We start from the raw sequence: 57,671 nt of genomic DNA, 5'->3' as shown, positions 1-57,671 counted from the left end.
CAGCCCCGGCCTGCGGGGCCGTACCCTACACGTATTCGGGGAACAGGTCGCACAGCCCGTCCGCCGTGGCGGGGCAGCGGCCGCGTTCGGTAATCAGCCCGGTCACAAGGCGCGCGGGGGTGACGTCAAACGCCGGGTTGGCGGCGGCACTCCCATCGGGCACGAGCTGCACGCTGGTCACGCGGCCTGCGTCATCCCGGCCCTGTATGTGGGTGACCTCGCGCCCGCTGCGCTCCTCGATGGGGATTTCCTTCACGCCATCACTGATGGTCCAGTCGATGGTGGTCGACGGCAGCGCCACCCAGAAGGGCACGCCATTGTCGTGCGCCGCCAGCGCCTTGAGGTAGGTGCCGATCTTGTTGGCGACATCCCCCGTGCGGGTCACGCGGTCGGTGCCCACGATCACCATGTCCACCTGGCCATGCTGCATCAGGTGCCCGCCGGCATTGTCGGCAATGACCGTATGCTTCACGCCGTGGCGGCCCAGTTCCCATGCGGTCAGTGACGCGCCCTGGTTGCGCGGGCGGGTTTCATCCACCCACACATGCACGTCAATGCCTCGGTCATGCGCCATGTAGATCGGCGCAAGCGCGGTGCCCCAGTCCACGGTCGCGATCCAGCCCGCGTTGCAGTGGGTCATGATGTTGACCGGCCCGGGACGGCGGGCGGCGATTTCCGCGATCAGTTCAAGGCCCTGCCGGCCGATGGCCTCGTTCTGGATCACGTCCTCATCACAGATGCGCCCGGCTTCGTCATACGCCGCCGCCACGCGGTGCGCGACAGCCGTGGTGCGCAGGCGCGTCAGCATGCGCCGGATCGCCCAGCCAAGGTTGACGGCCGTGGGCCGTGTGGCCGCAAGCAAGGCCGCGTCACGTTCCATGGCTTCATCGCTGCTGTCATGCCGCAGGGCCAGCGCCAGGCCGTACGCCGCGACCGCACCAATCAGCGGCGCGCCACGCACCTGCATGGTGCGGATGGCATGCGCCACCTGGTCGCGTTCGGTCAGGCGCAGGATATCAAGCGACCACGGCAGGCGGGTCTGGTCAAAGATATGGACCGACCAGCCATCATCCGCGTCCACCCATACGCTGCGATAAGAGACGTTATCAATTTTCATATAATACTTGCCGCCATCGAAAAACCAGAACACACAAAAGGGAGCGTAGGGAAACATCCGGCAGGCCGTTATTCAAGCCCCGATCTGCCATACGCCTTTATTCCGGCAGGTCTGGCCCCTTGCCGCGCCTTTCCATCATACAACCGGATCAGGGATACCTCCACAGACTTGCCGCCATTGCGGTACACCCCTTATCCTGCGCGTCAGTGTTCTCAGGGCGGGGTGAAAGTCCCTACCGGCGGTAACAGGCGCACGGCCTGAAGCCCGCGAGCGCCTGGCATGCCTTATGCCACCGGGGTCAGCAGATCTGGTGAGAAACCAGAGCCGACGGTTACAGTCCGGATAAAAGAGAACTGGCGGTCGCACGGCCCGAATGGGCGGTCCGTGCGCGCCCGTTATCGCCTTGGATGACCACCGAGTCCACCAAGGAAGACATGACGCATGCCATCACCACACGAAAACCATACCACGGCGCCGGCCCCATCACCGCAGAACATTTATGACGATCCGCGTTTTTTTGAAGGGTACCGCACCCTTCGTGAAAATGACACGGGACTGAACGGTGCACTGGAAATCCCGGCCATGCGCCGCCTGCTGCCCGACCTGCGCGGCAAGGCCGTACTCGACCTGGGATGCGGGTTTGGCGATTTTGCCCGCTACGCCCGCGCACAGGGTGCGGAGCAGGTTATCGCGCTGGATGTATCGGCAAACATGATCGACGCCGCACGCGCGCTGACAGATGATCCGGCCATTACCTACCGACACGCTTCCATCGAGGACTGTACTACGGCACCGGCGGCCTTCGACCTTACGGTTTCGTCCCTTGCCCTGCACTACATCGCGGATTACCCGGCTGTGGTGCAGCGCGTTTTCGATAGTTTGAAACCCGGTGGCACCTTCGTTTTTTCTGTCGAGCATCCGGTCCAGACCGCCCACCCCGTGGGGTGGGTCCGTGATGCGGATGGCAACAGGCTGCACTGGCCACTCGACCACTACCAGCAGCAGGGCGCGCGCAGCACGTCATGGTTTGTCGATGGGATGATCAAATACCACCGCACGATGGAAACCTACGTCAACACGCTTCTCGACCGTGGCTTCCAACTCCGCCATCTGGCAGAACCCTGCCCGCCTGCCGAAGTGCTGCAGGCGCGACCTGACCTGGAGGATACAGTACGGCGGCCGCCCATGCTTATTCTTGTGGCAACGAAACCAGCCAAGAGAAAATAACAGGAATGTCCAGGAGCCGCATTTTTTAAGAAAGTCGGCGTTCTTTCGAAGCTTTTTGCAAAAAGCTTCACCAAAAACTTTTTTTCGCTTCAAAACAGCACTGCCCCGCCATGCGGCATGCATGGCGGGGCAGATGACTTCCGCACTCAGGCAGTTCAGCCCTGCGGCCCGTCCGACAGCGGCAGACGGGTCAGGATCGTGGTCAGGCGCTGGGCAAAGCCGGTCGGGTCCTTCGGGCTTTCGCCATCCTGGATGCGGGCCATGTCCATAAGCGTCAGGGCAATGTCCTGCACCGGGTCGCCATTCCTCACCCGGGTGGCAAGGTCCGCGATCAACGGATGCGCCGGGTTGACCTGCAGCACGGGCGCGGTATCGGGCACCTGCTGGCCGCTGCGCTTCATCAGGCGCAACATCTGCAGGTCCGGGCCGGATTCGGGGGCCGCCAGCACCACGGCGCTGTTGACCAGGCGGTTGGTGCCCTTCACATCCGATACCGCGTCACCCAGCGCCTCCTTCAGCGCGGGGATGACGACCTCCAGCGCGTCCTTTTCAGCCTGCGTTTCCTCCGGCGCTCCGAACTTTTCCAGATCGGTGTGGAACTGGCTGATATTGCGCAGCGGCGTGTCCTTGTACACACCCAGACGTTCGGGCCAGAAGGAATCCACCGGGTCGGACAGCAGCAGCACCTCGATCCCGCGCGCGCGGAAACCTTCAAGCTGCGGCGAGGATGGCAGCATTTCCGTGCGGTCGCCGGTCAGGTAGTAGATGGCTTCCTGCTCGGGCTTCCTGCGTTCCAGATAGGCATCCAGCGTGGTCCAGCCGTCCTGCGTGCTGGAACGGAAACGTGCGATGGTGGCCAGTTCCGTACGGTGCTCGCCGTCGTCCCAGATGCCTTCCTTGAAGGTCGGGCCGAAATTGTCCCAGAACTTCTCGAAATCCGCCTCGTCCTTGGAACGGGTCTTGAGTTCGGAGATCACGCGATTGGTCACGGCCTTGCGGATGCGCGCCAGCACGGGTGTGGCCTGCAGCATTTCACGCGATACGTTCAGCGGCAGGTCTTCGGTATCCACCACGCCGGTGACAAAGCGCAGCCATGGCGGCAGCAGCCCCGCGTCATCGGTAATGAACATGCGGCGTACATGCAGGCGGATCTGGCTTTCACGCACCGGCTCGGCGAATTCGAACGGCTTGCTGCCCGGAATGAACAGCAGGGCGGAGAATTCCATCGTCCCTTCGGCATGCCAGTGCAGCGTGGCCCATGGCGTGTCGAAGTTGTGGCTGACGTGGCGATAGAACTCGTTCAGCTGTTCCGCGTCAATCTCGCCACGCGGCTTGCGCCACAGCGCCGTGCCCTTGTTGGCCGACGTTTCCGCGCCATCGTCCTTGACGATGGTGATGGGCCACGAGATGTGGTCCGCCCATTTGCGCACGATGCTTTCAAGCTGCCATGAATCAAGGAAGTCATTCGCATCTTCCTTGATATGCATGATGATGTCGGTGCCGGCCCTGTCACGGGTCGCCGGGCTGATCGTGTAGTTGCCCTTGCCGGTGGAGGACCAGCACCAGGCCTCATCACTGCCCGCGCGGCGCGAGATCACGTCCACCCGGTCCGCCACCATGAAGGCGGCATAGAAGCCAACGCCGAACTGCCCGATCAGGCTGGGCTTGTCCTCGGGCCTGGCGTTGGCCAGTTCCTCGCCAAAGGCGCGGGTGCCGGAACGCGCGATGGTGCCTAGGTTGCGGGCCAGTTCTTCCTTGCTCATGCCCGCGCCATCGTCGCTTATGGTCAGCAGGCGGGCATCCTTGTCGGGGTTGATGCGGATCTTCGCGTCATCGGGCAGCGCGCGCGCACCGTCGGTCAGCGCCTCGAAACGGCGCTTGTCGGTCGCGTCCGCCGCGTTGGCGACGAGTTCGCGCAGGAAGATCTCGCGTTCGGAATAAAGCGCATGCACCACAAGGTCGAGCAGGCGGCCGACCTCGGCGCTGAATTCATGCTGTTCGCCCGCAGCTTCGGGCGGGGTTGTCGTTGTGTTTTCCGTCATGGCCGGTCCTTCATGTCTATGAAAATGCCGTCTGGTTTCAATTTGTAATGGATATGGAAATCTTCGCGGCGTTTTCAATGGCCTGCGTGCAGGGATACTTCGAGACCGTTTCGGAATTCCGCCTGTAAAAAGCCATTTGAGAAACCAGCCCGGGAAACATCCTGTAACCAGGGAAAGTTTTTGGTGGAGCTTTCTTCAAAAAGCTTCGAGAAATGCCGCCTTTTTAAAGAAAAGCGGCACCCAAAGACTTTTCCGATTTTCAATCGAAATCCGTCGGCAGGGCCGGATCGCGGACATGGTCGAACATGCGCGCGATCTGATGGGGCAGGACGCGGCCCATGGACAGGTCAGCAGGGATTTCATCAGGGCCGAACCAGCCGATTTCGGATGTCTCGACACTGGTCTGCGCCTGCCCGCCGGTCAGTTCGCATATGAAATACAGCGTATGGCATGAAAACGGCGCGGATGGGTGGCCCTGCCGGTCACGGTCCCATACGGCGGCAAGCCGGATCACACGGACATCATAGCCGCTTTCCTCACGCACTTCCTTGACCGTGTTTTCCACCGGGGTAAGATTCACATCCGCCCAGCCACCGGGCAGGGTCCAGCGGTCGTGGTCCAGCACCTCGCGCACCAGCAGGATCCGCTGGCGGTCATCAAACACGGCGGCCCGCACCACGATTTTCGGCGTGGCATAGCCGTCCTGCTGGCTGAACAGGTCCAGCACGCGGTCCGTGTCGGCATTGCTGCCCGCGGCCATCATGTCGGCTGCGATCCGCCTTATGCTTTCATAGCGTTCACGATCGAACGGGCTTTCGGCATAGGCCAGGCCGCTCTGGGCCAGTGCCTGCAGGTCGCGCGCCCAGGCCAGCCATTGCGGGGTTATCATGCATTTTCTCCTTCGGGTGACCAGCCGGGCGGGGCCAGTTCAAACTGGCTGAAAACAAAAGCAGGCGCGACCTGACAGCCCATAAGGCTCCATGCCCCCTGGCTAGCTGCGGCCTGCCAGGCACCCGGTGGCACCACCGCCTGCAACACCTGCCCCTGCGTGGGCAGCGGCCCCAGCACGATCTGCTCAACAGGCGCGCCCTGCCCCGCCGCGATTTCAAGCAGCATTGGGCTGCCACCCTGCCAGCACCAGATTTCCGCTGCATCAACCCGGTGCCAGTGCGAACGTTCCCCTTCCGCCAGCAGGAACGTGATGGTCGAGACCGCGCCACGCGGGCCATCAGCGGGCGTGTCACGCCAGATCTCACGGTAGCTCCCGCCTTCGGGGTGGGGTTGCAGGCCAAGCGCCTGCCGCACATTCCGTGCGGGCGTACTGGGATCACGCAGGTCGATCATGGTGAATTCTCTTGCTCCGGTCATGTGGCCATGCACCGCAGTAACGCCACCGCCCCCAGGCCGCAATGCAAGGCTAGTGCGCGTAATCCGCATCCACCGCCGGCATGAAGGCAAGGGTCTGGTCCGTATAGGTCTCCACCACCTCGCTGAAAGGCCGGCCATGCGTGTCGCGCAGCACCGCGCGCTGGCGCACGATAGCGGCTGGCGGCGTAATCATCCCCCCAGCGCCCTGCCCGCCACCCGGCCATGGAGACCACAACCGCGCGAATTCCAGCCGGTCGCGCGAAAAATGCAAGGGTGCCACCACATGCCCGAAGGCGGCATCGGTTCCGTCCAGCGCTGCATTCATCTGCGCCGTCAGCCGGTCGGGCACGTACCAGTTATCGGCAACCGACAGCACATGCGTCCCGCAGACAAGCTGCACCTGCCGGTGCCGGATGGGCTGCGTGGCGCTGGCCCCCAGATCGGCCCGCACACGTCCGGGCACGGGATCGGCGGGTGGCAGTGTCATCTTGCGCGCCACCACGACCGGCCTGTCGGCCATGTGGTGGGTGGCGCACCAGGCCTCCAGCGCCAGTGTCGCGCTGGGATGGGTCAGCAGGGTGATTTCCAGTTCCTGAACCACCAGCAGCACACGGGCGCGATCAAGCGGGGTATCGGGCAGCCCTGCCGCCAGACAGGGACCAAAGGCCGGCAGCATGCCCGCCCCCAGCACCCCCATGGCCAGCAGGGCGCCCTTCACCAGGTACCTCAGGGTGCCAGCGTGCGGCCAGACAGATGCACGCTCACCTGCTGGCTGTCATCCACGGCCGAATGACCCAGCCACACCCGGAACCGGCCCGAAGGAATGTCCCAGCGGTCATGCCTGCCATCAAAATGGGCCAGCAGGCGCGGATCGACCCGCACCGTGACCTGGCGGCTTTCACCCGGTGCCAGGCTGACGCGCTGCCAGCCCGCCAGCCTGCGTGCGCCGCCATCGGGCAGCCCGACATAGACCTGCGGCACATCCACGCCCGCACGCATGCCGGTATTGCGCACATTGAACGTCACCGTCAGCTGCTTGTGGTGAGACCCCGCCACCAGCCCGTCGGTTGTGAAAGTGGTGTAGGTCAGGCCATAACCGAACGGATAGAGCGGCTTGAGGTGATTGCGGTCGAACCAGCGGTAACCGACATCGCTGCCGTCGTCATAAACCAGTTCCTGATCGGTGTGGAACTGCATCTCGAACACGTTGTTGGCGTTCACGCCCGCGATATCGGGATGGGCCAGCTGGGATTCAGCCTGCGGGAAGGTCATGGTCAGGTGGCCCGAGGGCGCGACCTTGCCAAACAGCAGCCGGGCGATGGCGGTCCCGCCGCCGGAACCGGGGAACCATGCCTCCAGCACGCCGGCCACACTGCTGTTCCACGGCATCAGCACCGGGTCGCCGGTTTCCATCACCACGACGGTGCGCGGGTTGGCGGCGGCGACGGCGGCGATCAGCGCATCGGCATTGGCGTCAAGGTGCATGTTCGGCGCGTCCATCCCCTCGAAGGTGAACTGCGTGGCATACACGACGGCCACATCGGCCGCGCGCGCGGCCCGGACGGCGGCTGCGATATTCGTGCCCGGATCATAGGTGATATGGGCGGCCGGGGCTTCGGCCCGCATGGCCCTGAGTGGTGAGGACGGGAAATAGACCGGATCGCCCGGCCAGTCCTTCTTGCCCGGTCCCTTGACCACCTCGCCCCCGATGGGATCGACCTGGCTGGACCCGCCGCCCGAAATCACGCCCACATCCGCATGGCCACCAATGACCGCAATACGCGCGGTGGGGGCAAGCGGCAGGATATTGCCCGCGTTGCGCAGCAGGACCGCGCCCTCCTCCTCGTCACGCTGGGCGACCAGGGTATCGGTCACCACATCCAGCGGCGCGCGCTGCGGCGGATGGTCAACCAGCCCCTGCGCGAACAGGGAGCGGACGATACGCTGCGCCATGTCGTCAATGCGCGACTGCGGCACGCGGCCGGCCTTTACATCCGCCGCCAGCAGCGTGCGGAAATAGGGCCGCGCATCGGCGTGGTCGCCTGCGGATTCCTGGTCCAGCCCGGCCAGCGCCGCCCGGGCGGAGGAATGGGTCGCCCCCCAGTCGGACATGACGAAGCCGGGATAATGCCAGTCCTGCTTCAGCGTCCTTGTCAGCAGGTACGGGCTTTCGCACGCATACAGGTCATTGACGCGGTTATACGCACACATGATGGAACCGGGGTGCCCCGTCTCGATCGCGATCTCGAACCCCAGCAGGTCGCTTTCACGCATTGCGACGGGATCGATATCGGCGCTCATGGTCATGCGCGATGTCTCGATATCGTTCATCGCGTAATGCTTGAGGGTGGAGATCACATGCTGTGACTGCACGCCCGCAATGGTGCTGCCCACCATGCGGCCGGTCTGCAGCGGGTCTTCGCCCGCATATTCGAAATTGCGGCCGCCGCGCGGGTCACGGGTCAGGTCCGCCCCGCCGCCCAGCAGGATGTTGAACCCTTTCTGCCAGGCCTCGCGGCCAATCATGGCGCCTGCCTCGCGCGCCATGTCCATGTCCCACGAACTGGCGGTGGCCAGGCCCGATGGCAGGGAAACCGCCGCACCATCCTTGCGGATATGGGCCGGGTTGCGCACGCCAAGCCCTGCATCCGAAATCTGCAGGTCAGGCAGGCCCGAACCCGTGGGCGCGCGCAGGTAGGCTGCCGAACCCAAGCCGCCCGGCGGGGCGACACTGCTGTTGAACCCGCCGCCATCCACGCTGAACAGCAGGGACATCTTGTCTTCCAGGCTCATATGCGCGAGCACCTGCCGCGCCCTCTCATCCGCCGGGTCGCTCGCGCCATGGGCGGCATGGGCACGGGCGGGGCCATGCGCCACCACCAGGCCGCATGCCACGGCAGACAGCAGGAATAACTTGCGGGACAGTTTCATGCGGCAGGCTCCTCCATGACGACAGGGGCAGCAGAGGCGCGGGCCAGACGGCCCGTCCACCTGCTGCGGCAATATTACTGGAACACTCCACCCCCAATCCGCATGATCTAGCGCAAGGCTGGACTGGAAACGGGCGCGACAGGTGTAAAAAAACCCCGTCCGCGGGCCATATGCATGCCTGCGGACGGGGTTTTCAGCAACAGCGCGGCCGGGGCGACCCGGATCAGTTGCTGTTGCTGCGGGTGCGCATGTACAGGATGATGGTCTGGGTCGGGACGGAATTCAGGTCTTCCGCGTCAACGTCACGGCTGACGACGTAATCACCGAACGCACCGGGCTGCGACGTGATCCAGCGGCCGTACAGCCCCTCCAGCACCGGGGCCAGCCAGGTGCCCGACGGCTCGCCCGCGCTGCCGACCTGCGGCAGGTCTTCATGCACGATGCGCATGGCCTGTTCTTCCGCCAGCAGCTCCAGCTTCACATAGCCCCAGTTGATCATGCCCAGCAGGGCATTCAGTTCGATCTGCAGCTGGTGAATGGTGTTGCACAGGGGCGGCTGCAGGCGACCAGCCATTCCGCGGCCGACCTCCCGCAACAGGTCATTCCTGACCTCGATCCCGGCCTGATCGTCAATTTCCCATGACAGGGCCTGCAAGAAAAGCGAGAAGTCCGGTTTTGCGTTGAAAGTTGTCATTACTGGTCCATAATAAGATAGTGTGCGGAAATCATGGCGCCGCTTTCAGTCCAGTTACCGGCCTTCTGCCAGCGCCCCGACAGATCAAGACGAAGATTGTGGGTAAATCGATACCCTACCCTAGCATTGAAGCCACCCGTAAGACTAGCAATACTATCCCCGGGATAATAGGCGCTGTTGACCGTTTCCTGCGAGAGATAGTCAGCGCTTGTCGCATTTTCCACGTAGTTGTTGGCCACATACTGCGCGCCCGACTGCAGCAGCGAAGACGTGGGGAAGAACGGCGACGAATGCTCGTGGAAAACCTGGTAGCCCACGGAGGCGTTCACGTCCCAGTCAAGACGCTTGTGCTGACCGGCATAACGGATCGGAACGGTGGCTGCGTAATAGGACTGTGGCGAGAAGTAGCCGCCCTGCCCATAGGTATAGAAATCCTGGTTGTTGGCATAACCGAAATAGGTCAGGCTGACACCGATCCGCACCAGCATGTTGGCATTATGCCATACCAGCGTATTGACGCCGATACCGGCTTCACGCTCGCTGTTGCGCCGTACGTTCTTGCCGGTCTGGATCGCATAGCCACCACCACCATACAGGATGGTGTTGCCCAGCGTTGCCTCGACCTGCCCATGGAAATGGTTGGTGACGACGCCGCCCCATTCCTGGCTCCACTGTGACGCCAGTTCCTTGCCGTACAGGCTGCGGGCATAGCGCCCGATGGCGGAATAGTAGTTCGGGTCACGCATCCCGCCATAGGACAGGACGCTGTTGGTGATCGAACGCCGTTCCGCACTGACACGGAATGTGACCGGACCGACACGCGGCGAGAACTCGACCCCGCCCAGCACATTGGTGATGGGGAAGCCGATCGGGGACGCCCCGACATCCGCACGCACCCAGCTATTGCCGAACTGGACATCCGGCGCAAAACCGGCTTCGCCTTCTCCGCCCCGTATATCCTGGGTCTTGTAGCGGGTGGTGGAATTCTGGTTCTGCCGGTTCATGTAACTGGCGTACTGGTTCCACGCCTTCACCGCCATGTCGGTGCCGAAGCGGGGAACGTCATAGACCGAACCGCTGTCCAGGTCACCCGACCAGATCATGGTTGGCGTGAGCGAGAAGGTCAGGCTGGACTCACCCGCCTGAAGTGGCAGGCGGCCGACAATGGGGATATTGGCTTCCGTCAGGCGGCCCATGCCGTGTTCGCCCGAACGCGACCGGAACCCGAGGCCACCGTCAATGGACGGGGCAAGGTTTTCACGCAGCGTATTGATCTGCCCGGAAATAGAGGACAGCATCTGGTCCGATGCCTCGGGCGAGGTCGCTTCCATGCTGTAGGACCCGCCGGTAACCGGCGCGCCCAGTTCCGTCTGCCGCCCGTATCCATGATGGCGGAAGGGATTGCTGGACGGGGGCGCAAGCGCGTCTTCCGCCGCACCGGCGCCCGCCGCCATGTGGGATCCCTCGACCTGCTGGAGGCGAAGGTCATAGGCCCGGCGCAGGTCCGCAATGGTGCGGTGGCCATGCCCGTCGGCCTGATCGGCCACGGCCATGCCCAGCCACGCACGGGCATCCATCGGGCTTTCCTGCACGCCATCCATCGCAAGACGGGTCGCCAGGCTCTTGCGGCCGCTATTGACCGCGGCCTGCACCGCGGCCTGGCGGGCATCAAGGTCCTGCGGGTTGTGACGCAGCACCGCAAGGTCGATTTCCAGCGCCTTGCTCGCCTTGCCTTCACCATTGTACAGCCGGGCCAGCGCGAGCTTGGGCGAGGTCGCCTCCGGGTCGGCCCGTAGCGCCGGGGCCAGATGGTCGTAGGCCTGCGCCTGGTCGCCACGCTGGTTCAGCAGGTCGGACTGGGCCACGGAAATCCCCATGCGAAGCTGCTGCAGGGTCTGCTGCTGTTCAGGCGGCAGCGCATTGCCCGTCCCGTTCCCGCTGCCATCGCCCAGGGGCGCAAGCAGGCGGGCGGCGGCGACCGGGTTGCTGATCTTCATGTATTCGGTGGCGTAGGCCAGACGCTGGTCGGTCGACAGGTCGATCGTGCGGGTCGAGGCGATGCGCAGCGCCATGCGGGCATGGAGCATATCGCCACGCTGGCGGAACAGATCGGCCACGGCCACGCCACGCGCGCCCGTCGGGTCCGGCGGGGACAGCGCTTCCCGGATCAGCGGCACCGGGTTCGCCACCATGGACAGGCGGCTGGCCAGATCTTCCTTGATCTGCATTTCCTCGGCAATGGAACGGATGGCCGGGGAATAGTCCTCGGGCGACAGGCCAGACAGCAGGCGGCGGGTCGCCGCGTCGTTGCCAGCGCCATAGGTATACAGGATGCCTGCCTGCCGGTCCTGCGCCGTGACCGGGTTGGCCAGGATCGGCTGCATGACGCGACCGGCTTCCGCCACGTCGCCTTGCTGCTGCAGGGCGTTGGCGAGGTTGATGCGCACCCACGGGTCGCGCGGCGCCTGTGCCATGGCTTCACGCAGGATGGAAACCTTGCGTGCCGAATCCGACGTGTGCGCGGCCGCGGCCATCAGGCCCGTCACCTCGATCTCGCCTACCTGTTCGGCGTATTGCGGCCCGACGCGTGAAAGCAGCTGGCGGGCTTCCGCCGTATTGCCCTGCGCCATGTCCACCCGTGCCAGTCCCATCAGGGCCAGCGGGCTGTTGGGGTCACGCGCCAGGACGGAACGGTACGACTGCTCGGCCGCATCAATCTGTCCGGTCGTGCGCTCCAGGTCCGCCAGCATCAGGGTAGCCCCTGTGAACTGCCCCGGCTGGCGCGCCAGCGATGTCAGGCGCAGCTTGGCCTCGGTATATTCATGTGCCGCGATCATCTGGCGCACGGCGGCATAGTCACCACTGATTTCCATACCCGCCAGCGCGGGCCGCCAGCGATCGGCCGTCTTGGGATCGGCTGCCATCGCCTCCTGGAAATAACGCCGTGCTTCCGCCGCGTCGCCCTGGCGCATGCTGACCAGCCCCATGCCGCCCAGCGAATCCGCATCATGCGAATTGATCTGCAATGCGGACTGGAAGGACTGCTCGGCGGCGGAAAGACGCCCGGCGTTCAACTGCTGGTAACCCGCCTGACGCGCAAGGCCCGCCTTGTCCGGCGGACCGCCGGGCGGATGAAGCATGTGTTCCTTCAGCGCCGCGTCATCGGGATGGGCCGCCAGCCACTGCTGCATGAGCGGCTGCGTCTCCGGCGTGACCGGAAGCCAGCCCAGTGTCTGTCGATAGGACTGGGTCGCGGCCGCGGCTTCAACCGGGGCCTGGCTGCGGAAGCCCTGAAGGTCCTTCAGTCGCGCCAGACCCTCCATACGGGTCGCGGTATTATAGGTCAGTGCCTGCGCGAAAGCGAGCTGGGCGCGGTAATCCTGCGGATTGGCCGACACGACGCTGGCCAGCCCTGCCCGCGCCTGATCCCAGTCGGCCGGCACGCCGGCCATTGTCTGGTAATATTCCACCGCCAGCGAATGGGGCGGTTTTCCACCATTGAACAGCTTCTGGTACCCGGCCACGGCCTGCGCGTTATGGCCTGATGCCGCAAGCGAACGTACCTGCGACAGGTCGGAAGTGGCAATGGAACGCTCATGCAGCAGGTCGGTCAGGCTGTTCGCCGCCGCACTGTCCGGTGCGACCTGCTGCAGGTGACGCAGGGTGTCAGCCGCGGCTTCACGGTTGCCGATGGCCGTCTGGTATTCGCCCTGGACTTCCAGCACGTCGGGCGAGTCGGGCGCGATCCGCTGCGCGTTCTGCAATGCCTGCCGGGCATTGTCATACTGCTGCTGCTGCAACCAGAAGCGCGCCTGCTGCAGCAGGATCTGCCGTGGCGCGGCAGCGCCACCAGTGGCCTGCGCGCCCGTCATGGCCGTTGACGCCTGTTGCGCGCGGGCGACCGGCACGGCCACCATCACGCCCATGCAACTGCTGGCAAGAAGCCCGGCAGAAAGTGAAAAGACGTATCGCCTGTTCATGATCACGATTTCTGCCTTTCTTCCTGCAGCTGCCGGCGACGGTACATCGCGTGGCGGAACAGTGCACGCACCAGAACAGCCACGACCAGCAGACAGCCGAACAGGCCAACCACGACCACACGGATCGGATGATTATGCATGTACCAGTCAGGCATGAGCCACATCGGCAGCGTGCCAACCGTATAGAGCGGTGAACTGCGGTAGGATGTCAGGTCGTCGCCATGCGCCAGCACCAGGTCACCCTGCACCTTTGCCTGGTTCTTACGCTGTCCGAGTATCTGGACCAGGTTATCCAGCCCCTGCCCGTCACCCGACAGCAGGGCCAGCACCGTGCGGCCGGACGCCAGCGGCGATTCCGCCTCCACCATCGCGCCCACGCCACCGGTCAGGGCGGTTTCGACCTCGGTCGGATGGGTGTTGCTCAGGACCGACATCGGGTCCTGGAAGATGTTCCACACCCCGCTGAGTGTGGAACGCAGCCCCATGTGCAGCCGCCCGTCCGAAATCTGGTAGGCCGAGTTGGCCAGCAGCGAGGAAACTTCGCCGCTGTTCGACAGGGTGGACAGGACGATCAGGTTCCGGTCCGCCACATCGCTTACATGATCGGCCGAAACGATATCGACACCCGATACGGGATACCAGGTCGTCGCCCCCATGAACCCCATGAGGTCAAGATAGGCGCTGACCACCGTGCCATTGGGATGATCCGGCAACACCACGGCCGAACGCGACAGGTCGGCATAGGTGGTGAACGGATAGCCCGCGCTGGCCATGTAGGCGAGGTTGGGCATGCGCGTGATGTGGTAGGAGTTGGACAGGTCGATGGTTGAATCCGGGTCAACCGACATGTGGATCAGGCTTGGCCCGGGGCGGCAGCCCGGCTCCGTCAGCGGCGCCGCATCAAAATAGAACTGCAACTGATCCTGGCCGAACACCATCCACGGCGGAATGGTCAGCGTATGCTGTTCCACGCCCGCGTTCTGGGTGCCCACGCCAACACGGCGCAGCAGCTGGTCGACTGCCGAACTCTGCTCGCGCAGCGAATAGGATTGCAGGTAGGTATTGTTGATGCCGACATCCAGATGCGAACGCGCCACATCCAGGATCGGGCCATCCGGCGCACGGAAGCGCACGTTCAGCTTGTACGGCCGGTCACGCCACGTATACAGGTCGGGGGATACACGGAAGGGAACCGACAGGACGCCCGGCGTATAGCCTTCCCCCTGCAATGCGCTGACAGGCACCAGCTCGCCCAGCCGGACCGGGCGGGTGGTGGGTATGAAGGACGGCGCATCATTCGCGGCGCGGGGGGCCACGTCAATCGGCGCCACGTCCATGCGGCTGGCGACCGGCAGGGCGCTGGAACCAAAGCCGACCCCCTTGCTTGCGGTAATGACTTCATCGCGGTCACGCCCCGTCACCAGCAGCAGCGTGCCGTTGGGGTCGGAGGGATTGGCGACTTCCATCAGGGTCGGCCCGCTGATCGAAGGCCGCCCCAGCGCGGAAGGCAGTTCGTCCGCCACACCGACCACAATGGCGTTGCCGGTCTGGGGAATGGTGGAAAATACGGGGAAATTGACGCCACGGTAATCGGTCTGCTGCCCGAACCACGACGCAATGATGCCGGATGCCTTGAGCACTTCGGGATCAAATGTCTGTGCAAGGACAAACGGAATGACCACTTTCTGCCTTACAGTCTTGTCAAAGAAAGGCTGCGGCAGCCGGGCCAGCTGGCGCCGGGGGGGGAGCGGAATGGTCGTGATCTGCAGCTGCGAATGTTCGGACACGCTGGCCCACTGCAGCCCGTTGGACGGGTCCGTGCACCCTTTCGACCCAGCGGCAAAACTGAAATTCAGGCGGTTGCCGCTGACAAAGAAAATGGGATTGACATCAAACGACAGCGGGCCAAACGCAGGGTGCGACGGATCGGGGCGCAGCGTGCCGATATACTGTTCATTCAGTGTGATCGTAACCGCACTGTTGTCGGGCTGGAGGTTGGGCGACATCGCGCCCGACACCACCAGGCGGGCCGACGTCACCAACTGGTCCGCCGGGATACCGAACTGCAGGCCCTGCAGGGGCGCCGAGCCGCGCATGGTCAGCGCGCTTTCCGCACCCAGTTCCTTCAGGGAATAGGTATGAACGGTCGCGACATCGGAACCGGCACCTGCCGCATTTTCGGCATTGTCCAGTATCGCATCCGCGTTATTGGCCGCATCCGCCGCCGGGGTGGCGGCGGCGGTCGCACCTGGGGCCGCATTGTTTCCCGCCTGCGCCTGGGGCTGCGCCGCAGGGGCGGAGGCCGGCAGGGGCGGCAGGTCATTGCCCGTAGGCTGGGGGGCTGGCGCCTTGGATGCAATCGGGGCAGCCTGCGCTCCCGTTGCAAAGACCAGTAGCGCGATCAGGGACACCATTTTCATATCACGAGGCCGCACGACTGATCTTTCCTTCCTGTTTCTGACCACCCTGACTGGTTGTTGGCTCCCTACGCTCAACCGGCAGTGCAATTGGTTTGTTCTTGGGACGACTTTGGGCAATCATCTGACCCTTCTTGCGGAACAGTGCCTTGATGCTGAGGATCAGACTCCACAGGCTTCGTAACGGCCGGTCATCCTCATAATTATTCCACTGCAGCCAGGCATCGGCGCGTCCGAACACGAACCGGACCACTGCCGCTTCAACCTGAATGTTGGTAATCGACCATGTAAACACGGCCTTGCCCCGGGCGCTGCGGATCATGGTGGCCGGAAGATTCACCTCCTCGCCATCCAGTATTGTATGGACCACGACCTGTACGGGCTGGTCCGGGGTCACATCGCGCCAGGGCATGTGGATCGCCACGCCGCCCATGGACACGTCTTCGGTAATACCGTGGCTTGAATTGCCCTCGTAATCATAAACCGTAACAGGGATATGGGCTTCAATACGGTGGCTCTGGCGGATCTGCTTGGTTTCGCGGCCCACGGCGACGGCCGCCAGCAGGATGATCAGGCTGATCACCGACCAGATGCAGTTCAGCGCGTAAGCACGTTCCGAAATGATGTCCAGATGCTGGAAGATCAGCGCATATCCGCCACGCAGCAGGCCAAGGGCCATGATGCAGGCGAAGATGATGTTCGGATAGGTGGCCCCGAGGTCGAATTCCTCGTGTTCAAGGACACCACCTTTTTCCGTCACGTTGAATTTGCCCCTGGAGGGGAACAGCAGCGTCACGATGGTCACACGCACCAGGAACAGCGCCATGACGGTTTCGTACACTTCACTCCAGAATGAATAACGCCAGCCCTTGTTGACTTTCGCCGCCGTCGCGATGGAATGGAACATATGCGGGATGGCATAGGCCAGCACCGCGATCGGGGACGCGGCGATGATGTTCTGGTTGAAGAACAGGAACGCCAGCGGAGACGCAAGGAAGATGACGCGGGGAATGGCGAAGAAGAACGACGTCATGGCCGACAGGTAGCACAGCCGCTGCCCCAGCTTCAGCCCTGGTCCCATCATCGGGTTATCGACACGGAAAATCTGGATCATGCCGCGCGCCCAGCGCATGCGCTGACCGATATGCGTGACAAGGCGTTCCGTCGCCAGGCCACTGGCCAGCGGAATGCGCAGGTAGGCCGTTGACCATCCCTTGCGCTGCATGCGCAGTGCGGTATGGGCATCTTCCGTCACGGTTTCGGTTGCGAAACCGCCGATTTCCTCAATCGCCTTGCGGCGCAGGATGGCGCACGAACCGCAGAAGAAGGTTGCATCCCAGAAGTCGTTGCCGTCCTGGATGACACCGTAGAACAGGTTGCCTTCCGGCGGGGTACGGTACCCCACGGCCAAGTTACGCTGGAACGGGTCGGGGGAATAGAAGTGATGCGGGGTCTGCATCAGGGCGATCTTCGGATCATCGACCATCCAGCCCATCGCGATCTGCAGGAACGCGCGCGTCGGAATGTGGTCACAGTCAAGGATGAGGATGTGATCGCCTGTCGTATGCTTGATGGCGTAGTTGAGGTTACCCGCCTTGGCATGCGCGTTATCGGGACGGGCGATGTAGCGCGCGCCACATTCCTCGGCAAAGCGGGCGAATTCCTCGCGCCTTCCGTCATCCAGAATGTAGACGTTCACCTTGTCGGGCGGCCAGTCGATACCCAGCGCACCCAGCACCGTCAGGCGCACGATGCCCAGCGATTCATCGTAGGTCGGGATGAAGATATCGACCGTGGGCCAGTCATCCGGATTGGGTGACAGCGGCAGCGGGGCGCGATGAAGGGGGGAAATCGTCTGGAAATAGCTGAGGAACAGCATGTACAGCGCGTAAAGTTCCGCCAGCAGCAGGGTAACGCCCAGCCCGCCCTGTATCCATGTGTCGAAGTCCAGCGTTTCCGTCAGGCGCCATGTCAGGTACCGCAGCGACACCAGCGCCGAAAGCACTTCGAGAAAGACCTGTGTGCGACGGCTTTTATGCCGGCCGACGATGAAAAAGACCGCGATACATATTAATGCCACAATCAACTGTTCATTTATCGACAGCGTGACTGTAGTGGCGGCGAGCAGGGCAAAAATCCCCACTGCCCCAACTATGTAACTGGCACCGCGCAGTGACAGTATCTTGTTGGAAATGCGGTCAAACCGACTTTCCGCAGGCGCTGACGACTGAACCTCTGACATCAATAACTCGTCCGATTAATAAATACTGATAAAACAGATAGTTACGTTCAAAAGAAAACCGTCAGACGCATCTGGTCCGTCATGTCGCCTTTCGGCCCGCGTGGCCTGCGGGTCATACGGGGATCATCCCCTGCCCTTCTTCCCGTCGCGGGCCGGCCTGCCACCATGTCCAGCCCGCCGATCCGGTTCAGGATTGCCCGTTCTCTTCTTCACGCTTGCGCAGCAGGGCTTCACGCAGGCTTGGCTTGGGGATCAGACGGTCCGTGGCCCGGCCACCCAGCGTCATGAACACTTCCGTCAGGGTCGGGGAATTGTCTGTCGGGGCCGGCTGCCGTCCCGCGCTTTTATTCCATGAATTCTTGTCTAGCTTGGTCATCGTGGTCACCTTGGAAGCAGGTTTGGGAACAGGCCGTGCTGTCGGCACCGGGGCGGGTTGGAACAACCGGCCCATCTGGGTCCGGTCGCCCGCCCTGGCAAAAAAGAATCCAGGTCCGGTCGGGCGCTGCCCGCGACGCTGCTGCGCCTTGGGTACAGGGGCCCAGTCATCTGTCGCGGCAACCACCGGCTCTGGCGCTGCAACCGTGAAGGGCGCGGACTGCGCCGGTGTCGGGCGCGGCGACACGGGGGCGGCAGGCGCTTCGGCAAACGGCGGCAGGCCCCGTCGCTCCTGCCCACCCGACTGCACGACACCCGGCGCCGAAGCGGCGGGCGCTGGCCGTGGTGCGGGGCGCACCACCGTTTCCGGCGGCGGGGCGGACGGTGGCGGTGGGGCAATGGTCTCGGCCACGGGGGGCTGGGGTACATGCACGACCTCCAGCGCCACTGGCGATGGCGGCGCGGGAGGCGGTGGCGCGGGGGATACCTCGGGGGAGGCTACGACCGGCGGGGCCACAGGCTCCGGTGCCGGCTCGGCGGCGGGAACGTGCGGTTCCGGTTCGGCATACTGGTCTTCAGCATAGGCATGCACGTCGGGCGTGTCTTCATGGAGGGACTCTTCAGCGTCCTCCACAGGCATATCGCGTACGACGGAGCGGAAGGAACGGTAATGGAACCCCTCCCCGCTCAGGCCGTAGCCAGCCGTCAGCATGCGGGACACATCCTGTGGATTATCCATGTCCACGGTCGGGCGCGGCGCCTGTACTCCTGCGACTTCCTTATCGGCTGAACTCACATCCCACCTCCCTCGGCACGGGCGATATAGACCAGCAATGTAAGTGCTGCGGAATAATAATCCGGCGCATGATCCAGCGTGGGCAGTTCCCCTGCCGACGCCAGACCCGAACACGACGCGACGGCCAGATAGCCGGGCGGCGCGTTATAGGGCGAGCGCGCGCCATTCGTCAGGTCCACCCAGCCCGGCAATGCCGATGCGCCGAAATGGTTCCAGAAAAGCGTGAAGTCAGCCAGGAGATCCGGCGACAGCATATGCGCCCAGTAAAGGTAGAGCGGGACGCGAATCGCATCATAGGAAAAACGCGGCGGCCAGCCCTTGGCGATGGAGAAAGCGCCGGTCTGCCGATTGATCGACAGCCAGTCCGGCGGCAGCTTCCATTCACCGAATCGTCCCTTGGCGATAATGCGCAGGCCGTTTTCCATGACGGTCTGCCACCTTGCATCGGCCGACAGCTCAAACGCCTGCATGAGCGAGGGCATGACGTAATAGGAAAGGTTGAGGGTAACCGCATCCTTGGTGACGAATCCGGTCGCACCGGGCAGCAGCACCTCGTAGGGGCCGACCTTCATGGTCATGAGCTTCAGCACATCGGCGTAGATGGCCATAGCGTCCTGGATATAGTCAGCCCGCTTCCAAAGCTTGCCGGCCCGCGCCAGGCCCAGCGCGATCAGCAGGTCGCCATCGGTGGCATTATTCTTGTCCGCGACCGGCGGGTTATGCCCATCCAGGTAACGCCACGAAAACAGGGCGTCGGTCTTGTGCTGGAGATTGGTGCGCGCCCACACCCATATCGCCTCAAACGCCGTCTGGTCGCCAGCGGTGGCGGCGAACAGCATGCCGTAGCCCTGCCCCTCGCTGTGGGATTCGCCACTATTGCCGGTGTCAACGATACGGCCATCGGGATGGAAATACTTGCTGCGGAAAATGGCCCACTGCTGGCTCACGGCCGTGCCGTCCCCTGCTTCAGCCGATGAAGCAAGCGGAATGCTGCCGGCTGCCGCCATGACAGACAGAAAGGAGCGACGCCCCATCCCGGATACATGTTTCTGCAGCTTCATAAAATCCAACAGCATTGACCACCATACACTTCAGAAATCCAAACCGATGCAACCACAGGTGGGAACTGGTGTTCAATCCCACACCCGGCACACCCATGACGCCTTAATCGCAAATTCCTCCATCCTGCAAGCCGGACATGGCCATGACCAGACAGACTTTATTACGGAAGGGAAGCATAACGTCTTACCTCCCGGTGGCGAAACAGCCACCAGCGTCCTTACGGACCGGAAAGGGGAGAAAGTTGCATTTTTGTCACGTCAGGTCTGCGGGCACCCCCAAAAATCCCGTTGATTATTCCTGTAAAAATCAAAAAAGGAGATATGGAAAACGACCGGGTTCCAATATGCTGCCATCCGTCCCGAAATTAAAAGATGGAAAATATTTTTAAATTTCAGGGTAACTTGACCTGAATCAATGTCTTTCACGCAAATCATGCGGGAATCGATATAAGATGCCTTTATTATATATTAATATTAAAAATATCGCCACGCCATAGATTGATTACCTTTTAACAAAAAAATAACTGTCGAAATACTGTAGTACATACGGAAAAGCCGCCGTCCGGCAACCTTCCATTCAGCAGCCATGGGCATGATGAAGCCGCCGCGCCTGGATAACATGCATGGGCAGCGCTGTAGCCCCAGCCATCCGGACAGGCCATGAAAGCCCCGGCTGTAGGCGGATGCTGGCAGGCTGCAAATTATAAGGAAATTCCTGGCAAAGCTTTTCCAGCAAAGCTTCAGGGCCGGAAATCAGGGAAATGGTGATATCCGGCCGCGGTCCATGGAAAACCATGGACAGTCATCTGGCGTCCCGTACGGGATTCGAACCCGTGTTGCCGCCGTGAGAGGGCGGTGTCCTAGGCCTCTAGACGAACGGGACAAAGGCCGGTGCCGCCTTCTATGCGATCACCCGCGGGGATGCAAGGAAAGAATTGCGGCCCATGCCATCAGGGATGGCCAAGCACCAGCCGGGCCACGATGCGCCGGCCTGCCGGATCCCATAGCACCACACGGTCAGCGCCACCGCCCCCCAGCACCACCGCCAGCAGCCCGTCAGGGCGGGCCGTCACCGCCTGCACATGCGTGCCCGGCGCTTCATCCATCACCAGATCCCCCGCAGCATCCGCGCCCATGATGACCGGCGGGGCTGTCACCGTCCCCGCCACGACAGCAGCCGGGGCGGGCGCCGGATGCATCATGCGATGCACCAGCACGCCCACCAGCGCCAGCGAGCCTATGAACAGCAGGACCCCCATGCCGATCACCGCCGCAAGCAGCGCGCGCGATCCCTGTTTTTCCATTATGTGCTTTCCGTTCCCGAATACCGTTTTTTCCGATAGACACATGCCATGAGTGACACTGCCCCCCCTACCCCCGTCATCGCCACGGCCGATGACGCAGGCCAGCGCACGGACCGCTTCATGGCCAATGCGGTCGAAAGCCTTTCGCGCTCACGCGTCAAGTCGCTTATGGAAAGCGGGCACCTGCTGCGCAATGGCAGCCCGCTGCGTGATCCGGCGGAACCCGTGCGGGCAGGCATGTGTTATGAAATTCACATCCCCCCCGCAATCCCCACCACACCACAGGGGCAGGATATCGCGCTGGACATATTATATGAGGACCGTGACCTGATCGTGCTGGACAAGCCCGCGGGCATGGTTGTCCACCCCGCACCGGGCAACGAGGATGGCACCCTGGTCAACGCCCTGCTGGCCCATTGCGGCGAAGGGCTGACCGGAATCGGGGGCGAAAGGCGGCCGGGAATCGTCCACCGGCTGGACAAGGACACATCGGGCATCATGGTGGCGGCCAAGACCGAAATGGCGCACCAGGCGCTCTCGCTCGCCTTTGCCGAACGCAGGATCGACCGCGCGTACCAGGCCGTGTGCTGGGGCATCCCCACGCCCGCCAGCGGGTCGTTCGATGGCGCGATCGGGCGTGACCGGCGCGACCGCAAGCGCATGGCGGTGATCGCCAATGGCGGCGGCAAGGTGGCGCTGACCCATTACCGGGTGCTGGACACGTTCCATGGCGGCCTGGCCCATGTGGAATGCAGGCTTGCGACCGGACGCACGCACCAGATCCGGGTGCATTTCGCCCATGCCGGGCATGCGCTGGTGGGCGACCCGGTCTATCTGCGCCGGATTCCGGCCGCCGCCCGCGCCCTGCCACCCGAAGCAAAGGATGCGGCGCTGGATTTCCCGCGCCAGGCGCTGCATGCCCGCAGGCTGGGATTCGCCCATCCCCGCATGGGGGAACAGATGCTGTTCGAGACCGCGCCGCCGGAAGACTTCCGGCACCTGCTGTCCAGCATTGCCTGATTTGCAGGCATATTCATTGACACAATGGGGCGGAATGCCTATGTTCGGTGATTGTTCGCCGGGGCCGACGCCCCCAGGCTAACTGGACGTCCTGTATAAAACTGCCCATGACGGGGGTCATATACAGGGACGTGAGATGTCCAGTCGTGCGTCTATCAGAGAGACGAATGCAACCCTTCCGGTCACGGTTACGTTAGACCCGATCAAGGCTGCCCCGTCCCTCTGGAACAGGAGTCCGTTAGAATGGCCTCTTCTGCTTCTGCCCTTATTTCCGGTCCCGAAAACAACCTGTCCAAATACCTTCGGGACATCCGCAAGTTTCCCATGCTCTCCCCCGAGGAGGAGCTTCACCTGTCGCGCCGCTGGAAGGACAAGGGCGACACCGAAGCCGCGCATAAGCTTGTCACCTCCCACCTGCGCCTCGTCGCCAAGATCGCCATGGGCTATCGCGGTTACGGCCTGCCGGTGGGCGAACTGATCAGCGAAGGCAATATCGGGATGATGCAGGCGGTCCGCCGCTTCGACCCCGACCGGGGCTTCCGCTTGGCCACATACGCCATGTGGTGGATCCGTGCCGCGATACAGGAATACATCCTGCATAGCTGGTCACTGGTGAAGATCGGCACAACCGCCGCACAGAAAAAACTGTTCTTCAACCTGCGTCGCCTCAAGGGGCAGATGCAGGCGATTGATGATGGCGACCTGCAACCCGAACAGGTCAACAAGATCGCCCAGTCCCTCGGCGTGCCCGAACAGGACGTGGTGAACATGAACCGCAGGCTTGCCGCCCCCGACCACAGCCTGAATGCGCCGCTGCGCATGGATGGCGAGGGGGAATGGCAGGACTGGCTGGTTGATGACAACGACAACCAGGAAGAAACCCTTGCCGAAAGCGAGGAATATTCCGGCAGGCAGGCGCTTCTGGCCAATGCCATGAAGTCACTGAACGACCGTGAACGTCATATCCTGACCGAACGGCGGCTCAAGGACGAACCGGCGACGCTGGAAGAACTGTCCCATGTCTACAACATCTCGCGCGAGCGCGTGCGCCAGATCGAGGTCCGCGCCTTTGAAAAGGTGCAGACCGCGATGAAGGCGGAAGTCGCTTCCCGCCGCGCGAAACATGAGGCACAGGCCGAGGCCTGACCACCCGACGGCATACCCGATAAAAAAAGCCCCGCACGCTTCTGGCGCTGCGGGGCTTTTTCTTGTTCTTTGGGAAAAGTTTTTGGTGAAGCTTTTTTCAAAAGGCTTCGAGGAACGCCGCCTTTTTGAAAAAAGGCGGCACCCAGAAACTTCTATTCTGTTTTAATCAGTCCTCAAACGGGTCGCGCATCAGGATGGTGTCGTCACGTTCAGGGCTGGTGGAGAGCAGGGTCACCGGCGCTTCGACCAGTTCCTCGATCCGGCGGACATACTTGATAGCCTGCGCGGGCAGTTCGGCCCAGGACCGCGCGCCCCTGGTGCTGTCCTTCCAGCCTTCCATCGTCTCGAACACCGGGCGGATGCGCTGCTGCGCGCCGGGGGCTGACGGGAAAGACGTGATCTTTTTACCGTCCAGTTCGTAACCAACGCAGATGCTGATTTCGTCCAGACCGTCTAGCACGTCCAGCTTGGTCAACGCCAGGCCGTTCACGCCACCCACGCGCACCGCACGGCGCACCAGCACGGCATCGAACCAGCCACAGCGGCGGGGGCGGCCGGTCACGGTGCCGAATTCATGCCCGCGCTCACCCAGCGTGCGGCCCATCTGGTCATGCAGTTCGCTGGGGAACGGCCCCTCACCCACGCGCGTGGTGTACGCCTTGGCAATGCCCAGCACGAAACCGATGCTGGTGGGGCCTACGCCCGCGCCCGTGCCCGCATTGGCGGCAACGGTGTTTGAGCTGGTCACGAACGGATAGGTGCCGTGGTCCACATCCAGCATCACGGCCTGCGCGCCCTCGAACAGGATGCGTGAACCACTGCGGCGGCTGTCATCCAGCAGGTCCCACACCGGGGCCATGAACGGCAGCACGCGGGGTGCTACGCCATTGAGGAAGTCCAGCAGCTCCGCCTTGGTAAACGTATCCGCGCCAAGACCCTTGAGCAGGGTGTTGTGGTGCAGCAGCAGTTCATCCAGCTTCCAGTCCAGCGTTTCCGGCTCGGCCAGGTCACACAGGCGGATGGCGCGGCGGGCCACCTTGTCCTCATAGGCGGGGCCGATGCCACGGCCGGTGGTGCCGATCTTGCGCTCACCACGCGCGGCTTCACGCGCGCGGTCCAGCGCGCCATGCACGGGCAGGATCAGGGGCGCGTTTTCAGCGATCTTCAGCGTCTCGGGCGTGACCTTCAGGCCCTGCGCCGTCACGCGGTCGATTTCCTTCAGCAGCGCTTCGGGGTCAACCACCACGCCATTGCCGATCACGCCCATCTTGCCACGCACCAGCCCGGACGGCAGCAGGGACAGCTTGTAGGTGTGCGCGCCCACGACCAGCGTATGGCCCGCATTGTGGCCACCCTGGAAACGCACGACCACATCGGCCCGGCTGGCCAGCCAGTCCACAATCTTTCCCTTGCCCTCGTCACCCCACTGGGTGCCGATCACGGTGACGTTGGACATTTCATGCTCCTTGATATGCTGCCCGACCGGAACACAGGCGACCAGCCGGAAAAAACCCTGTTATCTTAAACGACTAACAAAAACTTCAGATGCCATCCACCGGCACGGGCCGGCCATCAACCACCACCAGCGCGCAGGACAGGCGCCGGGCCGCGGCCCGCGCGTCGGCTTCATCACCCAGCGCGCTGACGGTGGCATAGCCCCCCGCACGCAGGGCGGCCCCCACTTCTGGCAATGTCCCCCACGGCAGGAACACACGTGTCCGGCATGGCAGCGGCGGGGCCGCGCGCAGGATGATGTCGGGCCGCAGGGTCAGCCCGCAGGCCGGCTCGTCATTATTGGACAGGTAACGGCCACCCCGGCCCAGTTCTTCGCGCTGGCCCGCGGCATAGACGGTGACGCATACGCCGGTATGGTACTGCCAGCCACGGAATTCCACCGGGTCCACCGTCAGGCGGATGCCCGGCACCCGCGCCTCGATCGCGGCGACGGTGGCCGCCAGGCGCGCACTATGGACGCGCACCGCGGGCGGCAGGTCCACCGCCGCCAGTTCGGCCAGTGCCCCATGGGCGGGACCGGCCGCATGCAGCAGGCGGATCAGGACCGGGGCCAGTTCACCGCCATGGCGTTCCACGGCGGCGGCGTCCTTGCGGTCCAGCGCGCGCATCAGCATGCCGCGCACATGGGCGTCAAAGCCCCCGGCATCCACCAGCGCGGTGGTCAGCGCGGGCATGGTCAGGTCGAAGGACACGCCCTGCACCCGCAGCGTAGCCAGGCATTCGGCGGCAAGGGCCACGATTTCGGCATCCGCTTCCGGCTGGTCGGGTCCGATCAGTTCCACGCCTGCCTGCGAGATCTGGCGTTCGCCATCGCCCCGGTTGCCGGCCATGAGGATACACGGCCCGGCATAGGCAAGCCGCAGGGGACGCGGCACATCGGGCAGCCGGGTCGCGGCAATGCGCGCGACCTGCGGCGTCATGTCCGGCCGCAGCGCCATCATGCGGCGCGTCTCGGGGTCCATCAGGCGGAAGGTCTGTTCCGCCACGGCGGCGCCCGAACCCGACAGCAGCGTTTCCTCGAATTCCAGCAGCGGCGGCGTCACGCGGTCATACCCATGGGCCGCGAACACGCGCATCAGCGTCTCGACCCCCGCCGCCTCGGCCTCGGCCTCGGGGGGGAGCCTGTCCACGAAGCCTGCGGGCAGCAGCGCGGGGTTGAACGGCGGGTCATCAGTCATATCGGCGGCCTATCGTGCTACATCATGCCCACGGTGGCAGCCGGGGCATGATGGATCGGGCATGGAAAGCGGAAGGGATCAGGCGTGCTGGCCGCGCACCTGCGCATAAGCCCAGTCCAGCCACGGCAGGACCGCGCGCAGGTCGGCGGTTTCCACCGTCGCCCCGCCCCACAGCCGCAGACCCGGCGGCGCATCACGGTAGCTGCCCACGTCCAGCGCCACCCCTTCCCTGCCCAGCAGGGACACGATCTGCTTGGCAGCCTTCGTCTGGCCCGCGTGGTCCAGCGCAGTAAACCACGGGGCGACAATGCGCAGGCAGATGGCCGTGCTGGAACGATGCTTCGGATCGGGGGCAAGAAACCGCGCCCAGTCGGACTGCGCCTCCCACCCGGCAATGGCGGCCAGGTTGGCTTCGCTGCGGGCGATCAACCCCTTCAGGCCGCCAACGCTTTCCGCCCATTTCAGGCCATCCAGCGCATCTTCCACGCACAGCATGGACGGCGTATTGATCGTGTCGCCCCGGAAGATGCCGTCAATCAGGCCCTTGCTGCTGGTCAGGCGGAAGATCTTGGGCAGCGCACGGGGGGCTGGCGTGGACACCAGCCGTTCCACCGCGCGCGGCGACAGGGCCAGCATGCCGTGGGCGGCCTCGCCCCCCAGCACCTTCTGCCATGACCATGTGACCACATCCAGCTTCTGCCACGGCAGGTCCATGGCGAAGGCGGCGGATGTGGCGTCGCATATCACCAGCCCGTCGCGCTGCGTGGGGATGGCGGCGTCATAGGGCAGGCGCGCGCCCGATGTCGTGCCGTTCCATGTCAGCACCACGTCGCGCGCCCAGTCCACCTGCGACAGGTCGGGGACTTCGCCGTACTCGGCCTTCAGCACGCGGGCGTCGGACAGTTTCAGCTGGGCGATGATGTCATTGGCCCATGTGGCGGAAAAGCTCTCGAACGCCAGCACGTCCACCGGGCGGGTGCCCAGGATGGACCACAGCACCATTTCCACAGCGCCCGTGTCCGACGCGGGCACGATGCCCAGCACCCAGTCATCCGGCATGCCAAGGATGGCCTTTGAACGGGTAATGACTTCGTTCAGCCGTGCGCGCCCTTCGGTCGAACGGTGCGACCGCCCCACCAGCGCATCCGACAGGGCATTGAGCGACCAGCCCGGGCGCTTGGCGCAGGGACCGGAAGAAAAGCACGGATTGGCAGGCCGTACGGACGGCTTTGCAGTAAGGGCATCAGGCAAGGGAGACATCGTCCTGTTCGCGACACGGGCAAAGGGACAGCAACACCGGGGCGGTGCGCCAGACTGGTGCGAGAGGGGGGATTCGAACCCCCATGCCTTTCGGCGGTCGATTTTGAGTCGACTACGTCTACCGTTCCGTCACTCTCGCATACAGGCAGCCCGCCCTGTGCGGGACGGAATACCACGGCAATCAGTCCAGGGACGTCTTGCGGACCCGCTATATCACACGGGCGGCGGCGGTTCCAGCCCAAGCATCAGCGCCACATTCTGCAACGCGGCGCCCGACGCGCCCTTGCCCAGATTGTCCAGCCGCGCGGTCAGCACGGCCTGCCGCAGCGCGTCATCGCCATGCACGCGCAGTTCCATCCGGTCGGTGCCCGCCAGCGCGTCCGCCACCAGCTTGGCGCATGGTTCGGCCACCGTGACACGGTCCGAACCTTTGTAATGCGCAGCCAGGGCCGCATGCAGGTCCGCGATCCGCACCTTGCCCGGCAGGCGGTCCAGATGCAGCGGCACGGACACGATCATCCCCTGCGGGAAATGCCCGACCGACGGCACGAAAACCGGCGGCTGCGCCAGACCGGCATACAGCGTCATTTCCGGCATGTGCTTGTGGCCAAGGCCCAGCCCGTACAACTCGAACGCCGGGCCGCCATCACGCTCATGCGCCTCGATCATGCTGCGTCCGCCGCCGCTATAGCCACTGACCGCATTCACGCACACAGGGTAATCCGCCGGCACCAGCCCTGCCTTGACCAGCGGGCGCAGCAGGCCGATCAGCCCGGTGGGGTAACAGCCGGGGTTGGACACGCGGGCGGCGGCCCGGATGGCGGCAGGCTGGGCCACGTCCATTTCGGGAAAGCCATAGACCCATGCCGGGTCGGTGCGGAATGCGGTGCTGGCATCCAGTATGCTCGGCGCGGCGCTGCCCATGGCGTCGGCCATGGCGACCGCTTCCTTCGCCGCCGCATCGGGCAGGCACAGGATGACGACATCAACCGCCGCCATCATCTCCCGCCGGGCGTCGGGGTCCTTGCGGCGGGCCGGGTCGATGGAGCGCACCGTGACAGGCAGGTGGCGCAGGCGATGGCGGATGCCCAGTCCCGTCGTGCCCGCCTCACCATCAATAAAGACCGTTGCCTGTCCGCTGCTGCTCATGTTCGGTGTGTCCTGATAAAAACTTCCCGCCTCGGGATGGGCGATCTATACAAGACCTGTGCCCGACCGCAATACAAACAGGCAGGACTTCCCACCCATGCACGATGCGTCTTCCGCCCTTGCCCGCCTGCTGGACATCATGGCCCGCCTGCGTGACCCGCAGACCGGCTGCCCATGGGACCGCGAACAGGACTTCGCCTCCATCGCACCCTACAGCATCGAGGAAGCGTATGAAGTCGCGGACACCATCGCGCGCGAGGACTGGGACGGCCTGCCCGATGAACTCGGCGACCTGCTGTTGCAGGTCGTCTACCACGCGCAGATGGCCGATGAAAAAGGCATGTTCGACTTCGCCACCGTGGCGCGCATGATTGGCGACAAGATGATCCGCCGCCACCCCCATGTCTTTGGCGACACCCCGGCCGAGGCCGGGCAGTGGGAAACCGGCAAGGCGCAGGAACGGCTGGCGCGTAACAAAGGCGGCACGCTGGATGACGTGCCGGTGGGCCTGCCCGCCCTGCTGCGCGCGCGCAAGCTGTCCGCGCGCGCGGCCCGCACCGGCTTCGACTGGGACACGGTAGGCGAGGTCGCGGCCAAGGTGGATGAAGAACTGGACGAACTGAAGGTCGAACTGGAAAGCGGCGACCGGGCGAAGATATTCGATGAACTGGGCGATGTGCTGTTCACGCTGGCAACGCTTGCGCGCAAGCTGGACATGGACCCCGAAGCCTGCCTGCGCCAGGCCAATGCCAAGTTCACCCGCCGCTTTACCGCTGTCGAGCACGACCTCGCCGCCCGCGGCCTTGCGCTGACGGATGTGGATGTCAAAACCATGGAAGAAGGCTGGCAGGCCGTCAAACGCCGCGAACGCACGGCGCAGCCACAGGACTGAACGCGCACAAACCATCAAAAGTTTTTGGTGACGCTTTTTTCAAAAAAGCTTCAGGAAACGCCGCATTTTTGAAAAAAGGCGGCACCCATAAACTTTTACTTTTTTGCCAACGATTTATGTGGCGGGGGTCAGCAGCAGGTCATGCAGCGCCTGCCAACTGGCCCGGTCCGGCGCGTATAGCAGCCCGCCGCTGCGATCCGTGACACGATAGGGCGAACCGTCAAAATGGGCGCTGTAGCCGCCCGCTTCCGCATGGATCAGCCACCCCGCCAGATGGTCCCACGGCAGGGTGCGGTTGAACAGCAGGAAGTGGCACCGCCCATCGACCAGCATCAGGTATTCATGCGCCGCACACCGGAAATCCCACGACCCCGCAACCTTGGGCAGGTTGTGCGTCACCACGTCGCGTACTGGCGCGGGCAGGTAGCGCCATGACGCATTACCCGACATCTCCCGCGCGGGCACGGGAGCGGCCACATGCAGCCTGCGTTCGGCGCCCCTGCCATCATGCAGCCACGCCCCCTGCCCACGCGCGGCCAGAACCGCGATGTCGCACACGGGGTCGACAATGGCTCCACCAACCACATCCCCCCGCGACACGGCGGAGACCATGACGCCAAACAGTGGCACGCCCGCCGCATAATTGGCCGTGCCATCGATCGGGTCGATTACGAAGGCAAGGTCCGCTGTCGCCAGCCCGTCCAGCAGGGCGGGATCGGCCGCGACCGCTTCCTCCCCCAGCACCAGGGCGTCGGGCCATGCGGCCCGCAGGGCGGCGGTCAGGTCGCGTTCGGTCGCTTCATCGGCCACGGTCACGATGTCCAGCGGCCCGCTCTTGGCGCGGATGTCGGCATGGCCAAGGCAGCGGAAGGACGGCATGACATGGCGCGATGCCGCCCCCCGCATCATGTCCACCACGTTGCGCATGTCCACCAGTGTGATCCGTGCCGTCATTGCCGCCCTCCGCTATGCGTGTCCGTCCTTCACCGCCGCCCATCCATGCGCCGGTGAAGGCATGTTTTCCACCCCGCCCATGGTCACAGGACAGTCAGCACGCAGGCACGCCCTAATCCAGCAGGCAGGTCACGATACGGCCGAACTGCATCTCGAAACGCGCGCGGTTGGCAGGCGACAGGCGCACGGTCATCTCCGCGCCGTCCTCCCCGTCCTCGCGCTGCGTGACCTCGCCATGTTCATACAGCCATGCCATCACCGCCCCTTCGACCAGCGGCACGCGGTAGGCGACGACTTCCATCGCCCGCGTCATGCGTTCGTCAATCGCGGCCAGCAGGTCGGGCAGCCCGTCGCCGGTAATGGCGGAAATGACCACATTGCCCGGCCGCGCACCCACGGCGTCGCGCCCGCCCACCAGATCGGCCTTGTTCAGCACCTCGATCACGCGCGACTGCCAGTCCTGTTCGATCGTGCCATTGCGGGCCATGCCCTCCAGCACCTCGATCACGTCACTGCGCTGCGATGCGCTGTCGGGATGCGAGACATCGCGCACGTGCAGGATGATGTCGGCTTCCGCCACCTCTTCCAGCGTGGCGCGGAAGGCGGCGATCAGTTCCGTCGGCAGGTCGCTGATGAACCCCACCGTGTCGGACAGGATCACCCGCCGCCCCGATGGAAGCTGGATGCCGCGCATGGTGGGGTCCAGTGTCGCGAACAACTGGTCCTGCGCGTACACGCTGGCCCCCGTCAGGGCGTTGAACAGGGTAGACTTGCCCGCGTTGGTGTAGCCAACCAGCGCCACGATGGGGAACGGCACGCGACGGCGCGCCTGCCGGTGCAGGCCGCGCGTGCGCCGCACCTGTTCCAGTTCGCGCTTGAGGCGCACGATCCGGTCGCCGATCATCCGGCGGTCGGCCTCGATCTGGGTTTCACCTGGGCCACCAAGGAAGCCGAAGCCGCCGCGCTGGCGTTCAAGGTGGGTCCATGTGCGCACGAGGCGGCTGCGCTGGTATTCCAGATGGGCCAGTTCGACCTGCAGCGTGCCTTCCCGCGTAGCGGCGCGTTCGCCAAAGATATCAAGGATCAGCGCGGTCCGGTCGATCACCTTGCAGCCCAGCGCGCGTTCCAGGTTACGCTGCTGCACCGGGGTCAGGCGGGAATCGATGATGACGACGGTTATGTTGTCGGCCTTGACCGTTTCCTTGAGCGAATCCACCTGCCCGCCCCCCAGCAGGGTCGCCGGCCTGCGTGCGCGCAGCAGCAGCACCGCCTGGCACACGACCACCAGCCCGATGGAGGCGGCAAGGCCGACCGCTTCCTCCAGCCGGGCTTCGGCCGCGCGCGCGTCATCATGCCGGTCGGGGCGTTCCCATGGCAGGATGACGGCGGCACGCGTGGCGGAGGGTGGCTGCGCCACCGTCACGACGGGCTGCCATCCGTGGCTGCACGCTCCTCTGTGCCGTCGGCCTCGGCTGGCGGTTCGAACAGGCTGACCGGGGTGGCCGGCATGACCGTGCTGATCGCGTGCTTGTACACAAGCTGCGTGTGCCCGTCGCGGCGCAGCAGGACGGAGAAGTTGTCAAACCAGGTGATGATCCCCTGAAGCTTGACGCCATTGACCAGGAAGATGGTAACCGGCGTTTTCGACCGGCGAACGTGGTTGAGGAACACGTCCTGGACATTCTGTGAAGGTTCTTTTGCCACGGCAGGGCCTTACTTGTTGCTTGTTGGGCGGAATCACACGGCACAGTCGCGTGTCATGCTACGGCGTTGCCACCGTCCGTATCACGGTTCGTTGTCTAGCAGTCATGGGCTGCGTGGGCAAAAGCTCATCCGGTGTTACGATCCTCGGACGTGACACCAAGCTGCTTGAGCTTTCGATGCAGCGCGCTGCGCTCCATCCCCACAAACCCCGCGGTACGGCTGATGTTCCCCCCGAAACGCAGCAGCTGCGCCTGCAGGTACTGGGTCTCGAACAGGTCACGGGCCTCACGCAGCGGCAGGCTCATCACATCCTCGTCAGAATCGAACTTGAGCAGCGCGGGCGCCCCTTCCCCCACGGTGGAAGGCAGCATGTCGGCGCGGATCGGGTCCGAGCTGTTGCCCGGCATCATGATCAGCAGGCGTTCCATGAGGTTGCGCAGTTCACGCACGTTGCCCGGCCATTCATAGCTCTGCAGCGCCGCGATCGCATCACCCGACAGTTCACGCAGCGGCAGGCCGGCATTCTCGGCCGCGCGGTCAAGGAACATGCGGGCCAGTTCGGGTATGTCCTCGCGCCGTTCACGCAGGCTGGGAATGCGCAGCGGCACGACCGCAAGGCGGTAGTACAGGTCCTCGCGGAAGCGCCCCATCGCGATTTCGGACTGCAGGTCGCGGTTGGTGGTGGCCAGCACGCGCACATCCACCTTGACCCGCCGCGCCCCGCCCAGGCGCTCGAAGGTCTGGTCCTGCAGCGCGCGCACGATCTTGCCCTGCGTCTCCAGCGGCATGTCGGACACTTCATCCAGCACCAGCGTGCCGCCATGCGCGCGTTCCAGCACCCCGGTACGGCGGCCCGCGCCGTCATCCCCGCCCTCGATGCCGAACAGTTCCTCCTCGAACCGGCCGGGTGCGAGGGTGGCGCAGTTGAGCGCGATGAACGGCCCTTCGGCCCGGCGGGAACTGGCGTGGATCATCCGCGCCGCCACTTCCTTGCCGGTGCCCGCCATGCCCGAAATCAGCACGCGCGACCCGGTGGGGGCCACGCGGTCGATCTGGTTGCGCACGGCGGTAATGGCGGCACTGCGCCCCTCCAGCACGGTGCCGGAGCCTGCGCGCAGGCGCAGCTCGGCATTTTCGCGCGCAAGGCGGGATGCCTCCAGCGCGCGGCGCACCACGACCAGCAGGCGGTCGGCCTGGAAGGGTTTTTCGATAAAGTCATACGCGCCGTGCTGCAGGGCGGCGACGGCGGTTTCGATCGTGCCATGTCCCGAGATCATGATGACCGGGATGGACGGCTCCTCCTTATGCAGGACATTCAGGATGCCCAGCCCGTCCAGACGTGAACCCTGCAACCATACATCAAGCACCACCAGCGAGGGCCGACGTTCCCGGAAGGCTGCGATGGCGGAATCGGAATCCGCCGCCAGCCGCGTCTCGTATCCCTCATCAGCCAGAATACCCTCGATAAGAAGCCGAATATCCGGCTCGTCATCGACGATCAGGATTTCATGCCCCATGGTCGTCCTTTATCGGCAAAATCAATGTCGACACAGCTCCCCTGCTCCCGGCGCGGTCCGCAAGCCCGATGCTACCGCCATGATCCTCAAGAATCTTCTTGACGATCGCAAGACCAAGTCCGGTTCCCTTGGGCTTGTGGGTCACATATGGCTCGGTCAACCGGGCGCGATCCTCGACCGGCAACCCGATTCCATCATCCTCAACGCTCAGGATGACGTTCGGATCATCCTGCTTCAATGTAATACGGATCGTGCCGATCACGCCATCCCCGCCGGCCGGCCCGACTTCGGGACGCATGGCGATGGCGTCCGCCGCGTTCTGCAACAGGTTGGTCAGCGCCTGCCCCACCAGCCTGCGGTCGCACCGCACCAGCGGGCCACGGTCGGGCAGGTGGACCTCATACAGGATTTCCGGATGCGCGTTGCGCTGCAGGATCAGCGCCTCCCGCACGATGCGCGACAGGTCCTCCATGCGCATGACCGGCTGCGGCATGCGGGCAAAGGCAGAAAATTCGTCCACCATGCGCCCGATATCCCCCACATGGCGGATGATGGTGTCCACGCACTGGGCAAACGTGTCGGGATCGGATGATATCTCCCGCAGGAAGCGGCGCTTGAGCCGTTCGGCGGCAAGCTGGATGGGGGTGAGCGGGTTCTTGATTTCATGCGCGATGCGGCGGGCGACATCGGCCCATGCCGCCTTGCGCTGCGCAACCTGCAGGGCTGTTATGTCGTCAAAGGTAACCACATAGCCATCAGCGAAATCGCCGGTCACCGTGCTCTGCATTTCCGCGCCGATTCGCACCAGCAGCGTGCAGGCGCGCCCACCGGCCAGCACCTGCACCTCGCCCGTCAGCTCGCGCCCCTTTTCCTGCGCGATGCGCCCCAGCATGACACCCAGTTCCGGCACCACCTCGGTCAGCGGGCGGCCCACGCTGGCCGCCATGTCACGCTGCAGCAGGACGCTTGCGGCACGGTTGGGCAGTTCGATCATGCCGTGCGAATCCAGCCCGATGACACCGGCGGACACCCCCGACAGCACGGCTTCGGTAAACCTGCGGCGTTCGTTGATCTGGTTGGTGGCGTTGACCAGTTCCGCGCGCTGGGTCGCAAGCTGCGTGGTCATGCGGTTGAAGGCGCGCGACAGGCTGGAGACCTCGTCATCGCGCTCGCCCTCGGGCACGTTGCTGTCCAGGTTGCCCTTGCTGACCCGTTCGGACGCCAGGATCAGCAGCCCCAGCGGCCGCACGATCTGGTTGGCCAGCATGAGGCCGATCAGGATCGCCGCCCCCAGCACCAGCACGGCCACAAGGGCGAAGATCAGCACGAAGGTGAACTGGATCTTGGCCCGGTTGCCGTTCAGGCGCCTGTAATCGGCCACCACCTGTTCGGTGCGGTGCATGTGTTCAAGGATATCGGGGTCCACCGGCCGCGCGATCATGAGCATGAGCGGCGGCGTATCCCCAAGCGTCACGACCGCGCGGACGGTCTTTTCATCGGGCGAATCAAGGATCGCGATCTCATTCGTCCGCGCCATGAGCGTGGCCGCGGGCGGCGGCAGGTCCTTCAGGTTGGCCGCCCGCCCCATGAGGCCGCCCGACGCCACGACGGTATTGGTGAACGGGTCATACACCACCGCCACGTCCAGCCCCCGCAGCGTGGCCTGCGAATCCAGCACCTGCGACAGCGCGTCGGGATCATGCAACAGGTCGCCCCCCGAACCGGACAGCCCGTTCTGCGCGCTGACGAGGTAGTTGGCCAGCGAGAACGCCTCGGTGCGGATATTGGCGTTATGTTCCTGCAGGTAGCCGCGTGATGTCTCCAGCGCCTCGTTCAGCGCGGTGTTCACCCGGTCGCTGAACCAGATCTGGATGCCGTAGTGAAAGAACACGGCGGCGAACGTGCCCACCACGATGGTGGGCGCCACCGCGACAATGCCGAACAGCGTGACCAGCCGCACATGCAGCCGCGCGCCCGCCAGCCCGCTGCGGCGTTCGGCCACCACGCGCCCGACCTTTTCCGTAAGCGAGGTCGCCAGCAGCAGCAGCACGAGGAAGTTCAGGATGAAGACCAGCGCCTGGATCTGCGGGTGATGGGCCAGCGACTTGCCGCCCGACAGCACCACGAAGGTCGCGACCCCCAGCACCAGCGCCAGCAGCACCAGCACCAGCGCCACGTTGCGCCGCACCAGCATGTCCAGCCCCCGCCGGGCCAGCCGGTAGGCCATGCCGGGGCGTTGTGTCGCGTTCATGCTCACGCGCCGCCGCGCACGACCGGAATATCCAGGTCCCTGATTTTCTTGCGTAGCGTATTGCGGTTCAGCCCCAGCATGGCCGCGGCCCGGATCTGGTTCCCCCTTGTCGCCGCCAGCGTCATGGTGATCAGCGGGCGTTCGACCTCGGCAATCACCTTGTCGTAAATATCGCTCAGCGGCATCCCGTCCTGCCCGGACGCCAGGAAGCGACGCAGGTGCCGCTCCACCGCCTCGGCCAGCGTCTCGGCAGCACTACCGCCCGCGCCTTCGCCCGGCGCCGCCATGCTGGCCTCGGCCAGTTCGGCGGCGATGATGTCAGCGCCTATGCTTTCCTGCGGGTGCAGCGCCGTGATGCGCCGCATCAGGTTTTCAAGCTCGCGCACGTTGCCCGGCCAGCGATAGGCCTGGAGCCGGGCCATCGCCTCGTCATCCAGCACGCGCACGCTGCCCGCGCCTTCGGCGTTTTCATTCAGGAAGTGCCGCGCCAGCAGGGGAATGTCCTCCACCCGTTCGCGCAGCGGCGGCAGGCGCATCGGCACCACGTTCAGGCGGTAGTACAGATCCTCGCGGAACGTGCCGGCCCGGATCGCCTGCCGCAGGTCACGGTGGGTGGCGGCGATGATGCGTACATTGGCGCGGATGGCCGTGGTGCCGCCCACGGTCGTGAACTCCCCATCCTGCAGCACGCGCAGCAGGCGGGTCTGGGCTTCGGGCGGCATGTCGCCGATTTCATCCAGGAACAGCGTGCCCCCCGCCGCCTGTTCAAACCGCCCGGCAACGCGTGTGGTCGCCCCGGCAAAGGCGCCACGTTCATGCCCGAACAGTTCGCTTTCGATCAGGTTGCGCGGGATGGCGGCCATGTTGACGGCGACAAAGGGACCAGCGCGCCTGCGCCCGTAATCATGCAGGGCGCGGGCCACCAGTTCCTTGCCGGTGCCGCTTTCGCCGTTGATCATCACCGTCAGGTCCGATGTCGTGAGGCGGGCGATGATGCGGTAGATGTCCTGCATCACCACCGACCGCCCGATCAGCGACATCTGTTCATCCGGCTGCGGCGGGGCCAGCGGCTGCACGGGTGTCGCGGGCGTCGCCAGCGCGCGGGCGACCACCGCCAGCACTTCCTTGAGATCAAAGGGCTTGGGCAGGTATTCGAACGCGCCGCGCTGGGTCGCCTTGACCGCCGTCATCAGCGTGGACTGGGCACTCATGACCACAACGCGCAGGTCGGGGCGGATGCGGCGGATGCGCGGGATCAGGTCCAGCCCGTTTTCATCGGGCATGACGACATCGGTGATGACAAGGTCGCCCTCGCCTTCCTCCACCCACTGCCACAGGGTGGACGCCTGCGCGGTGGTGCGGACCTGGTAGCCCCCACGCCCCAGCGCCTGGCTCAGCACCGTGCGGATGGAACGGTCATCATCGGCAACAAGAATGGTCGGCAGCGACATACGCTATAAATCTCTCAGGTCCAGTGGGGGAACATCAGGGCGTGTCCCGGCCCTCGGTCACGACGGGCAGGTGCAGCAGGACCTCGGTGCGGCCGGGCTGGCTTTCCACCTCGATCACGCCGCCATGGTCGCCCACGATCTTGCCAGCCAGCGCCAGCCCCAGCCCGCTGCCCGTGGTCTTGGTCGTCAGGAAGGGTTCGAACAGGTGCGGGCGGATGTTTTCGGGAATGCCCGGCCCGTTGTCGCGCACCGACACCAGCAGCGGCAGCTGCACGCGCTGGCTGCCCGCCCCGGTTGAAACCCATATGCCGGGCCGGTAGCTGGTGGTCAGGGTGATTTCGGGCGGGGCCGCGCCATCGGGATTGGTGTGCAGGGCCTCGGCCGCGTTCTTGACCAGGTTGAGCAGCACCTGCACCAGCTGGTCGCGGTTGCCCCATACCGGCGGCAGCGAGGGGTCATACACCTCGTGAAAGCGGATATCGGCGGCAAAGCCCTGCTGCGCCAGCCTGCGCACATGTTCCAGCACGCGGTGGATGTTGACCGGCCGGCGCTCGATCGGCCGGTCGCTGAACATGTCCATCCGGTCCACCAGGTCGCGGATGCGGTTGACCTCGTCCTGGATCAGCACCGCAAGCTCACGGTCGGATTCGCCCACTGATGTTTCCAGCAGTTGCGCCGCCCCCCGGATACCCGATAGCGGGTTCTTGACCTCATGGGCGAGGATGGCCGCCATGCCCGCGACGCTGCGGGCGGCGGAGCGGAAGGTCAGTTGCCGGTCCAGCACGCGCACGGCCGAAAAATCATGGAATGTCAGCACGACCGATCCGGGTTCCTCCATGACCGGCGCGCCCTGCACCGTCACCCCGTCATGGCGCAGGCGGGGGCTTTCCAGCGTGACCTCGTGCTCGACCACCGTATGGTCCTCGGCGCGGACCTGTTCCATCAGCAGGAACAGCGGGCTGTCACCGGGCAGGATGTCGGTCAGGCGCATCTGCACCAGATGCGCGCGCGACATGCCGAAAAAGGGTTCCGCCGCGCTGTTGACGTATCCGATGGCGTTATCCGCCCGCACGACCACGACCGGCAGCGCCAGCGAGTCGAGGATCACGCGCCCGTTGCCCGTCACGTTACCGGGCGCGCAGGGTTCATGGGGAGCGGGGGAAGGCTGGCCCATCCTCATGCCGCCTGTGCCGCGGCCCTTTCCGCCCCTATGGTGGACGGGCGTGGCCCGCGCGCATTGCCTGCCGCGATCTGGCGGTCATAGAAGTCGTGGATCATGCCAACGGCCGCGTCCACCGTATCGACCCGGTTGACGGCGGCGCGGAAACCCGCGGACTCCGGCAGGCCCGCCGAGTACCACGACACATGCTTGCGTGCGAGGCGCAGGCCGGGATGGGCGCCGAAATGCGCGATCATCATGCCGTAATGTTCCAGCACGATGGCCTTTTCCGCCGCAAGGTCGGGTTCGGGCACGTGTTCGCCATGCATGAGCGCGCGCGCCACCTGCGCCAGGAACCACGGGCGGCCATAGCAGCCGCGCCCGATCATGACCCCCTGCGCGCCGGAGCGTTCCAGCGCCACGCGGGCGTCCTCCACCGTCAGGATGTCGCCATTGACGATGACGGGCAGGTCCACCGCATCGACCACATTGCGGACGAAATGCCAGTCCGCCGTGCCATTGTAGAACTGCTGCCGGGTGCGGCCATGGACCGTCACCATGCGTATGCCCGATTCCTGTGCAATCCGCGCAAGCCTAGGGGCGTTCAGGCTGTTGTGGTCCCAGCCCATGCGCATCTTCAGCGTCACGGGCACATCCACCGCGCGGACCACGCCTTCCAGCAGGCGGGCGGCCTGTACCTCGTCGCGCATCAGCGCGGAACCGGCCAGTTGCCCCACCGCCACCTTTTTCACCGGGCAGCCGAAGTTGATGTCGATAATGTCCGCCCCGCGATCGACCGCGATCCGCGCGGCCTGCCCCATGGCGTCGGGGTCGCAGCCGGCCAGTTGCACGGAATTGGGGCCGTCATCCGCCACTTCGGCCATGCGCAGCGTGTTCTCGTTTTCACGCACCATGGCCCATGACGCGATCATTTCGGACACGACCAGCCCCGCCCCCAGCCTGCGCGCCAGCCTGCGGAACGGCAGGTCGGTCACCCCGGCCATGGGCGCCAGGATGACGGGCGCCTGAAGGACGACCCCACCCCCCAGATCAATGGGCGACAGTAGCTGAGACGACATGAACCACGCTTCCCCGCCGAAAACCCCAGCCGCGCCCGATGGCGGCAGAAAGGCATGCCGGCTGCAATATCCATCAATAATGCTTATGATTTAGGCAGAATACCCTCTCCCGCCGCCCCGTGCAATCAGGTTCGGTGCATTGGGGAAACATTTTCGCGCAGGCCAATGCCCCGCGCGGGCAGCCAATCCATGCTCAATGCTTGACGCGCGGGCCACATGGCCGCATTGCTCCGCATCATGCGTGTTGCAGCCATCCTTCTCGCCGCGGGCCAGGGCAGCCGGTACAGCGCCCAGACCGCGACACCCCTCGCCAAGCAGTATGTCACGCTCGGCGGGCGGCCCGTCATCCGCCACGCGGCGGATGCCCTTGCCCCTCATGTCGGCATGATCCAGCCGGTGGGCGATCCCGCCCTGCTGGCCAGTGCGCTGGAAGGGTTCGCCCCCGCCGGCTGCACGGTCCTGCCAATCGTGCCGGGCGGGGCCACGCGACAGGCCAGCGTCAGCGCCGGGCTGGACGCCCTTGACCGACTGCCCGAAAACGCGCGCCCCGAACTGGTGCTGATCCATGACGGCGCGCGCCCCTATGTCCCGGCCGCGGTGACGCAGGGCGTGATCGCGGCGCTGGAAAAGCATGCGGGCGTCATCCCCGCGGTCCCGGTGGCCGACACCATCAAGCGCGCGAAGGACGGCATCATTACCGATACCGTGCCCCGCACCGACCTGTTCCGCGCCCAGACGCCGCAGGGTTTCCGTTTCGCGCTGCTGCGCGACCTGCACCGCGCGGCCAGTGCCGCCGACGCCACCGATGATGCCGCCCTGCTGGAACAGGCGGGACATCACGTGGCCATCGTGCCCGGTTCGGAAGACAACATCAAACTGACCTACAAGGAGGATCTGGTGCGCCTGGAACGCCTGATCGGCCCGACCCTGCTGCCGCGCACCGGGACGGGCTACGACGTACACGCCTTTGCCGAAAACCGGCCCCTGATCATGTGCGGCATCAACGTGCCGCATACGCGCGGCCTTGCGGGCCATTCGGATGCGGATGTGGGCATCCATGCCCTGTGCGACGCCATTTACGGCGCGCTGGCCGAAGGCGACATCGGCCGCCACTTCCCGCCCAGCCAGAATGAATGGAAGGATGCCGACAGCGCGCGCTTCCTGGTCCATGCGGGCGAGCGCATCCGCCTGCGTGGCGGCATGCTGGTCAATGCCGACGTGACGCTGATCTGTGAACGGCCCAAGATCGGCCCCCATTCGGAAGCGATGCGCGCCCGCCTGGCGGAACTGCTGAAGGTTGACGTGGACCGGATTTCGGTCAAGGCCACGACCTCCGAACGCCTGGGCTTCACCGGGCGCGAGGAAGGCATCGCCTGCCTGGCCAGCGCCACGGTGCTGGTGCCCTGATCGCCTGAGACGCAAAAAAACGGCCCGGTGCGATACCGGGCCGTTTTTGTTTGCAGGTTCCTGAAAAATAAAGTTTCGGGTACCGCCTTTTTTCAATAAAGGCGGCGTTCTTTGAAGCTTTTTGAAAAAAGCTTCACCAAAAACGTCTTTCAGGCCACCCCTTGCCTCAGCCCATATGGCACAGGCGCAGGAAACGCGATGCGTCCGTAACCTCCAGCGCAAGCAGGCGCAGGCCTGCTTCCTGCCTGTCATCGCGGCCCCATATGTCCATCTGGGTGCGTTCATCCACGGATGCGATCTCGGCTGCCTTCGCGGCGGACAGCGCGCCGGTCACCACCGCCAGCCCCAGCACGATGCTTTTCATCGCGGGGACCATAACCCCCAGCGCGGCAAGCGTGGGGTCATCCATCTTTTCCAGTATGCCACGCCACGCCGCCTGCACCGCCTGCGGCTGCGACAGGGGCATGACGCCCTGCGTCACCGCCATGTCGATGCCATAGCGCGCCTGCAGCCATGCAAGCTGCAGGTCCCATTCCGCCTTCTGCCGCGCGCATAGCAGGGCGGGATGGTCCGCGCGGTAGCACAGCAGTTCCCCATCCACATATTGCAGCAGGGCCGTCACCTGTGCTGCCGGGTCGGGGGCGACACGTTCGATCATGGTACCGGCGATACGGGTCAGCGGCAGGTCATCGGGGGTGAAGTCCCCACCCTTTTCTCCACCGGCATGCGCCCATTCATCGGCAATCGCACCGGCCAGCGCGCGCGACGCCACACATAGCGGCGTCCCGCCGGGCAGGCGGATGCCGCGCCCGTCAAGCGCGACGCTGAATCCCCCCTCCGCCGGGCAGGCGGCGGCCTGTGTCCAGAACCGCTTGCGCCTGCCCTGTGTCTGGGGCGTGGGGGGGCGTACCCCCGCCTTCATCGCGTTGCCCTGCGTCATCTCAGGATGCCCAGCCCCTTCAGCAGGCCAGCCGCCTTCTTCACATCCGGCGAGGACTTGGAATTGCCCAGCAGCCCCGCAGCGCCCGAGGACTGCGCCTTGGGTGCCGCCGTCGTGGGTTCGGGGCCGGCCTGTCCCTCGCGCGCGGCCTTCAGCGTGGCGGGGCATGGATCGACCGCCGCCTTGCTGTCCGACCCGCCCAGCAGCAGGCCGATGGCGTAACGGCCATCGGCGCCGCCATCCATCTTGGGACGCGGGGATGAAAGCGTGCCCCCCACGCGCAGCGGCACCGTGGCCCCGGTGCCACCAATCATGACCTGCGGCACAAGATGCAGGTCCAGGTCATGCGATACCATGCCCACCGTGCCCTTGCCGGTCACGGTCAGCGCATTGGTCTGCACGCCGATGGTGTCGACATTCGCCTGCCTGTCCGCCATGTTCATGTGCAGGCCGAAGCATCGCAGCGCGATCGGGCCGGACCCCAGCGCGCCACGCGCCGCATCCCCCAGCAGTTCACCCAGCGCACTGCCGCTGACCGTGCCATTGACCATGGACACGCCAAGGTGCCCGGTCATGGCGGTGCGCAGTTCGGTCGCGGTGTTCCCCTGCGAACGCACCTGCCCCACAACCTGCAGCGCGCCCTGCACCATGTTGGACAGGCCCGCCTTGCTTTCCAGCCATGTCGCCGGCAGCACCAGCGTGCCGATGGTGCCCGATACGGTGGGCACGCTGCCCGATGCATCGACCTCGAACTGGCCCGACAGGCGGCGGCCGGTGCCTTCGGCCTGTAGCGGATCAACCTTCAGCAGCCCGTTGCGCAGGCTGATATGGGTCAGGGCGTTGTGGTATTCATCACCCTCGAATTCCAGTTGCGCCGCCGTCAGGCGCAGGTCTGCATCCAGCTTGCGCAGCCGGTCGAACGGCAGCGTTTCATCACTGCCCTTGCCATTCGCAGGGGCGACAGTGCTGGCGTCGGCCCTGGTCGCGGTGGCGTTGCCCATCAGGGCATCCGCATTCACCCAGCTTGCGTCAAGCGCGCCACTGACCAGCGGCACGCCCGAATGCCCGCCATGGACCGACAGGTCCAGCGCCCCCTTGAGGGAGACCTGCGTGCTCTTGAGCGCAATATCCGAAAGCTGGAAATGCGCGCCGTTATCCTCGCTGACCAGATGGGTCGAGGCTTCCAGATGGTCGATCACGGCCCCATTGGGCAGCGGCAGCTTGCCCGCGGTCGCGTTGACATTCACCACCGCGCGCGACCCGCCCAGCGTGCCCGCGACACGCAGGCTGCCCGGGTCACCCGACAGGTCCAGCGACAGCGGCAACGGGTCCGCCAGATGCGTCAGCGCCGCCTGTTCCACCTGCTGCAGCGATCCCAGCGTGCCGGACAGTTTCAGCCCCTGTCCCTGCCATGTGCCCTGGCTGCGGATGGTCACGGCGTCCTTCGGACCCGGCGCGTCAACCGACAGCCCCTGCAACGTCAGGCCGGACAGGTACTGCCCGGCATCCACCGCGCCCGTGTCCAGGTGCAGGGAATTGAGCAGCGGCGTGCTGCCGTCCTTGTCCGCCGCACTGCCATCGACCACATTGGCCTTGAGCGACAGCCGCCGCACGTCCGGCAGGCTCAGCCCCGGCACGAAGGCCTCGATCGCCTTCAGGCTGGCGATGTTGCCATCCAGTGTGACGTTGTAGCCCTTCATGTGGTCGGGATCGGCCACGGTGCCATCCACCGCCAGTTGCCCGACCTGCTGCCCGCCGGCCCTGAACGCCGCCTGCAATGCAACCGGCCACCCGGCGCGCGCGGTGGATGTCAGGTTGAGCGCACCCGTATGGCCCGCCAGCGTGAAGCTGCCGCTGTCGTTATGGCCCGCCACGTCAATTTCGGGTTTCGCGCCATCAACGCCCGACAGGTTGATGTGGTCCAGCACCACCTTGCCCTTGCTGCCCGACATCCTGTCATCCCAGTCAAGGTCGGCATTGCTTATGCGGATGCTGCCGACCTGCACCTTCCAGTCGGATGCGGCCTGCGTGGCCTTTGCATCAGGCGTGGCCGTGGCCTGCGCCCCGGTGGGCGACAGGCGCCAGTTCGCCTCTCCCTTGTCCGTGCGTTCCAGATGGACGACGGGGTGGACCAGCTTCAGGTCCTCCAGCCGGATTTCATGGTGCAGCAGCGCCATCAGCCCCATGCTGGCCTGCAGTTTTTCCGCCGTCACCATGTCGGTATAGGCGCCGCCAGCCATGTCCGACAGCCCGACATCACTGACAGACAGCGACAGGGTCGGGAATACATGCAGTTCCAGCCCCCCCATGCGCACCTTGCGGCCGGTCTGTTTTTCAATCGCGGCGATGGCCTTGGTGCGCAGCGCGTCAGGGTCCAGCATGGACTTGACCGCAAGCCCGGCCCCGCCCGCGATCACGACCAGTGCTGCGACCGAGCCGAGGAGGATGCGCCGTGCATTTCCGTTCTGTGCCATTTTCAATTCCTGTCCTGTACCATTCTGGCCGCGCTAGCTGCGGCGGGGCTGCGCCGTGGCGGGTGCGACAAAACCGATCTGCCGGAATGTCTCACGCATGTGGGGGGGCGGGTCCGCCTCGACCACCAGAGTACCCCCGGCCGGATGCGGCAGTTCCAGCCTGCGGGCATGCAGGTGTAGCTTATCCGTAAACCCCGTGACATGCGCTATGTCACCGCCATATTTCGGATCGCCCAGTATGGGGTTGCCCAATGCCTCACAATGCACGCGCAACTGGTGGGTGCGGCCCGTCAGCGGGGAAAGCGCCAGCCATGACAGCTTGCGCCCCGCCGCATCCAGCACCTCGTATTCCGACAGGGCGTGCACCGCATCCGCGTCCCCGCGTTCGGCCACCACGCTGATCGCGCCCGCCCCCGCGCCCAGTTTGGTCAACGGCTGGTCGATGATGCCCGTGGCCGGGCTGGGGCGGCCCACGACCACCGCCCAGTAGACCTTGTGCACGTCACGCCCGCGAAAGGCCGCCGCCAGCCTGGCGGCAACCCCGGGCGTGCGCGCGACCAACAGCAGGCCGGACGTATCACGGTCGATGCGGTGGACCAGGCGCGGGCGCGGGTCATCGGGATTTTCGCGCAGGCCATCGAGCAGCGCGTCGATATGGTGCGTAATGCCCGGACCGCCCTGCACCGCGATGCCGGCGGGCTTGTTCAGCACGATCACGTGGTCATCACGGTAGATGACCATCTTGTTGATCTCGCGCACCTGCCGTTCGTCCAGCGGCCTGACCGCCAGTGGCGGGGGACGGTTGGCATTGGGGATGGGCGGCACGCGCACGGCCTGCCCCGGCTCCAGCCGGGTGGCGGCGGTGGCGCGCCTGCCATCCACGCGCACCTGCCCCGTGCGGCACAGCTTCTGCAACGCACCCTGCGTCAGGTGGGGGTAATGCCTGCGGAACCAGCGGTCGAGGCGGATATCGGCTTCGTCATCGCTGACGGTAAGGGTAACGACACTCATGACCCACGGCTTTCGCGCACTCTGTTCCAACTGTCCAGTCGTCGCGCCACTTCGCGTTCGTATCCGCGCCCGGTGGGCTGGTACAGTTTCGGGCGGCGCATGCCATCGGGGAAGTAGTTCTGGCCCGATATGCCCCCTTCGGCATCGTGGTCGTATTCATACCCCTTGCCGTAGCCGATATCCTTCATGAGCGTGGTCGGCGCGTTGAGGATATGCGCCGGCGGCATCAGGCTGCCGGTGGCGCGCGCCGCCCTGCGGGCCATGTTGTAGCCCTTGTACACCGCGTTGGACTTGGGCGCGGTGGCCAGGTGCACCACAAGCTGGGCCAGCGCCAGTTCGCCCTCCGGCGATCCCAGGCGCTCGAACGTCTCCCACGCGGCGACCGCCAGCGGCAGGGCCTGCGGGTCGGCCATGCCCACGTCCTCGGCGGCGAAGCGGGTCAGGCGGCGGGCGATGTAGCGCGGGTCCTCGCCGCCTTCCAGCATGCGGGCGAACCAGTACAGCGCCGCGTCCGGGTCCGATCCGCGCATGGATTTATGCAGCGCCGAGATCAGGTTGTAATGCTCCTCCCGGTCCTTGTCATACAATGCGGCGCGCCGGGCCAGCAGGCTGGACAGGGCTGCGGGGTCCAGCGGCGCCTTCTGCGGTGGCAGGGCCAGAAGCTGCTCGACCATGTTCAGCAGGTAGCGCCCGTCGCCATCGGCCATGGCGCGCAGGGTGGCGCGGGCTTCGGGCGTCAGCGGCAGGGTCGTGCCCGTGGTGGCTTCGGCGCGTTCCAGCAGCTTTTCCATCGCCGCGTCATCCAGCCGGTGCAGCACCAGCACCTGGCAGCGCGACAGCAGGGCGCTGTTCAGCGCGAAGGACGGGTTTTCCGTCGTGGCCCCCACCAGCACCACGGTGCCATCTTCCACCACCGGCAGGAAACCGTCCTGCTGGGCGCGGTTGAAGCGGTGGATTTCATCCACGAACAGCAACGTGCCGCCGCCACTGGCGCTGGTGCGCCGCGCATCCTCGAACGCGCGCTTGAGGTCGGCCACACCGGAAAACACCGCCGAAAGCTGCACGAAGCGCAGCCCCGCCGCATTCGCCAGCAGGCGGGCGATGGTGGTCTTGCCAACACCCGGCCCGCCCCACAGGATCAGGCTGGCCAGCGACCCGCGCGCCAGCATCTGGCGCAGGCTGCCCTGGGGGCCGAGCAGATGGTCCTGTCCCACCACCTCATCCAGCGTGGCCGGGCGCAGGCGGTCGGCCAGGGGCTGGGTGCGCGCGGCGACTTTCGGTTCATGGGCCGGGAACGGAACCGGGCCACGCCCGTCGTGCCGTGGCGGGGGGGCGCCAAACAGGTCCGCCGGTTCGTTATCCATGCTGTCTCGCCTGCCTGCCATATGCTCCTGCCTGTATCATAGCGGCCCCACGTGGCGGACCCTCGCTGAATCTGGGAACTCTCGCCCTTCAATACCAGTACCCCCGGCACAATACATGCCCCACAGGGCAGCGGCACGCGCCCTCAGAACTGGAAATAGATGAAGGGTTCGGGTGGTCGCCCGCCAATCAGGAACACCAGCAGCACGAAGGCGACGCCCGCTGCCACCGCCATCCACGGCGCGGGCCGCAGGCGTTCCAGCACCACCTGCTGCGACGCGGGGCCGATCACCGCCACACCTGCCGCCAGCGCCAGCACGACCGGATGGCGGATGGCGGTCGCGCCCGTGCCATGCAGCCCGGCCATCGCCCCCAGCATGTGCCCGGCCGTGGCAAGGTCGGCCGCGCGGAACACCACCCATGTCAGCAGCACGAACCCCATGGTCAGCACGTAGCCGCCCACGCGCGGCATGGCCCGGCCCGCACGGTCCCACACATGGGCCACCGCCAGCGCCGCGCCATGCAGCAGGCCCCAGACGACAAAATTCCATCCCGCCCCGTGCCACACGCCCGCCAGCCACATCGTCACCATCACGTTGGCGGCCTGCCGCTGCGGCGTGCAGCGGTTTCCACCCAGTGGGATATAGATGTAATCACGCAGGAAGCGCGACAGCGTCATGTGCCACCGCCGCCAGAAATCCCGCACCGAAACCGCCCTGTAGGGCGCATTGAAATTGAATGGCAGGCGGATGCCCATCATCAGCGCCATGCCGATGGCCATGTCGGAATAACCCGAAAAATCGAAATAGATCTGCAGCATGTAGGCTACCGCCGCAAGCCACGCCGCCCCCATGCCCGGCACATGGCCCGCTTGGGCTGCGTCAAACACCGGGGTGCAGATGGTGCCCAGCGTGTCGGCCAGCCCCACCTTCTTGCCAAGGCCCACCAGCAGCAGCAGACCGCCCCGGCCAAGGTTTTCCCACATCGCGGCGTTGCGGGGACTGGTATCGAACTGCGGGATCAGTTCGTTATGCCGCACGATGGGACCCGCCACGAGCTGCGGGAAGAACGTGACGAATTCCATGAAATCCGCCAGCCGGTACACCCGCGCCTGCCCGCGCCCCAGATCGACAAGGTAGGAGATTTTCTGGAACACGAAAAACGACAGCCCCAGCGGCAGCACGATGGGCCACGGCGCATGGTCGCGCCCCATCCAGTGCATGAAGCTGCCTGCCAGCCAGTCGGCGTATTTGAAGCCGAACAGCACGGCAAGGTTGCCCGCGATCCCCGCCCGCAGCCACATGCGCTGGCCGGTCCGCCCCCACAGGATGGCGACCATCTGGCTGAACCCGATCATCGCCAGAAGGAACGGGACGAAGCGCCAGTCCCACAATCCATAGAACAGTACCGAGGCCGCGATGATGACACCCTGCCGCGCGGCCCGGCTGTCGCCCACGGCGTAATACAGCCCAAGGACCAGCGGCAGGAAGACAACCAGGAATGACTGCGACGCGAACAGCATCAGCCGTCGCGTTCCGCCACCGCCTGCCCCGCCGCATGGCCGCTGGCCCATGCCCACTGGAAATTGTAGCCGCCCAGCCAGCCGGTCACGTCCACCGCTTCGCCCACCATGAACAGGCCGGGCACGTCACGCGCCTGCATGTCGCGTGAGGACAGGCAGTCCGTATCCACCCCGCCGCGCGTGACCTCGGCCTTCACGTAGCCTTCGGTGCCATGCGGGTTGAGCCGCCAGTGCGACAGCACGCTGGCGGCATTGGCCAGCACCGCATCAGGCATGCCCGCAAGCTGCCCGTCAGGCAGGTGCGCTTGCGCCATGAGCTGGGCTAGACGCTGCGGCAGCAGCATGGACAGCATGGCCACCCCGCCCGCGCGCGGGCGGTCGCGCTTGATATCCAGCAGCCTGTGCACGGCGTCGATGCCGGGCAGCAGGTCGATATCCAGCACCTGCCCCGGCCGCCAGTAGGACGAAGCCTGCAGGATGGCAGGCCCCGACAGGCCACGATGGGTAAAGACCATGCCATCACGGAAGGTGACCTGCCGCGCCTGCCGTCCCTCCCCCTCATGGCAGGTAATGCCCACCGTGACCGACAGCCCGGCCAGCGGCTCCATCCATTCGCGGTCCTGCACGCCGAATGTCAGCGGCACCAGGGCTGGCGCGGGCGGGACGACACGCAACCCGAACCGGCGCGCAAGGTCGTGGGCCAGCCCCGTCGCCCCCAGCTTGGGTATCGACAGCCCGCCGGTTGCGACAACCAGGCTGGGGGCATGGAAAATGCCGTGATCCGTCTCGACCCGGAAATGCCCTGCCCCGTCACGCGCCACGTCGATGATCCGGTGCGACACCCGCACATCCACCTGCCCCGCGGCACATTCGCGCCGCAGCATGTCCACGATGTCGCGCGCCGAACGGTCACAGAACAGTTGCCCCGCCGCCTTTTCATGCCACGGGATGCGATGCCGCTGCACCATCGCCAGGAAATCGGCGGGCGTGTACCGCGCCAGCGCCGACTTGGCGAAATGCGGGTTGGCGGACAGGAACTGCCCCGGCCCGGTATCCATATTGGTGAAATTGCACCGGCCCCCGCCGGAAATCAGGATCTTGCGCCCCGCATGCGGCGCATGGTCCAGCACCAGCACCCGCGCGCCCGCCTGCCCCGCCGTGGCGGCCGCCATGAGGCCCGCAGCCCCCGCCCCCAGCACGATGGCGCCGAAACCGGTGGTATGTGCCGTCATGTCCCTAGAAATCCAGATCCGCGTAATGGGCGGGGGGGGTGAAGCCGGTGATGCGGTCCTGCAGCAGGGCGCGGAAGCATGGGCGGCTCTTGACGCGGGCGTACCAGTCCTTGGCCGCGGGTGCGCGCGACCAGTCCACGTCATCAAGGAAATCAAGGCACGACAGGTGGGCGGCGGCGGCGAAATCCGCCATCGACAGCATGTTGCCCGCCAGCCACTGCCGCGTTTCGGCCAGCCAGTCGATATAGGACAGGTGGGTGCGGATATTGGCGTATCCCGCGCGCAGGGCCGCGCCATCGGGGTTGCCCTTGCCCGAAATGCGCTTCATCACCTTTTCATTGAGCAGGTTGCGCGACACCTCGGCCCCGAATTTCTCGTCGAACCAGACCACCAGCCGGCGCACCTCCACCCGTTCGGCCAGCGTGCGGCCCAGCAGCGGGGTGTCGGGATAGGCTTCCTCCAGATATTCGCAGATGACCCACGAATCGGGAATGCACAGCCCGTTGCTTTCCTGTAGCATGGGCACCGTGCCGGCAGGATTGCGATCAAGGTATTCGGGACGGCGTTCCCACACCCGCTCGGTCTTGAGTTCGAAGGGCAAGCGCTTTTCCCCCAGCACGAGGCGGACCTTGCGGGAATAGGGGGAAAGGGGAAGGTGATACAGGATGCGCATGTTCCCGCTTTATTGCATTGTCCCGCCCTTCGCCAAGCCCCGAGTGCGCAGGCATGAAAAAGTATGGCTGCATGGCGGGTGGACGGGACATCCTTCCCTCGACAGGGATGGCCTGACACGGTAGCTGGAAACACCATGCCCCACTCACCAGACAGGACAGGATAACGTTGCCCGACGAACTGCGTCCCACACCGAAAATCCGCGCACGCGGGCGGTCGTTCCTTGCCCTGGTGCTGTCGCCCGAACCTGTCCTGGCCGACTGGCTGGCCGGGCTTGACGCGCAGATCGCGCGATCGAGCACGTTCTTCGCCGGCAAGCCGGTCATCCTTGACCTGTCCCTGCTGGACGCCGCGACGGAAGGGCTGGCCGACCTGTATCCCGCGCTGTGCGCGCGCGGCATCCGCGTCATCGGCATAGAAGGCGGCGACGCCGCATGGCCCGCCTGCGCGGGATGGGACTGGCCATCGGGGTTCATGGGCGGCCGCGCGTCCGGCGCCGTGGACATACCCGATGACGCCGCCCCCGCGCAGCCGCAGCCCTCACGCGGGTCATCCATGATCATCGAACAGCCCATCCGTTCGGGGCAGGTGATCATGAACCCCGATGGTGATGTGATCGTCATCGGCTCCGTCGGGTCGGGGGCCGAGGTGACGGCCGGCGGGTCGATCCATGTCTATGGCCCGCTGCGCGGCCGCGCCATCGCGGGCATGAACGGCCAGCCCGACGCGCGCATATTCGCCCATTCCATGCAGGCGGAACTACTGGCCATTGACGGATATTACATAACTGCGGAGGAAATTGATCCTCAGTATGTTGAAAAACCCGCGCAGATCGTCCTCACTAATGACACACTTGTGGTCCAGCCGCTTGTGCCGCCTGCCTTTCCCGTGCGTAAACGCTAGGCAGGCGCCCGAAAGTCCCCCGTCGCGCTCCTTACGCGTGCCAACCATCCAACCGTATCCATCAGGTCATGAACAAGAAAACACCCCCTAAAAGCGGACAAGCAGGTACCTCAATGGCAAAAGTGCTGGTTGTCACATCCGGCAAGGGCGGCGTCGGAAAAACCACCTCAACCGCCGCACTGGGCGCCGCGCTGGCACAGACCGGGCAGAATGTCGTCGTGGTCGATTTTGACGTGGGCCTGCGTAACCTCGACCTCGTGATGGGGGCTGAGCGGCGGGTCGTGTTCGACCTGATCAACGTGATCCAGGGCGACGCCAAGCTGTCGCAGGCGTTGATCCGCGACAAGCGCATCGAGACGCTGTCCATCCTGCCCGCGTCCCAGACGCGCGACAAGGACGCGCTGACGGCCGAAGGCGTCGCCCGCGTCATGCAGGAACTGCGCGAAAAGTTCGACTGGGTGATCTGTGACAGCCCGGCAGGCATCGAACGCGGCGCGCAACTGGCCATGTACCATGCCGACCACGCCATTGTCGTGACCAACCCCGAGGTATCGTCCGTGCGCGACAGTGACCGGATCATCGGGATGCTGGACAGCACGACCGAAAAGGCGAAGGGCGGCGGCAAGATCGAAAAACACCTGCTGCTGACCCGCTACGACCCCGCGCGCGCGGCGCGCGGCGAGATGCTGCGCATCGAGGACGTGCTGGAAATCCTGTCCATCCCGCTGCTGGGCATCATTCCCGAAAGCGAGGAAGTGCTGCGTGCATCGAACCTTGGCGCGCCGGTCACGTTAAGCAGTCCCGACAGCCCGCCTGCCCGGGCCTATGCCGAAGCCGCCCGCCGACTGGAAGGCGAAAAGCTGGAGATCACGGTCCCGACCGAGCGCAAGGGGCTGCTCGCACGCCTGTTCAAGGGGAAAAGCTGATGAGCCTGTTTGGTTCCCTTTTTGGCCGCGCCACGAAAACATCGGCCCCGGTCGCCCGCGACAGGCTGCAGATCCTGCTGGCGCATGAACGTACGGGGGAAGGCTATGAATCCGATCTCCTGTCCAAGCTGCAGGCGGAGATCCTGCAGGTCATCAAGCGGCATATCCCCGTCGACCAGGAAAAGGTGCAGGTGAAGCTGGACCGTGGCAATTCCGTCTCGATGCTGGAAATCGACATCGAGGTACCGCAGATCCGCACGCCGGGCCACCCGTAAGGCGCGCCCGTCCGGGTTACGCCGCGTCAGGACAGGCGGGGTTCGATCCAGCGGCGCGCGTGTTCGAAATCGCGCGTGACCGCCGCCTGCGCCGCCGCCACGTCACGCTGGCGCAATGCCGCGATCAGGTCGTCATGCGGATGGGTGCGCCCTTCGTGCTGCATCTGGATCATAGGGCGTGACAGGGCATAGATCGGCCCGATCCGCATCCACAGGTTACGCAGGATCGTGGCGGTCAGCGGCAGTTCGGCCAATGTCGCCACCGTGGTGTGGAAATCCGCGTTGAAGGCCGCCATGCCGCCATCGTCATTCGCGTGCGAGGCAGTCATGAACTGCTGCTGCAAGATGACCAGCGCCTCGATTCCATGATCGGACGCGCGCCGGGCGGCGGCGGCGGCAAGGCGCATTTCCAGGTCAACGCGCAGGTCATGGATTTCGGCAAAGCTGCGCTGGGTCATGGCGGGCACGACGGCCGTATTGCGGTCATTGAGTTCCAGCGCATGTTCGGACACAAGGCGCAGCAGCGCCTCGCGCACGGGGGTGGGGCTAAGCCCCAGTTCCGCCGCCAGTGGGCGCAGCACCAGCCGTTCGCCCGAGCGATAACGGCTGCGGATCAGCCCACGACGCACATGCTCATAGGCGTCGTCGCTCAACGCGCGGCGGGGAAGCTTTTCAGACTGGCCTGCGCTGAATGATACCATGCCGTTTACTTCATCCTTAATGCAAATAGGTCTTATTAGTACAGATCAATAATGATCTCGGCGTGAATGGCAACGCCTGACGTAACGAAAAACCCGTTTTTCCCGCATTTAGGATGTTAGCGGCCTGTCCCGCCCCCAAAACCGCCTGATGAAGGAACCCCTTTCCGCTCGGCCCGTTAGCACCAACAATGATCCGTCACGGACGTGCCTACCCGCATGCCCGGAACCGACAAGGAGAGCATCATGTCCGAGACAGGCGAAAACACGTTCCTGACCGATGTACGGACCCTGCGGGAACGCGCGAAGAAGACGATCGAGAAAGGCGCCCTTACCCCCGCCTATCAGGGCAATGTCCAGACTGCGATCGACCTGCTGCAGACTGTCGTTGCGACCGAACTTGTATGCGTGCTGCGCTATACCATGCATTCCATTTCCGTCACGGGCATTACCAGCGAAAGTGTTGCCGACGAATTCGCCGCCCATGCCAAGGAGGAACGTGCCCATATGATGTGGGCGGCCAACCGCATCGACCAGCTTGGCGGCGTGCCGGACCTGTCGCCTGAAGGGCTGGCGACCCGGTCCGCCACCGAATATGGCGATGGCGGCAACCTGGTGGAAATGGTGCGCCAGAACCTTGTGGCCGAACGGCTGGTCATCGAACATTACCGCGAACTGATCCGCTATTTTGCCGACCATGACCCCACAACGCGGATCATGCTTGAAAAGATCCTGGCGGAAGAGGAAGAACACGCAACCGACATGCACGACCTGCTGGTCGCCCATGAAGGCCGCCCCTTCCTGCCATCCTGACCCTGTCCCGCCCGCTTTCCGCCGCCTGCCCCGCATGCGCCCTACCCCGGTCGGACCGGGGCGGATGGCATTGTCGCGCGCGGCGTCCGGCCACAGGGCCGGCAATACCGAACGCGATCCCATCCGTCATCCCGCAACCGGGAAGTGCTGGCCGATATGGCGATCGCGGGCAAAGGCGGTGCCAGCCATGAAAAGTTTTTGGTGAAGCTTTTTTCAAAAAGCTTCAAAGAACGCCGCCTTTTTGAAAAAAGGCGGCACCCAAAAACTTTTATTTATTATCAATGCGTTGCTTTGAAATAAGCGATTAAATCTGGCGCATCCACACCGTATCGATCGCGTGGCTGGCGCTTTTGTGCATGACCACGCGGGCGCGTTCGCGCGTGGGCAGGATGTTCTGCCGCAGGTTGGGCAGGTTGATGCGCCGCCAGATATCATGCGCCATGCGCGCGGCCTCATCGGGTGTCAGGTCGGCGCAATGATGGAAATAGGATGTCGGCTTGCGGAACGCCGTGCACTGCAGGGACAGGAAGCGTTTTACGTACCAGTCCTCGATCACCTGTGTATCGGCATCCAGATAAATGGAAAAATCGAAGAAGTCGGACGCCATGAACGGCTGTTCGGATACGGTCTGCAACACGTTCAGCCCCTCGAATATCAGGATGTCGGGCTGGTCGATCACCTGATAGCGGTCAGGCACGATGTCATAGGCTTCGTGCGAGTAGACGGGCACCTTCAGGTCACGCTCCCCCGCCTTCAGCGCGGCGAGGAAGGCAATCATCTGCCGCAGGTCATAGCTTTCGGGAAAGCCCTTGCGGTGCATGAGGTGACGCCGTTCCAGTTCACGGGTGGAATGCAGGAAGCCATCAGTCGTGACCAGCGCCACATTCGGGTGGTCGGGCCAGCGCGACAGCACCGCCTGCAGCAGGCGGGCGAACGTGCTCTTGCCCACGCCCACGCTGCCCGCGATGCCGATCACGAATGGCATGGTCACCGCCGGCGCGCCGATAAAGGCGCTCTTGACCATGTTGTTCATGCTGCGCGTCGCCATGACATGCAGGTTGAGCAGGCGCGAAAGCGGCAGGTAGACCTCGGTTATGTCTTCCAGCGAGACCGGCTCGTTATGCCCCCGCAGGGCGGCGATATCCGCCTCCCCCAGCGACTGGGGCACATTCGCGCGCAGGGCCGCCCATTCCGGACGTGGAAAGACCAGATAAGGCTGCACCATCCCGTGGGGCGGATGCGTGGAGGTGACGGGACACGTGTCCAGCACACAGTTCTCCATGCCCTTGTCCTTTCTGCTATGGCGCCTGCGCGTGGGTGCAGGCCATCTGCCGCGTATCACCATCGCCCGCGCCAATCCATATGCCCGCCCCCCAATTTAGCGTGTGCAGGCCCCACCGGCCGGGCTTTCCCCGTATCCTGATACAGACGTGATAATTGTGACACACTGTCCGCCCCTGCATGGATGGTATGGAACCGGCGCAGGGGCCAGCGCGCATCCCGCCCGTACATCGTGCGTTAGGATATGCGCCCGGCCCATGCCGGTGCATGCATGAAGGACCCGGACCCCTGCAATGAACGACGCCACCATCCACCCGTTTTCCGCCTCACCACGCATCACCACGGCCACGGACTGGACGGATGGCCGTGCGCGCACGGCCCTGCGGCGCATACTGGATGCCGCCATCCGCAGCGCCATGCCCGATGCCGTGCTGGCGCGCTACCTGCCGCAGCGGCCAAAGGGCCGGTGCGTGGTGGTGGGCGCGGGCAAGGCCGCCGCATCCATGGCGGCCGCGCTGGAACAGGCATGGCCTGATGTGGACCTGACGGGCTGCGTGGTGACGCGTGACGGCCATACGGCCCCCACGCGCCGCATCCGCGTGCTGGAAGCCAGCCACCCCGTGCCGGACAGCCGGAGCGAGGCCGCGGCGCGTGCCATGATGGCCGAAATGGCGGGGCTGGGACCGGATGACCTTGTCATCGCCCTGATTTCGGGCGGGGGGTCGGCGCTGCTGGAACTGCCGGCCGATGGCCTGACGCTGGATGACATCCGCGCGGTCAACCATGCCCTGCTGCATTCCGGGGCCAGCATACGCGACATGAACATGGTCCGCCGCCACCTGTCGGCCATCAAGGGGGGTGGCCTGGCCGCCGCCGCCGGTCCCGCGCGCGTGGTGACACTGGCCATAAGCGACGTGCCGGGCGATGATCCGCTGACCATCGCCAGCGGCCCGACGGTGGCCGATCCCACCACCGCGGCCGACGCCCGCGCCATCATCGCGCATTACGGCATTACCGTGCCCGATGCGGTGCGGCGCGTGCTCATGCGCCCGCCGATCGCCAGCACGCTTTCCCCACGCAACCGTTATACGCTTTTATCCACGCCGTTCATGGCGCTGCAGGCCGCCGCCCGCACGGCGCGTGAACTGGGGCTGGCCACGCTGGTCCTTGGCGACGCGCTGGAGGGGGAAAGCCGCGACGCGGGCACGCTCATGGCGGGCATCGCCCTGTCCGCACGCCAGCATGGCATGCCGGTGACGGGGCCTGCGGTGCTGCTGTCGGGGGGCGAGACGACGGTGACCATCCCCCCCGACCAGCCCGCGCCGGGACGGGGCGGACGCAATACGGAATTCCTGCTGTCCATGGCCATTACCCTGCAGGGGCATGAGGGAATCTGGGCGATCGCGGCGGATAGCGACGGCATTGACGGGACCGAGGACGCGGCCGGCGCCATCATCACCCCCACCACCCTGTCCCGCGCCCGCGCGCTGGGGTGTGACCCGCGCGCCTGCCTGCGCGCGCATGACAGCTACACGCTGTTCCGGCAGACGGGCGACCTGGTTATGACCGGCCCCACCCTGACCAACGTGAATGACATCCGTGCGGTAATGGTCGTTTAGAGACTGCTTGAAAAGTCAGTTCATGATAGCACTTTAAAATTAAAGGAAGTTTTTGGTGAAGCTTTTTGCAAAAGCTTCGAAAGAACGCCGCCTTTTTGAAAAAAGACAGCACCCAAAAACTTTTATTGTTTTTTATCAATGGTTTGTTTTTAAACAGTCTCTTAGAGCACGCTGCGAATAGCTTGAATCGCAGGATTTCCAAAGGGCATGTGATGTGATTCAAGATGAAGACTGGCGGAGGAGGCCAGACTTCATGCCCAGAGCCTATTCACAGGATTTACGGGACCGCGTGATTGACGGGGTGGAGCAAGACGGCATGAGCTGCCGGGCGGCGGCACGGCGCTTTGGGGTAAGTGAGGCCTCGGCGATCAAATGGGTTCAGCGCGCAAGACGTATCGGGGATCGCTGCTGCGCGGGCACGGGCGGGCACCGTCCATCGAAAACCAGGCCTGAACGAGCCTGGCTGCTGGCCATCATTGCAGCCGAACCTGACATTACCCTTGCGGCGCTGTCGATCCGACTGCGCGACGAGCGTGGCGTTCAGGCCGACACGGGCATGCTGTCGCGCTTTTTTCAATCCGAAGGGATCAGCTTCAAAAAAAAGCGTGCTGCCCTGCGAGCAGGACCGGCCTGACGTCGCGCGCAAGCGCAGGTTCTGGAAGCGATATCAGACCGATATAGATCCCACGCGTCTGGTCTTCATTGAC

47 protein-coding genes, 2 tRNA genes and 1 riboswitch are annotated in these 57,671 nt (G+C 64.8%); of the genes, 13 read left to right on the top strand and 36 right to left on the bottom strand.

Features of this window, described 5'->3' with window-relative positions; genetic code table 11:
- Positions 1-25: 25 nt before the first annotated feature.
- Complete coding sequence (gene mtnA, locus CFR76_RS05970) at positions 26-1,117, bottom strand: S-methyl-5-thioribose-1-phosphate isomerase (protein WP_167402064.1); 1,092 nt, start codon at positions 1,115-1,117, stop codon at positions 26-28.
- Between the two features lie 204 nt (positions 1,118-1,321).
- Positions 1,322-1,475, top strand: a riboswitch (FMN riboswitch).
- 83 nt (positions 1,476-1,558) lie between these two features.
- On the opposite strand from mtnA, the gene CFR76_RS05965 reads away from it, so the two are divergent.
- On the top strand, positions 1,559-2,344 hold the full coding sequence (locus tag CFR76_RS05965) for a class I SAM-dependent methyltransferase (RefSeq protein WP_110556303.1): 786 nt from the start codon (positions 1,559-1,561) through the stop codon (positions 2,342-2,344).
- 155 nt (positions 2,345-2,499) lie between these two features.
- Here the strand turns inward: CFR76_RS05965 and htpG are convergent, their stop codons facing one another.
- The 13 genes from htpG to CFR76_RS05895 form a co-directional block, all read right to left on the bottom strand.
- On the bottom strand, positions 2,500-4,386 hold the full coding sequence (gene htpG / locus CFR76_RS05960) for a molecular chaperone HtpG (protein ID WP_110556302.1): 1,887 nt from the start codon (positions 4,384-4,386) through the stop codon (positions 2,500-2,502).
- 259 nt (positions 4,387-4,645) lie between these two features.
- On the bottom strand, positions 4,646-5,275 hold the full coding sequence (locus CFR76_RS05955) for an NUDIX hydrolase (protein WP_110556301.1): 630 nt from the start codon (positions 5,273-5,275) through the stop codon (positions 4,646-4,648).
- Positions 5,272-5,730 (bottom strand): cupin domain-containing protein, encoded by a 459-nt coding sequence (locus tag CFR76_RS05950; RefSeq protein WP_110556300.1) that lies wholly within the window; start codon positions 5,728-5,730, stop codon positions 5,272-5,274. Before CFR76_RS05950 ends, CFR76_RS05955 begins: the two co-directional genes overlap by 4 nt.
- A 73-nt stretch (positions 5,731-5,803) precedes the next feature.
- A complete protein-coding gene (locus CFR76_RS05945) occupies positions 5,804-6,472 on the bottom strand; it encodes a hypothetical protein (protein WP_306309202.1) in 669 nt (222 codons plus the stop codon).
- An 8-nt stretch (positions 6,473-6,480) separates the two neighbouring features.
- The gene (locus tag CFR76_RS05940; protein WP_110556298.1) at positions 6,481-8,685 is read right to left on the bottom strand and encodes a beta-glucosidase family protein; all 2,205 of its coding nucleotides are present in this window, start codon (positions 8,683-8,685) and stop codon (positions 6,481-6,483) included.
- A gap of 223 nt (positions 8,686-8,908) precedes the next feature.
- Positions 8,909-9,379 carry a cellulose biosynthesis protein BcsD gene (gene bcsD, locus CFR76_RS05935; protein ID WP_025437503.1) on the bottom strand — a complete coding sequence of 157 codons (471 nt, stop codon included), beginning with the start codon at positions 9,377-9,379 and terminating at the stop codon, positions 8,909-8,911.
- On the bottom strand, positions 9,379-13,359 hold the full coding sequence (locus tag CFR76_RS05930; protein ID WP_110556297.1) for a cellulose synthase subunit BcsC-related outer membrane protein: 3,981 nt from the start codon (positions 13,357-13,359) through the stop codon (positions 9,379-9,381). Before CFR76_RS05930 ends, bcsD begins: the two co-directional genes overlap by 1 nt.
- Positions 13,360-13,361: 2 nt before the next feature.
- Positions 13,362-15,794: a cellulose biosynthesis cyclic di-GMP-binding regulatory protein BcsB gene (locus CFR76_RS05925; RefSeq protein ID WP_244191805.1), complete on the bottom strand. Its 2,433-nt coding sequence runs from the start codon at positions 15,792-15,794 to the stop codon at positions 13,362-13,364.
- Positions 15,781-18,018, bottom strand: coding sequence for a UDP-forming cellulose synthase catalytic subunit (gene bcsA / locus CFR76_RS05920; protein WP_110556295.1), 2,238 nt, complete (start codon positions 18,016-18,018; stop codon positions 15,781-15,783). Before bcsA ends, CFR76_RS05925 begins: the two co-directional genes overlap by 14 nt.
- A gap of 187 nt (positions 18,019-18,205) precedes the next feature.
- Positions 18,206-19,189 (bottom strand): endoglucanase, encoded by a 984-nt coding sequence (locus CFR76_RS05915; RefSeq protein WP_244191804.1) that lies wholly within the window; start codon positions 19,187-19,189, stop codon positions 18,206-18,208.
- Entirely contained in the window at positions 19,186-20,265 is a 1,080-nt protein-coding gene (locus CFR76_RS05910) for a glycosyl hydrolase family 8 (RefSeq protein WP_110556293.1), read from the bottom strand. Before CFR76_RS05910 ends, CFR76_RS05915 begins: the two co-directional genes overlap by 4 nt.
- 792 nt (positions 20,266-21,057) lie before the next feature.
- Positions 21,058-21,133, bottom strand: a tRNA-Glu gene (locus CFR76_RS05900).
- A gap of 67 nt (positions 21,134-21,200) precedes the next feature.
- Positions 21,201-21,554, bottom strand: a complete 354-nt coding sequence (locus tag CFR76_RS05895; RefSeq protein WP_110556291.1) for a hypothetical protein — start codon at positions 21,552-21,554, stop codon at positions 21,201-21,203.
- 48 nt (positions 21,555-21,602) lie between these two features.
- Between CFR76_RS05895 and CFR76_RS05890 the strand changes: the two genes are divergently transcribed.
- Both CFR76_RS05890 and rpoH read left to right on the top strand, forming a co-directional pair.
- Entirely contained in the window at positions 21,603-22,574 is a 972-nt protein-coding gene (locus CFR76_RS05890; RefSeq protein ID WP_110556290.1) for an RluA family pseudouridine synthase, read from the top strand.
- A gap of 243 nt (positions 22,575-22,817) precedes the next feature.
- Positions 22,818-23,720 (top strand): RNA polymerase sigma factor RpoH, encoded by a 903-nt coding sequence (rpoH, locus tag CFR76_RS05885; RefSeq protein ID WP_110556289.1) that lies wholly within the window; start codon positions 22,818-22,820, stop codon positions 23,718-23,720.
- 166 nt (positions 23,721-23,886) lie between these two features.
- On the opposite strand, the gene CFR76_RS05875 is transcribed toward rpoH, so the two are convergent.
- The 5 genes from CFR76_RS05875 to argC all read right to left on the bottom strand — a co-directional run bounded on the left by CFR76_RS05875 (position 23,887) and on the right by argC (position 28,822).
- Positions 23,887-25,176, bottom strand: a complete 1,290-nt coding sequence (locus CFR76_RS05875; RefSeq protein ID WP_110556287.1) for an adenylosuccinate synthase — start codon at positions 25,174-25,176, stop codon at positions 23,887-23,889.
- Positions 25,177-25,261: 85 nt separating this feature from the next.
- Positions 25,262-26,413, bottom strand: a complete 1,152-nt coding sequence (locus CFR76_RS05870) for an ATP phosphoribosyltransferase regulatory subunit (RefSeq protein WP_110556286.1) — start codon at positions 26,411-26,413, stop codon at positions 25,262-25,264.
- A 78-nt stretch (positions 26,414-26,491) separates the two neighbouring features.
- Complete coding sequence (locus CFR76_RS05865; RefSeq protein ID WP_167402063.1) at positions 26,492-27,673, bottom strand: phosphoserine transaminase; 1,182 nt, start codon at positions 27,671-27,673, stop codon at positions 26,492-26,494.
- Positions 27,674-27,728: 55 nt separating this feature from the next.
- Positions 27,729-27,812: transfer RNA gene (locus CFR76_RS05860), tRNA-Leu, on the bottom strand.
- Between the two features lie 74 nt (positions 27,813-27,886).
- Complete coding sequence (gene argC / locus CFR76_RS05855; RefSeq protein ID WP_110556284.1) at positions 27,887-28,822, bottom strand: N-acetyl-gamma-glutamyl-phosphate reductase; 936 nt, start codon at positions 28,820-28,822, stop codon at positions 27,887-27,889.
- A 97-nt stretch (positions 28,823-28,919) separates the two neighbouring features.
- Here argC and mazG point away from each other — a divergent pair, with 97 nt between their 5' ends.
- Positions 28,920-29,714 carry a nucleoside triphosphate pyrophosphohydrolase gene (gene mazG / locus CFR76_RS05850; protein WP_110556283.1) on the top strand — a complete coding sequence of 265 codons (795 nt, stop codon included), beginning with the start codon at positions 28,920-28,922 and terminating at the stop codon, positions 29,712-29,714.
- A gap of 114 nt (positions 29,715-29,828) precedes the next feature.
- Here the strand turns inward: mazG and CFR76_RS05845 are convergent, their stop codons facing one another.
- The 8 genes from CFR76_RS05845 to dusB form a co-directional block, all read right to left on the bottom strand.
- Positions 29,829-30,668, bottom strand: coding sequence for an inositol monophosphatase family protein (locus tag CFR76_RS05845; RefSeq protein WP_110556282.1), 840 nt, complete (start codon positions 30,666-30,668; stop codon positions 29,829-29,831).
- Positions 30,669-30,780: 112 nt separating this feature from the next.
- A complete protein-coding gene (hflX, locus tag CFR76_RS05840) occupies positions 30,781-32,091 on the bottom strand; it encodes a GTPase HflX (RefSeq protein ID WP_110556281.1) in 1,311 nt (436 codons plus the stop codon).
- Positions 32,088-32,372 carry an RNA chaperone Hfq gene (gene hfq / locus CFR76_RS05835; protein WP_025437487.1) on the bottom strand — a complete coding sequence of 95 codons (285 nt, stop codon included), beginning with the start codon at positions 32,370-32,372 and terminating at the stop codon, positions 32,088-32,090. The genes hflX and hfq overlap by 4 nt, the downstream gene beginning before the upstream one ends.
- Positions 32,373-32,497: 125 nt before the next feature.
- Positions 32,498-33,889: a nitrogen assimilation response regulator NtrX gene (gene ntrX, locus CFR76_RS05830; RefSeq protein WP_110556280.1), complete on the bottom strand. Its 1,392-nt coding sequence runs from the start codon at positions 33,887-33,889 to the stop codon at positions 32,498-32,500.
- The gene (locus CFR76_RS05825; protein WP_408884355.1) at positions 33,879-36,140 is read right to left on the bottom strand and encodes a sensor histidine kinase NtrY-like; all 2,262 of its coding nucleotides are present in this window, start codon (positions 36,138-36,140) and stop codon (positions 33,879-33,881) included. The genes ntrX and CFR76_RS05825 overlap by 11 nt, the downstream gene beginning before the upstream one ends.
- A gap of 2 nt (positions 36,141-36,142) precedes the next feature.
- Positions 36,143-37,591 carry a nitrogen regulation protein NR(I) gene (gene ntrC / locus CFR76_RS05820; protein ID WP_110556278.1) on the bottom strand — a complete coding sequence of 483 codons (1,449 nt, stop codon included), beginning with the start codon at positions 37,589-37,591 and terminating at the stop codon, positions 36,143-36,145.
- 34 nt (positions 37,592-37,625) lie between these two features.
- Complete coding sequence (locus CFR76_RS05815; protein WP_110556277.1) at positions 37,626-38,765, bottom strand: two-component system sensor histidine kinase NtrB; 1,140 nt, start codon at positions 38,763-38,765, stop codon at positions 37,626-37,628.
- A gap of 2 nt (positions 38,766-38,767) precedes the next feature.
- Positions 38,768-39,829 carry a tRNA dihydrouridine synthase DusB gene (gene dusB, locus CFR76_RS05810; RefSeq protein ID WP_110556276.1) on the bottom strand — a complete coding sequence of 354 codons (1,062 nt, stop codon included), beginning with the start codon at positions 39,827-39,829 and terminating at the stop codon, positions 38,768-38,770.
- A 237-nt stretch (positions 39,830-40,066) separates the two neighbouring features.
- Between dusB and ispF the strand changes: the two genes are divergently transcribed.
- Positions 40,067-41,236 carry a 2-C-methyl-D-erythritol 2,4-cyclodiphosphate synthase gene (gene ispF / locus CFR76_RS05805; RefSeq protein WP_110556389.1) on the top strand — a complete coding sequence of 390 codons (1,170 nt, stop codon included), beginning with the start codon at positions 40,067-40,069 and terminating at the stop codon, positions 41,234-41,236.
- Between the two features lie 166 nt (positions 41,237-41,402).
- Here the strand turns inward: ispF and CFR76_RS05800 are convergent, their stop codons facing one another.
- From CFR76_RS05800 to fzlA, 7 genes are all read right to left on the bottom strand, one after another.
- Positions 41,403-42,176, bottom strand: a complete 774-nt coding sequence (locus CFR76_RS05800) for an ATP12 family chaperone protein (protein WP_110556275.1) — start codon at positions 42,174-42,176, stop codon at positions 41,403-41,405.
- A complete protein-coding gene (locus CFR76_RS05795; protein ID WP_110556274.1) occupies positions 42,173-44,650 on the bottom strand; it encodes an AsmA family protein in 2,478 nt (825 codons plus the stop codon). Before CFR76_RS05795 ends, CFR76_RS05800 begins: the two co-directional genes overlap by 4 nt.
- 33 nt (positions 44,651-44,683) lie before the next feature.
- Positions 44,684-45,661: an RluA family pseudouridine synthase gene (locus CFR76_RS05790; RefSeq protein WP_110556273.1), complete on the bottom strand. Its 978-nt coding sequence runs from the start codon at positions 45,659-45,661 to the stop codon at positions 44,684-44,686.
- Positions 45,658-47,046, bottom strand: a complete 1,389-nt coding sequence (locus tag CFR76_RS05785) for a replication-associated recombination protein A (RefSeq protein ID WP_110556272.1) — start codon at positions 47,044-47,046, stop codon at positions 45,658-45,660. Before CFR76_RS05785 ends, CFR76_RS05790 begins: the two co-directional genes overlap by 4 nt.
- Before the next feature lie 122 nt (positions 47,047-47,168).
- Entirely contained in the window at positions 47,169-48,545 is a 1,377-nt protein-coding gene (locus tag CFR76_RS05780; protein ID WP_110556388.1) for an MBOAT family O-acyltransferase, read from the bottom strand.
- Positions 48,545-49,777 carry a BaiN/RdsA family NAD(P)/FAD-dependent oxidoreductase gene (locus tag CFR76_RS05775; protein ID WP_110556271.1) on the bottom strand — a complete coding sequence of 411 codons (1,233 nt, stop codon included), beginning with the start codon at positions 49,775-49,777 and terminating at the stop codon, positions 48,545-48,547. The genes CFR76_RS05780 and CFR76_RS05775 overlap by 1 nt, the downstream gene beginning before the upstream one ends.
- Before the next feature lie 4 nt (positions 49,778-49,781).
- A complete protein-coding gene (fzlA, locus tag CFR76_RS05770) occupies positions 49,782-50,450 on the bottom strand; it encodes an FtsZ-binding protein FzlA (protein WP_025437472.1) in 669 nt (222 codons plus the stop codon).
- Between the two features lie 167 nt (positions 50,451-50,617).
- Here fzlA and minC point away from each other — a divergent pair, with 167 nt between their 5' ends.
- The 3 genes from minC (at position 50,618) to minE (ending at position 52,553) form a co-directional block, all read left to right on the top strand.
- Positions 50,618-51,352 (top strand): septum site-determining protein MinC, encoded by a 735-nt coding sequence (gene minC, locus CFR76_RS05765; RefSeq protein WP_110556270.1) that lies wholly within the window; start codon positions 50,618-50,620, stop codon positions 51,350-51,352.
- 113 nt (positions 51,353-51,465) lie between these two features.
- On the top strand, positions 51,466-52,278 hold the full coding sequence (minD, locus tag CFR76_RS05760; protein WP_010507105.1) for a septum site-determining protein MinD: 813 nt from the start codon (positions 51,466-51,468) through the stop codon (positions 52,276-52,278).
- Positions 52,278-52,553: a cell division topological specificity factor MinE gene (gene minE / locus CFR76_RS05755; RefSeq protein WP_110556269.1), complete on the top strand. Its 276-nt coding sequence runs from the start codon at positions 52,278-52,280 to the stop codon at positions 52,551-52,553. The genes minD and minE overlap by 1 nt, the downstream gene beginning before the upstream one ends.
- A 26-nt stretch (positions 52,554-52,579) precedes the next feature.
- Here minE and CFR76_RS05750 read toward each other — a convergent pair whose 3' ends face one another.
- Complete coding sequence (locus tag CFR76_RS05750; RefSeq protein ID WP_025437469.1) at positions 52,580-53,254, bottom strand: GntR family transcriptional regulator; 675 nt, start codon at positions 53,252-53,254, stop codon at positions 52,580-52,582.
- Between the two features lie 243 nt (positions 53,255-53,497).
- Here CFR76_RS05750 and CFR76_RS05745 point away from each other — a divergent pair, with 243 nt between their 5' ends.
- Positions 53,498-54,064 carry a ferritin-like domain-containing protein gene (locus CFR76_RS05745; protein ID WP_110556387.1) on the top strand — a complete coding sequence of 189 codons (567 nt, stop codon included), beginning with the start codon at positions 53,498-53,500 and terminating at the stop codon, positions 54,062-54,064.
- Positions 54,065-54,208: 144 nt separating this feature from the next.
- Positions 54,209-54,364, top strand: coding sequence for a hypothetical protein (locus CFR76_RS17950; RefSeq protein WP_167402060.1), 156 nt, complete (start codon positions 54,209-54,211; stop codon positions 54,362-54,364).
- A 4-nt stretch (positions 54,365-54,368) separates the two neighbouring features.
- Here the strand turns inward: CFR76_RS17950 and coaA are convergent, their stop codons facing one another.
- Positions 54,369-55,346, bottom strand: coding sequence for a type I pantothenate kinase (gene coaA, locus CFR76_RS05740; protein WP_110556268.1), 978 nt, complete (start codon positions 55,344-55,346; stop codon positions 54,369-54,371).
- Between the two features lie 292 nt (positions 55,347-55,638).
- Between coaA and CFR76_RS05735 the strand changes: the two genes are divergently transcribed.
- The 3 genes from CFR76_RS05735 (at position 55,639) to CFR76_RS05730 (ending at position 57,598) form a co-directional block, all read left to right on the top strand.
- Positions 55,639-56,964, top strand: coding sequence for a glycerate kinase type-2 family protein (locus tag CFR76_RS05735; protein WP_110556267.1), 1,326 nt, complete (start codon positions 55,639-55,641; stop codon positions 56,962-56,964).
- A gap of 55 nt (positions 56,965-57,019) precedes the next feature.
- On the top strand, positions 57,020-57,145 hold the full coding sequence (locus CFR76_RS18685) for a hypothetical protein (protein ID WP_264986537.1): 126 nt from the start codon (positions 57,020-57,022) through the stop codon (positions 57,143-57,145).
- A 72-nt stretch (positions 57,146-57,217) separates the two neighbouring features.
- Positions 57,218-57,598, top strand: coding sequence for an IS630 transposase-related protein (locus tag CFR76_RS05730; protein ID WP_146222642.1), 381 nt, complete (start codon positions 57,218-57,220; stop codon positions 57,596-57,598).
- The last annotated feature ends 73 nt before the right edge of the window (positions 57,599-57,671 follow it).

It is taken from the genome of Komagataeibacter swingsii, assembly GCF_003207895.1.
Taxonomy (GTDB): Bacteria; Pseudomonadota; Alphaproteobacteria; order Acetobacterales; family Acetobacteraceae; genus Komagataeibacter; species Komagataeibacter swingsii.
This window is presented reverse-complemented; position numbering and strand designations above follow the sequence as displayed.

Bases quoted from the DNA above. Each gene is read 5' to 3' on its own strand.
- CFR76_RS05865 (WP_167402063.1), bottom strand. From the start codon at position 27,673: ATGTCTCCCTTGCCTGATGCCCTTACTGCAAAGCCGTCCGTACGGCCT.
- CFR76_RS05965 (WP_110556303.1), top strand. From the start codon at position 1,559: ATGCCATCACCACACGAAAACCATACCACGGCGCCGGCCCCATCACCG.
- CFR76_RS05895 (WP_110556291.1), bottom strand. From the start codon at position 21,554: ATGGAAAAACAGGGATCGCGCGCGCTGCTTGCGGCGGTGATCGGCATG.
- CFR76_RS05785 (WP_110556272.1), bottom strand. From the start codon at position 47,046: ATGGCAGGCAGGCGAGACAGCATGGATAACGAACCGGCGGACCTGTTT.
- dusB (WP_110556276.1), bottom strand. From the start codon at position 39,829: ATGTCGTCTCAGCTACTGTCGCCCATTGATCTGGGGGGTGGGGTCGTC.
- CFR76_RS05825 (WP_408884355.1), bottom strand. From the start codon at position 36,140: ATGAACGCGACACAACGCCCCGGCATGGCCTACCGGCTGGCCCGGCGG.
- CFR76_RS05870 (WP_110556286.1), bottom strand. From the start codon at position 26,413: ATGACTGATGACCCGCCGTTCAACCCCGCGCTGCTGCCCGCAGGCTTC.
- CFR76_RS05750 (WP_025437469.1), bottom strand. From the start codon at position 53,254: ATGGTATCATTCAGCGCAGGCCAGTCTGAAAAGCTTCCCCGCCGCGCG.
- CFR76_RS05940 (WP_110556298.1), bottom strand. From the start codon at position 8,685: ATGAAACTGTCCCGCAAGTTATTCCTGCTGTCTGCCGTGGCATGCGGC.
- CFR76_RS05780 (WP_110556388.1), bottom strand. From the start codon at position 48,545: ATGCTGTTCGCGTCGCAGTCATTCCTGGTTGTCTTCCTGCCGCTGGTC.
- minD (WP_010507105.1), top strand. From the start codon at position 51,466: ATGGCAAAAGTGCTGGTTGTCACATCCGGCAAGGGCGGCGTCGGAAAA.
- CFR76_RS05790 (WP_110556273.1), bottom strand. From the start codon at position 45,661: ATGAGTGTCGTTACCCTTACCGTCAGCGATGACGAAGCCGATATCCGC.
- ntrX (WP_110556280.1), bottom strand. From the start codon at position 33,889: ATGGGGCATGAAATCCTGATCGTCGATGACGAGCCGGATATTCGGCTT.
- CFR76_RS05875 (WP_110556287.1), bottom strand. From the start codon at position 25,176: ATGTCCAACGTCACCGTGATCGGCACCCAGTGGGGTGACGAGGGCAAG.
- CFR76_RS05950 (WP_110556300.1), bottom strand. From the start codon at position 5,730: ATGATCGACCTGCGTGATCCCAGTACGCCCGCACGGAATGTGCGGCAG.
- rpoH (WP_110556289.1), top strand. From the start codon at position 22,818: ATGGCCTCTTCTGCTTCTGCCCTTATTTCCGGTCCCGAAAACAACCTG.
- ispF (WP_110556389.1), top strand. From the start codon at position 40,067: ATGCGTGTTGCAGCCATCCTTCTCGCCGCGGGCCAGGGCAGCCGGTAC.
- CFR76_RS05815 (WP_110556277.1), bottom strand. From the start codon at position 38,765: ATGGGCCAGCCTTCCCCCGCTCCCCATGAACCCTGCGCGCCCGGTAAC.
- CFR76_RS05735 (WP_110556267.1), top strand. From the start codon at position 55,639: ATGAACGACGCCACCATCCACCCGTTTTCCGCCTCACCACGCATCACC.
- coaA (WP_110556268.1), bottom strand. From the start codon at position 55,346: ATGGAGAACTGTGTGCTGGACACGTGTCCCGTCACCTCCACGCATCCG.
- CFR76_RS05890 (WP_110556290.1), top strand. From the start codon at position 21,603: ATGAGTGACACTGCCCCCCCTACCCCCGTCATCGCCACGGCCGATGAC.
- CFR76_RS05910 (WP_110556293.1), bottom strand. From the start codon at position 20,265: ATGCTGTTGGATTTTATGAAGCTGCAGAAACATGTATCCGGGATGGGG.
- CFR76_RS05730 (WP_146222642.1), top strand. From the start codon at position 57,218: ATGCCCAGAGCCTATTCACAGGATTTACGGGACCGCGTGATTGACGGG.
- ntrC (WP_110556278.1), bottom strand. From the start codon at position 37,591: ATGTCGCTGCCGACCATTCTTGTTGCCGATGATGACCGTTCCATCCGC.
- CFR76_RS05775 (WP_110556271.1), bottom strand. From the start codon at position 49,777: ATGACGGCACATACCACCGGTTTCGGCGCCATCGTGCTGGGGGCGGGG.
- CFR76_RS05800 (WP_110556275.1), bottom strand. From the start codon at position 42,176: ATGACGCAGGGCAACGCGATGAAGGCGGGGGTACGCCCCCCCACGCCC.
- fzlA (WP_025437472.1), bottom strand. From the start codon at position 50,450: ATGCGCATCCTGTATCACCTTCCCCTTTCCCCCTATTCCCGCAAGGTC.
- CFR76_RS05745 (WP_110556387.1), top strand. From the start codon at position 53,498: ATGTCCGAGACAGGCGAAAACACGTTCCTGACCGATGTACGGACCCTG.
- CFR76_RS05930 (WP_110556297.1), bottom strand. From the start codon at position 13,359: ATGAACAGGCGATACGTCTTTTCACTTTCTGCCGGGCTTCTTGCCAGC.
- CFR76_RS05795 (WP_110556274.1), bottom strand. From the start codon at position 44,650: ATGGCACAGAACGGAAATGCACGGCGCATCCTCCTCGGCTCGGTCGCA.
- argC (WP_110556284.1), bottom strand. From the start codon at position 28,822: ATGAGCAGCAGCGGACAGGCAACGGTCTTTATTGATGGTGAGGCGGGC.
- bcsA (WP_110556295.1), bottom strand. From the start codon at position 18,018: ATGTCAGAGGTTCAGTCGTCAGCGCCTGCGGAAAGTCGGTTTGACCGC.
- CFR76_RS05845 (WP_110556282.1), bottom strand. From the start codon at position 30,668: ATGACGGCACGGATCACACTGGTGGACATGCGCAACGTGGTGGACATG.
- mtnA (WP_167402064.1), bottom strand. From the start codon at position 1,117: ATGAAAATTGATAACGTCTCTTATCGCAGCGTATGGGTGGACGCGGAT.
- bcsD (WP_025437503.1), bottom strand. From the start codon at position 9,379: ATGACAACTTTCAACGCAAAACCGGACTTCTCGCTTTTCTTGCAGGCC.
- mazG (WP_110556283.1), top strand. From the start codon at position 28,920: ATGCACGATGCGTCTTCCGCCCTTGCCCGCCTGCTGGACATCATGGCC.
- htpG (WP_110556302.1), bottom strand. From the start codon at position 4,386: ATGACGGAAAACACAACGACAACCCCGCCCGAAGCTGCGGGCGAACAG.
- CFR76_RS05955 (WP_110556301.1), bottom strand. From the start codon at position 5,275: ATGATAACCCCGCAATGGCTGGCCTGGGCGCGCGACCTGCAGGCACTG.
- minE (WP_110556269.1), top strand. From the start codon at position 52,278: ATGAGCCTGTTTGGTTCCCTTTTTGGCCGCGCCACGAAAACATCGGCC.